General features: G+C 61.2%; 52 protein-coding genes (1 of these 52 only partly in view). 22 read left to right on the top strand and 30 right to left on the bottom strand.

Translation table 11 applies throughout. From position 1 onward, the window contains the following. Positions 1 to 174: 174 nt before the first annotated feature. From FW800_RS19575 to FW800_RS19565, 3 genes are all read left to right on the top strand, one after another. Positions 175 to 708, top strand: a complete 534-nt coding sequence (locus FW800_RS19575; RefSeq protein ID WP_446438269.1) for an RNA polymerase sigma factor — start codon at positions 175 to 177, stop codon at positions 706 to 708. Beyond that, the gene (locus FW800_RS19570; RefSeq protein WP_446438268.1) at positions 705 to 1,661 is read left to right on the top strand and encodes a FecR family protein; all 957 of its coding nucleotides are present in this window, start codon (positions 705 to 707) and stop codon (positions 1,659 to 1,661) included. Before FW800_RS19575 ends, FW800_RS19570 begins: the two co-directional genes overlap by 4 nt. A gap of 131 nt (positions 1,662 to 1,792) precedes the next feature. Continuing rightward, positions 1,793 to 4,237 carry a TonB-dependent siderophore receptor gene (locus FW800_RS19565; RefSeq protein WP_103734221.1) on the top strand — a complete coding sequence of 815 codons (2,445 nt, stop codon included), beginning with the start codon at positions 1,793 to 1,795 and terminating at the stop codon, positions 4,235 to 4,237. Positions 4,238 to 4,363: 126 nt separating this feature from the next. Here the strand turns inward: FW800_RS19565 and ilvD are convergent, their stop codons facing one another. From ilvD to FW800_RS19550, 3 genes are all read right to left on the bottom strand, one after another. After that, positions 4,364 to 6,205 carry a dihydroxy-acid dehydratase gene (gene ilvD, locus FW800_RS19560; protein ID WP_446438267.1) on the bottom strand — a complete coding sequence of 614 codons (1,842 nt, stop codon included), beginning with the start codon at positions 6,203 to 6,205 and terminating at the stop codon, positions 4,364 to 4,366. A 238-nt stretch (positions 6,206 to 6,443) separates the two neighbouring features. Next, on the bottom strand, positions 6,444 to 7,634 hold the full coding sequence (locus tag FW800_RS19555) for an MFS transporter (protein WP_446438266.1): 1,191 nt from the start codon (positions 7,632 to 7,634) through the stop codon (positions 6,444 to 6,446). A gap of 142 nt (positions 7,635 to 7,776) precedes the next feature. Then, complete coding sequence (locus tag FW800_RS19550; protein ID WP_005792302.1) at positions 7,777 to 8,973, bottom strand: class I SAM-dependent rRNA methyltransferase; 1,197 nt, start codon at positions 8,971 to 8,973, stop codon at positions 7,777 to 7,779. A gap of 206 nt (positions 8,974 to 9,179) precedes the next feature. Here FW800_RS19550 and FW800_RS19545 point away from each other — a divergent pair, with 206 nt between their 5' ends. Then, complete coding sequence (locus tag FW800_RS19545; protein ID WP_446438272.1) at positions 9,180 to 9,992, top strand: HDOD domain-containing protein; 813 nt, start codon at positions 9,180 to 9,182, stop codon at positions 9,990 to 9,992. A 21-nt stretch (positions 9,993 to 10,013) separates the two neighbouring features. Beyond that, positions 10,014 to 10,826 (top strand): bifunctional DNA-formamidopyrimidine glycosylase/DNA-(apurinic or apyrimidinic site) lyase, encoded by an 813-nt coding sequence (gene mutM / locus FW800_RS19540; RefSeq protein ID WP_005792299.1) that lies wholly within the window; start codon positions 10,014 to 10,016, stop codon positions 10,824 to 10,826. 123 nt (positions 10,827 to 10,949) lie between these two features. On the opposite strand, the gene FW800_RS19535 is transcribed toward mutM, so the two are convergent. The 5 genes from FW800_RS19535 to FW800_RS19515 form a co-directional block, all read right to left on the bottom strand. Further along, on the bottom strand, positions 10,950 to 11,201 hold the full coding sequence (locus FW800_RS19535; RefSeq protein ID WP_003195146.1) for a YfhL family 4Fe-4S dicluster ferredoxin: 252 nt from the start codon (positions 11,199 to 11,201) through the stop codon (positions 10,950 to 10,952). A gap of 102 nt (positions 11,202 to 11,303) precedes the next feature. After that, positions 11,304 to 11,783 carry a pantetheine-phosphate adenylyltransferase gene (coaD, locus tag FW800_RS19530; RefSeq protein WP_003195136.1) on the bottom strand — a complete coding sequence of 160 codons (480 nt, stop codon included), beginning with the start codon at positions 11,781 to 11,783 and terminating at the stop codon, positions 11,304 to 11,306. A 103-nt stretch (positions 11,784 to 11,886) separates the two neighbouring features. After that, the gene (locus FW800_RS19525) at positions 11,887 to 13,482 is read right to left on the bottom strand and encodes a GMC family oxidoreductase N-terminal domain-containing protein (protein WP_446438265.1); all 1,596 of its coding nucleotides are present in this window, start codon (positions 13,480 to 13,482) and stop codon (positions 11,887 to 11,889) included. A 37-nt stretch (positions 13,483 to 13,519) separates the two neighbouring features. Beyond that, positions 13,520 to 14,065 carry a hypothetical protein gene (locus tag FW800_RS19520; protein WP_005792296.1) on the bottom strand — a complete coding sequence of 182 codons (546 nt, stop codon included), beginning with the start codon at positions 14,063 to 14,065 and terminating at the stop codon, positions 13,520 to 13,522. Between the two features lie 29 nt (positions 14,066 to 14,094). Next, positions 14,095 to 15,522, bottom strand: coding sequence for a coniferyl aldehyde dehydrogenase (locus tag FW800_RS19515; RefSeq protein ID WP_032878902.1), 1,428 nt, complete (start codon positions 15,520 to 15,522; stop codon positions 14,095 to 14,097). A 146-nt stretch (positions 15,523 to 15,668) separates the two neighbouring features. Between FW800_RS19515 and FW800_RS19510 the strand changes: the two genes are divergently transcribed. After that, positions 15,669 to 16,340 carry a TetR/AcrR family transcriptional regulator gene (locus FW800_RS19510; RefSeq protein ID WP_005792294.1) on the top strand — a complete coding sequence of 224 codons (672 nt, stop codon included), beginning with the start codon at positions 15,669 to 15,671 and terminating at the stop codon, positions 16,338 to 16,340. 33 nt (positions 16,341 to 16,373) lie between these two features. After that, on the top strand, positions 16,374 to 17,228 hold the full coding sequence (locus FW800_RS19505) for a sulfurtransferase (RefSeq protein WP_446438264.1): 855 nt from the start codon (positions 16,374 to 16,376) through the stop codon (positions 17,226 to 17,228). 135 nt (positions 17,229 to 17,363) lie between these two features. Here FW800_RS19505 and FW800_RS19500 read toward each other — a convergent pair whose 3' ends face one another. Genes FW800_RS19500 through FW800_RS19485 form a run of 4 tightly spaced genes read right to left on the bottom strand, consistent with a single transcriptional unit; the run spans position 17,364 to position 21,866 of the window. Next, positions 17,364 to 18,359 (bottom strand): hydrolase, encoded by a 996-nt coding sequence (locus tag FW800_RS19500; protein WP_032878905.1) that lies wholly within the window; start codon positions 18,357 to 18,359, stop codon positions 17,364 to 17,366. Between the two features lie 51 nt (positions 18,360 to 18,410). Then, a complete protein-coding gene (rsmD, locus tag FW800_RS19495) occupies positions 18,411 to 19,028 on the bottom strand; it encodes a 16S rRNA (guanine(966)-N(2))-methyltransferase RsmD (protein ID WP_005792291.1) in 618 nt (205 codons plus the stop codon). Then, positions 19,028 to 20,518, bottom strand: a complete 1,491-nt coding sequence (locus FW800_RS19490; RefSeq protein WP_078822563.1) for a M16 family metallopeptidase — start codon at positions 20,516 to 20,518, stop codon at positions 19,028 to 19,030. The genes rsmD and FW800_RS19490 overlap by 1 nt, the downstream gene beginning before the upstream one ends. After that, positions 20,511 to 21,866 carry a M16 family metallopeptidase gene (locus FW800_RS19485; protein WP_446438263.1) on the bottom strand — a complete coding sequence of 452 codons (1,356 nt, stop codon included), beginning with the start codon at positions 21,864 to 21,866 and terminating at the stop codon, positions 20,511 to 20,513. Before FW800_RS19485 ends, FW800_RS19490 begins: the two co-directional genes overlap by 8 nt. Before the next feature lie 338 nt (positions 21,867 to 22,204). Here FW800_RS19485 and ftsY point away from each other — a divergent pair, with 338 nt between their 5' ends. From ftsY to rpoH, 4 genes are all read left to right on the top strand, one after another. After that, complete coding sequence (ftsY, locus tag FW800_RS19480) at positions 22,205 to 23,599, top strand: signal recognition particle-docking protein FtsY (protein ID WP_446438262.1); 1,395 nt, start codon at positions 22,205 to 22,207, stop codon at positions 23,597 to 23,599. Next, on the top strand, positions 23,596 to 24,267 hold the full coding sequence (gene ftsE / locus FW800_RS19475; RefSeq protein ID WP_003213784.1) for a cell division ATP-binding protein FtsE: 672 nt from the start codon (positions 23,596 to 23,598) through the stop codon (positions 24,265 to 24,267). Before ftsY ends, ftsE begins: the two co-directional genes overlap by 4 nt. Then, the gene (gene ftsX, locus FW800_RS19470; protein WP_005792287.1) at positions 24,264 to 25,286 is read left to right on the top strand and encodes a permease-like cell division protein FtsX; all 1,023 of its coding nucleotides are present in this window, start codon (positions 24,264 to 24,266) and stop codon (positions 25,284 to 25,286) included. Before ftsE ends, ftsX begins: the two co-directional genes overlap by 4 nt. 130 nt (positions 25,287 to 25,416) lie before the next feature. Then, positions 25,417 to 26,271 (top strand): RNA polymerase sigma factor RpoH, encoded by an 855-nt coding sequence (gene rpoH, locus FW800_RS19465; RefSeq protein ID WP_003176698.1) that lies wholly within the window; start codon positions 25,417 to 25,419, stop codon positions 26,269 to 26,271. A gap of 188 nt (positions 26,272 to 26,459) precedes the next feature. On the opposite strand, the gene mtgA is transcribed toward rpoH, so the two are convergent. Then, a complete protein-coding gene (gene mtgA, locus FW800_RS19460) occupies positions 26,460 to 27,182 on the bottom strand; it encodes a monofunctional biosynthetic peptidoglycan transglycosylase (protein WP_122735882.1) in 723 nt (240 codons plus the stop codon). Between the two features lie 74 nt (positions 27,183 to 27,256). On the opposite strand from mtgA, the gene FW800_RS19455 reads away from it, so the two are divergent. The 4 genes from FW800_RS19455 (at position 27,257) to trmB (ending at position 29,495) form a co-directional block, all read left to right on the top strand. After that, the gene (locus FW800_RS19455) at positions 27,257 to 27,631 is read left to right on the top strand and encodes a DUF423 domain-containing protein (protein ID WP_032878916.1); all 375 of its coding nucleotides are present in this window, start codon (positions 27,257 to 27,259) and stop codon (positions 27,629 to 27,631) included. 79 nt (positions 27,632 to 27,710) lie between these two features. Continuing rightward, positions 27,711 to 27,911, top strand: coding sequence for a sulfur carrier protein ThiS (thiS, locus tag FW800_RS19450; RefSeq protein ID WP_032878918.1), 201 nt, complete (start codon positions 27,711 to 27,713; stop codon positions 27,909 to 27,911). Between the two features lie 54 nt (positions 27,912 to 27,965). Then, positions 27,966 to 28,760: a thiazole synthase gene (locus FW800_RS19445; RefSeq protein ID WP_032878919.1), complete on the top strand. Its 795-nt coding sequence runs from the start codon at positions 27,966 to 27,968 to the stop codon at positions 28,758 to 28,760. 9 nt (positions 28,761 to 28,769) lie between these two features. Continuing rightward, a complete protein-coding gene (gene trmB, locus FW800_RS19440; RefSeq protein ID WP_032878921.1) occupies positions 28,770 to 29,495 on the top strand; it encodes a tRNA (guanosine(46)-N7)-methyltransferase TrmB in 726 nt (241 codons plus the stop codon). Positions 29,496 to 29,636: 141 nt separating this feature from the next. On the opposite strand, the gene FW800_RS19435 is transcribed toward trmB, so the two are convergent. The 9 genes from FW800_RS19435 to FW800_RS19395 form a co-directional block, all read right to left on the bottom strand. Then, positions 29,637 to 29,960 carry a DUF3392 domain-containing protein gene (locus tag FW800_RS19435; protein ID WP_005792278.1) on the bottom strand — a complete coding sequence of 108 codons (324 nt, stop codon included), beginning with the start codon at positions 29,958 to 29,960 and terminating at the stop codon, positions 29,637 to 29,639. A 19-nt stretch (positions 29,961 to 29,979) separates the two neighbouring features. Continuing rightward, entirely contained in the window at positions 29,980 to 31,182 is a 1,203-nt protein-coding gene (gene hemW / locus FW800_RS19430; protein WP_078822559.1) for a radical SAM family heme chaperone HemW, read from the bottom strand. Then, on the bottom strand, positions 31,179 to 31,775 hold the full coding sequence (rdgB, locus tag FW800_RS19425) for an RdgB/HAM1 family non-canonical purine NTP pyrophosphatase (RefSeq protein WP_078822558.1): 597 nt from the start codon (positions 31,773 to 31,775) through the stop codon (positions 31,179 to 31,181). The genes hemW and rdgB overlap by 4 nt, the downstream gene beginning before the upstream one ends. After that, a complete protein-coding gene (locus FW800_RS19420) occupies positions 31,772 to 32,206 on the bottom strand; it encodes a DUF4426 domain-containing protein (protein ID WP_078822557.1) in 435 nt (144 codons plus the stop codon). Before FW800_RS19420 ends, rdgB begins: the two co-directional genes overlap by 4 nt. Positions 32,207 to 32,227: 21 nt before the next feature. Next, a complete protein-coding gene (gene metW, locus FW800_RS19415) occupies positions 32,228 to 32,848 on the bottom strand; it encodes a methionine biosynthesis protein MetW (protein WP_005792273.1) in 621 nt (206 codons plus the stop codon). Positions 32,849 to 32,873: 25 nt separating this feature from the next. Further along, the gene (gene metX, locus FW800_RS19410; protein WP_446438261.1) at positions 32,874 to 34,016 is read right to left on the bottom strand and encodes a homoserine O-succinyltransferase MetX; all 1,143 of its coding nucleotides are present in this window, start codon (positions 34,014 to 34,016) and stop codon (positions 32,874 to 32,876) included. A gap of 221 nt (positions 34,017 to 34,237) precedes the next feature. After that, positions 34,238 to 34,825: a YggT family protein gene (locus FW800_RS19405; protein ID WP_003195087.1), complete on the bottom strand. Its 588-nt coding sequence runs from the start codon at positions 34,823 to 34,825 to the stop codon at positions 34,238 to 34,240. Between the two features lie 25 nt (positions 34,826 to 34,850). Next, positions 34,851 to 35,669, bottom strand: a complete 819-nt coding sequence (gene proC, locus FW800_RS19400; protein WP_446438260.1) for a pyrroline-5-carboxylate reductase — start codon at positions 35,667 to 35,669, stop codon at positions 34,851 to 34,853. A 25-nt stretch (positions 35,670 to 35,694) separates the two neighbouring features. Then, on the bottom strand, positions 35,695 to 36,390 hold the full coding sequence (locus FW800_RS19395) for a YggS family pyridoxal phosphate-dependent enzyme (RefSeq protein ID WP_078822556.1): 696 nt from the start codon (positions 36,388 to 36,390) through the stop codon (positions 35,695 to 35,697). Between the two features lie 57 nt (positions 36,391 to 36,447). Between FW800_RS19395 and FW800_RS19390 the strand changes: the two genes are divergently transcribed. Then, positions 36,448 to 37,482, top strand: a complete 1,035-nt coding sequence (locus FW800_RS19390; protein ID WP_032878931.1) for a type IV pilus twitching motility protein PilT — start codon at positions 36,448 to 36,450, stop codon at positions 37,480 to 37,482. A gap of 147 nt (positions 37,483 to 37,629) precedes the next feature. Here FW800_RS19390 and FW800_RS19385 read toward each other — a convergent pair whose 3' ends face one another. Next, on the bottom strand, positions 37,630 to 38,268 hold the full coding sequence (locus FW800_RS19385; protein WP_005792265.1) for a C40 family peptidase: 639 nt from the start codon (positions 38,266 to 38,268) through the stop codon (positions 37,630 to 37,632). A 249-nt stretch (positions 38,269 to 38,517) separates the two neighbouring features. Between FW800_RS19385 and FW800_RS19380 the strand changes: the two genes are divergently transcribed. Next, positions 38,518 to 38,946 (top strand): NINE protein, encoded by a 429-nt coding sequence (locus FW800_RS19380; RefSeq protein ID WP_032878933.1) that lies wholly within the window; start codon positions 38,518 to 38,520, stop codon positions 38,944 to 38,946. Positions 38,947 to 39,028: 82 nt separating this feature from the next. On the opposite strand, the gene FW800_RS19375 is transcribed toward FW800_RS19380, so the two are convergent. From FW800_RS19375 to gshB, 7 genes are all read right to left on the bottom strand, one after another. Then, positions 39,029 to 40,300 (bottom strand): dihydroorotase, encoded by a 1,272-nt coding sequence (locus FW800_RS19375; protein ID WP_446438259.1) that lies wholly within the window; start codon positions 40,298 to 40,300, stop codon positions 39,029 to 39,031. Beyond that, a complete protein-coding gene (locus FW800_RS19370) occupies positions 40,297 to 41,301 on the bottom strand; it encodes an aspartate carbamoyltransferase catalytic subunit (RefSeq protein WP_032878936.1) in 1,005 nt (334 codons plus the stop codon). The genes FW800_RS19375 and FW800_RS19370 overlap by 4 nt, the downstream gene beginning before the upstream one ends. Positions 41,302 to 41,325: 24 nt before the next feature. Then, positions 41,326 to 41,832, bottom strand: a complete 507-nt coding sequence (gene pyrR, locus FW800_RS19365) for a bifunctional pyr operon transcriptional regulator/uracil phosphoribosyltransferase PyrR (protein WP_148854563.1) — start codon at positions 41,830 to 41,832, stop codon at positions 41,326 to 41,328. A 132-nt stretch (positions 41,833 to 41,964) separates the two neighbouring features. Next, positions 41,965 to 42,402 (bottom strand): Holliday junction resolvase RuvX, encoded by a 438-nt coding sequence (gene ruvX, locus FW800_RS19360; protein WP_005792259.1) that lies wholly within the window; start codon positions 42,400 to 42,402, stop codon positions 41,965 to 41,967. Next, on the bottom strand, positions 42,402 to 42,971 hold the full coding sequence (locus FW800_RS19355) for a YqgE/AlgH family protein (RefSeq protein WP_005792257.1): 570 nt from the start codon (positions 42,969 to 42,971) through the stop codon (positions 42,402 to 42,404). Before FW800_RS19355 ends, ruvX begins: the two co-directional genes overlap by 1 nt. 50 nt (positions 42,972 to 43,021) lie before the next feature. Beyond that, a complete protein-coding gene (locus FW800_RS19350; protein WP_446438258.1) occupies positions 43,022 to 43,927 on the bottom strand; it encodes an energy transducer TonB in 906 nt (301 codons plus the stop codon). Between the two features lie 77 nt (positions 43,928 to 44,004). Beyond that, entirely contained in the window at positions 44,005 to 44,958 is a 954-nt protein-coding gene (gene gshB, locus FW800_RS19345; RefSeq protein ID WP_005792255.1) for a glutathione synthase, read from the bottom strand. A 239-nt stretch (positions 44,959 to 45,197) separates the two neighbouring features. On the opposite strand from gshB, the gene pilG reads away from it, so the two are divergent. The 5 genes from pilG to FW800_RS19320 form a co-directional block, all read left to right on the top strand. Further along, positions 45,198 to 45,605 (top strand): twitching motility response regulator PilG, encoded by a 408-nt coding sequence (gene pilG, locus FW800_RS19340; RefSeq protein ID WP_446438257.1) that lies wholly within the window; start codon positions 45,198 to 45,200, stop codon positions 45,603 to 45,605. A 46-nt stretch (positions 45,606 to 45,651) separates the two neighbouring features. Beyond that, a complete protein-coding gene (pilH, locus tag FW800_RS19335; protein ID WP_003234583.1) occupies positions 45,652 to 46,017 on the top strand; it encodes a twitching motility response regulator PilH in 366 nt (121 codons plus the stop codon). Positions 46,018 to 46,029: 12 nt separating this feature from the next. Next, complete coding sequence (locus FW800_RS19330) at positions 46,030 to 46,554, top strand: chemotaxis protein CheW (RefSeq protein ID WP_032878938.1); 525 nt, start codon at positions 46,030 to 46,032, stop codon at positions 46,552 to 46,554. After that, positions 46,551 to 48,602 carry a methyl-accepting chemotaxis protein gene (locus FW800_RS19325; protein WP_446438256.1) on the top strand — a complete coding sequence of 684 codons (2,052 nt, stop codon included), beginning with the start codon at positions 46,551 to 46,553 and terminating at the stop codon, positions 48,600 to 48,602. Before FW800_RS19330 ends, FW800_RS19325 begins: the two co-directional genes overlap by 4 nt. Before the next feature lie 184 nt (positions 48,603 to 48,786). Then, positions 48,787 to 54,043, top strand: the 5' portion of a protein-coding gene (locus tag FW800_RS19320) for an Hpt domain-containing protein (protein ID WP_446438255.1). The gene runs 563 nt beyond the window's last position; 5,257 of the gene's 5,820 nt are visible here — the first part of the coding sequence; it begins with the start codon at positions 48,787 to 48,789; its stop codon lies off the right edge, out of view.

The raw sequence follows: 54,043 nt of genomic DNA, 5'->3' as shown, positions 1-54,043 counted from the left end.
TTCGACCGAGTTTCAACCTGAGAATACGGTCAAATGTGGGAGCGGGCTTGCTCGCGAAGGCAGCCTCAAGTACACAGCAGTATCTATGCAAAAATAGATATCAATTGCGAACCAATCTCATCCTCTGCTAGCGTGCACACCTCCTGAACCCCACGTTCTTTTCAAGGTAGTGCCGTGCTCTCCTGGAATTCGCAGATCGCGCGCCTGTTCGCGGAGCAGAAGAAAGCCCTCGAAGCCTTCGTCACTCGCCGCACCGGCAGTGCCCAAGTGGCCGCCGACCTGACTCAGGAGTCGTTCCTGCGCCTGGCTCGCATGGACTGTGGCGATAAAATCGACAATCTCCCGGCGTTCCTCTTCACCATCGCCAGCAACCTGGTGCGCGATCACCAGCGCCAGGCCATTCGCCGCGAACGGCTGGATGCCGGCGAGCCCAGCGAAGAATTGCCGTGCAGCAACCCGGGTATCGATGAGCAATTGGCTGCCTATCAGCAGCAACAGTTGATGCAGGACGCGATTTTGGCGTTGCCTGAAGCGACTCGACAGATCTTCCTGCTCTATCATGTCGACGAACTCTCCTATCGCGAGATCGGCGGACGCCTGTCGATCAGCCCGCGCAGTGTGGAATACCAATTGCGTCGCGCCTTGATTGAATGCCGTGGCTTTATCAAGAAGCGGCTTGCCTGCGATGAACAAGGACGTCGGTCATGACCGCTACCCCCACAGCCGACGAACTGTTCGACGAAGCATCCGCCTGGTATTTCCGCCTGCAGGCCGAGGATGTCACGCCTGGCGAACTGCAGGCTTTTGCCATCTGGCTGGAGCAGGGTGATGCCCAGGATGCCGCCTGGCAGGAAGTGCAGGCGATGCTCGGAGGCTTGCATGAACCGGCGCGGGTCGTTCGCCGCGCCGAACAGGCTGCCTGGCGCAAGCCCGCACGGCGCTGGTCGCGCTGGGCCTGCGCCGCGGCCGTGCTGCTGGCGGTGGGCCTGACTGTGCAGAACACACCTTGGCTTGACCGCATGCGTGCGGACTATGCCACCGGCACCGGCGAGTCACGCAGCATCGAGCTGGCCGATGGCTCCCACCTGCAGCTCAATACCGACAGTGCCATACAGGTGCGCATGAGTGCGGGCGAGCGCCAGGTGCGATTGTTGCGTGGCGAAGGTTTCTTCGAGGTGGCCAAGGACCCGGCGCGACCGTTCGTGGTGCAGTCCGGCGACGGCTGGGTGAAGGTGGTCGGCACCCGGTTCAGTGTGGCGCGACGCGATGCGCAAACCCTCGTGCAGGTAGCGCAGGGCAAGGTGCAGGTCAGTTCCGGCAGTGGCACACCGGTGTATCTGCAGCCGGGACGGGCGGTGGAGTATCAGGACCAACGCCTGGCTGAAGTCCACGGTTTCGACGCGGCCAGCGGGTTTGCCTGGCGCCAGCGGCAACTGGTGTTTCGCCAGCAACCGCTGTCGGACGTGGTCAGCGAGCTGAACCGTTATTGGCCGGGCAAGACCCTGATACTGGGCGACGCATTGCGCAATCGCGTGGTCTCCGGCGTGTTTGAAATCGATAAACCCGACGCGGTGATCAAGGCGCTGGAATACACCCTCAACCTGCGCGCCGAGCATTACACCCCGTATTTGCTGGTGCTGCGCGAGGGTAAGGCGTCGTAGTCGCAACTTTTTGAAAATACTTTCAGGGTTTCCCGGTGAGCATTCGTCCTTGATCACTGAGGCGTAAATAGTAAGCACTCTCAAGTAGTGCCGCGCCGATCACAGACTTTTTGCACCGGGGAGCTCCACCCATGGCACACCGTTTCGCCGCATCGCCCTTGCTCGCGCTGGTCATTTGCTTGACCGGCACTGCGTCGCTATCCCTGCAAGCTGCAGAGGTCACCCAGGCCCAGGCTTACCGTTTCGATATCCCCGGGCAAAGCCTCGACGGCGCGCTGGCGGCATTTTCAGCGGTGACGCGCGTGCAGGTGCTGGTGTCCGGTGAGGTGACCCAAGGGGTGGTGTCGCCCGGGGTGAGTGGCCATCTCGGCCAGCGCGAAGCCTTGGCGCAATTGCTTGGCGGTACGGGCTTGAGTGCGGCGTTTATCAACGCCGACACCGTGACCCTGGAGAAGCGCGTAGCCACCGGCGGCGCTATCGAAGTCGGCGCCACTACCATCAGCGCTGAACGACTGGGCGCCACGACCGAAGGCAGTGGCTCCTACACCACCGGTGCGGTGACCCTGGGCAAGGGCGAGCAGAAGCTCAAGGACATCCCGCAATCGGTCAGCGTCATGACCCGTAAACAGATGGATGACCAGAACACCACCAAGCTGTCCGAAGTGGTCAAGCGCACCCCCGGCCTGACAGCGACCAAATCCCCTGGGCCCGGTATGTTCATTTTCTCCCGTGGCTTTGAGGTCGGCACCCTGCAATACGATGGCGTGGGCATCCCGCGTAACACCTATGCGTTGGGCAGCTACCTCACTGAAAACATGGCCATCTATGACCGTGTAGAAACCCTGCGCGGCCCGGCCGCCTTGCTGCAAGGCGCCAACAGCCCGGGCGGCACCATGAACCTGGTGCGCAAGCGCGGCCAGCAGGACCCGACCGTGACGATCACTGCAAAAGCCGGCTCCTGGGACCATTACGGCACCCAGGTCGATGCCGGTGGCCCGCTCAATGCCGAAGGCACCCTGCGCGGCCGGTTTGTGGCGGATTACGACACGACGGACTCGTTCGTTGACTATGCCGGTGGCTGGAATCAGACGGTGTATGCCGCCGTGGACTACGACTTCACGCCAGACACCACCGTCGGTGTGGGGGTCAGCAACCAGAAAGGCCACTCGCGCCCCAACTTCATGTCACTGCCCCGTTACGCCAATGGCAGCGATATCGGCCTGCCGCGCTCGACTTTTGTCGGCGCCAGCTGGAACCGCAACGTCAATAACCAGACCCAGGTGTTTGCCGATATCGAGCATCGCTTCAACGATGACTGGAAGGTGAAAGCTGCCCTCGTGGCCATGGATGAACACAACGACGCGACCTACCAGGCGACCTGGGATGAGATTCCCAACCCCGGCACCGCCGGCAATGTGCGTTATGTGGATTGGGTCACCGACTTCAATACCAAGAGCCGTGGGGTGGATGTGTACGTGAACGGCAAGTTTGAAGGTTTGGGCTTGCAACAGGAGATGGTGCTGGGCGCCAACTATTCCAAACTCACCACCAACGACCAGTGGGCGCGAGCAGCGACGGCCGGCGCGGACATTTTCAACATCGATCACAACCGTCCACAGCGCGACAAAAACCAGTTGTTCCAGGCGGGCAATGCTACGAAAAGTTGGTATGACATTCGCCAGAAAGGGGTTTATGGCACTTGGCGCGTCAAGGTTGTGGACCCACTGACCCTGATTCTCGGTGCACGTACCAGTTGGTATGACTATGGCTACACCGACGAGAGCGGTTCCCGGGGTGTGTATGGCGACCCAACCCGCAGCACCACGCAGAGCAATGGTCACGTTACCCCGTACGCCGGCTTGGTGTACGCCCTCAATGACCAATGGTCGGCCTACGCCAGCTACGCTGACGCGTTCGAACCGCAAACCAACCTGACCACGTCTTTGACCGTGCTCAAGCCCATCGAAGGCCAGAACTACGAACTGGGCCTGAAGGGTGAACTGGCGGACGGTCGTCTGAATACCTCGTTCGCCATCTTCCGTTATGACCAGGAAAACCGTGCGGCTCAAGACCTGCAAGGCGGCAAAGTCTGCGGCGGCTGGTACTGCTCGCTCGCCTCGGGCAAGGTTCGCAGCCAAGGCTTCGAAGCCACTTTGAGCGGCGAAGTGCTGCCGGGTTTGCAACTGGTCTCCAGCTACACCTACAACACCACCAAATTCCTCAAAGACGACACTTACGAAGGCAAGATCTTCAGCACCTGGACACCCAAGCACCTGCTCAAGGTCTGGGGTGACTACCAGTTGCCGGGCGATTGGCAGCAGTTCAGTGTCGGTGCCGGCGTAACCGCACAAAGCAGCACTGAAGCCTACGACCGCAACTTCAGCGTACCCGGCAATGCACTGTGGGATTCGCGGGTGGCCTACAAGATCAACCAGGAGTTCACAGTGGCGGCGAACCTGAACAATATGTTCGACAAGAAGTACTACATCCCTGCGTATAACGCGACGTGGGGCAGCAACTACTATGGCGACCCGCGTAATGTGATGTTCAGCATGACCTACACCCCACAGTTCTAAAGCCTGATGCATCACTTCTGTGGGAGGGAGCAAGCCCCCTCCCACATTTTGATCATCATTGTGCTTGGGGTTATCTCCAGGCAAAAAAATGCCCCGCACCTGGCGGGGCATTTTGATGCGCGGGGCTTACAGGCCGTCGAGCATTGCCTTGTTACGTACAGCACCCTTGTCGGCACTGGTGGCCAACAATGCGTAAGCCTTCAACGCAGTAGTGACTTTTCGCGGGCGTTTTTCTACCGGCTTCCAACCCTTTTTGTCCTGCTCGACCCGGCGTGCAGCCAGTTCTTCGTCGCTGATCAACAGGTTGATCGAACGGTTCGGAATGTCGATCAGCACCTTGTCACCATCCTGCACCAGGCCAATCGCGCCACCGGCAGCGGCTTCCGGGGAAGCGTGGCCGATGGACAGGCCCGAAGTCCCGCCAGAGAAACGCCCGTCGGTCAGCAGCGCGCAGGCTTTGCCCAGACCTTTGGATTTCAGGTAGGACGTGGGGTAGAGCATCTCCTGCATACCCGGGCCGCCTTTGGGGCCTTCGTAGCGGATGATCACGATGTCGCCTTCCTTGACTTCGTCGGCAAGGATGCCGCGTACCGAGCTGTCCTGGCTTTCGTAGATCTTGGCGCGGCCTTCGAAGACGTGGATGGACTCATCCACACCCGCGGTTTTCACTACGCAGCCGTCGAGGGCAATGTTGCCGTACAGCACGGCCAGGCCGCCTTCTTGCGAGTAGGCGTGCTCGACACTGCGGATGCAGCCGTTTTCACGGTCGTCATCCAGCGTATCCCAACGGGTCGACTGGCTGAATGCGGTCTGGGTCGGGATGCCGGCCGGGCCAGCCTTGAAGAAGGTGTGCACGGCTTCGTCGTCAGTCTGGGTGATGTCCCATTTGGCAATGCCTTCGGCGATCGACTTGCTGTGCACGGTCGGCAGGTCAGTGTGCAGCAGGCCGCCACGGGCCAGGGAACCTAGGATCGAGAAGATCCCGCCGGCGCGGTGCACGTCTTCCATGTGGTACTTCTGGATGTTCGGCGCGACCTTGCACAGTTGCGGCACATGGCGGGACAGGCGGTCAATGTCGCGCAGGTCGAAGTCGATCTCGGCTTCCTGGGCGGCGGCCAGCAAGTGCAGGATAGTATTGGTGGAACCGCCCATGGCGATGTCCAGGGTCATGGCGTTCTCGAACGCCTTGAAGTTGGCGATGTTGCGCGGCAGCACCGACTCATCGTTCTCGGTGTAATAGCGTTTGCACAGCGCGACGATGGTGCGGCCGGCCTGCAGGAACAGTTGCTCGCGGTCGCTGTGGGTGGCCAGTGTGGAACCGTTACCCGGCAAGGCGAGACCTAAGGCTTCTACCAGGCAGTTCATCGAGTTGGCGGTGAACATACCGGAGCACGAACCGCAGGTCGGGCAGGCGCTGCGCTCGTATTCCGCGACCTTCTCGTCAGAAGCGCTGGAATCGGCGGCGATCACCATGGCGTCAACCAGGTCGAGTCCGTGGGACGCGAGCTTGGTCTTGCCGGCTTCCATCGGGCCGCCGGAGACGAAGATCACCGGAATGTTCAGGCGCAAGGCAGCCATCAACATGCCGGGGGTGATCTTGTCGCAGTTGGAGATGCACACGATGGCGTCGGCGCAGTGGGCGTTGACCATGTACTCCACGGAGTCGGCGATGATCTCGCGGCTCGGCAGGGAATACAGCATGCCGTCATGGCCCATGGCGATGCCGTCGTCCACGGCAATGGTGTTGAATTCCTTGGCCACGCCGCCGGCCCGTTCGATCTCGCGGGCGACCAGTTGGCCCAGGTCCTTGAGGTGGACATGGCCCGGTACGAACTGGGTAAAGGAGTTGGCAATCGCGATGATCGGCTTCTTGAAGTCGTCATCCTTCATCCCCGTGGCACGCCACAGTGCGCGGGCGCCGGCCATGTTGCGGCCGTGGGTGGATGTTTTCGAGCGGTAATCTGGCATGGAGCACTCCGGGCGGCTAATCACTTATTAATCAGGTGCAAAGGGGAGTGAGCTTCTAATTGACGACTGGAACACCCGAAAAATGGCCGTGTGTCCGGAAGTTGCCACTCGCATCGCGGGATCGCCGCTTGCTTGGGCCTCGAGCTCATAAACCCGCCGGGGGATGACTGGCGATGAATAGGGCCGATTCTACACCGCTGGCGGCTGGAGGGAATGGCCGTAACCTTGAAGATAGCCGCTACAGGACATGTGGGCGCTGCTTGATCAGCGCATTCAGGGCGAGCCCGGCGGCACTCAGGATTAGAAAGCACAGGGCTAGCGCGGTGGTCAGGTTGGCGGTGGCCAGGTTGATCACCAGGCTGATCAGGCCGCCGCACATGAAAATCAGCAAGCTACCGGCAGAGGTCGCCGTGCCAGCCAGTTGCGGGTAGAGGCTCATGGCCTTGGAGTTGGCGATGGGTCGACAGATGGTGGTGCCGGCTGTGCAGATCAACATCGGGATCAGCACCGTGGCGGCCGACAGGCCGAACTGCCAGGCCAGCCAGAGCATGACCAGACCTGAAACAGTGATCAGCAACAGGCCAGTGTTGATTTGCCGGTCGGCGTCCATTTTGCGATGCAGGATACTGGCAATCACTCCGCCGCAGACGTAGGCCGCGCCATATAGCAGCAATGCCCAGGCGAATTGATACGTCGACAGGTTCAAGCGCTCCATGAAGATCAGGGGCGACATCACGATAAACGAGAAATGGCAGGCAAAGGCCAGGGCGGAAATCAACCAATAGCTGACGAAACGGAGGTCGGAAAACAGCAGCCAATAGCCGTTGAAGAACTGTAGCGGTGAAGGGCGATGGCTGCTGCGCGAGTCGTGCAGCAGGCGTGCGGACCAGAGCCACACCACTGTGGCTAACACGATAAACACGTAAAAACTCGCCTGCCATCCGCCATAAATTTGCAGCCAGGTGCCCATCAGTGGCGAGCTTGAGATGAACACTCCGCCGGCGGTGGTCATCCAGATTCGAATCCGTTGCAGTTCCCGCCCTGTAAACAAGTCCTGGATAAGCGCCTGCGACAGGGCAAACGCCCCGCACCCTACGGCCTGAACCACGCGAAAGCCGATAAACCAATTGAAATCCGGGGCCAGCAAACAACCGGCTGCACCCAGCGCCGATAAGGCAATACCTGCCAGCAGCAGTTTTTTGCGGCCGAACATGTCAGACAACGGGCCTATCAGCAGTAACGAGACGGCCAGGCCAATGGCAAAAATACTGACGGACTGGGCGATTTCTGAAGGCGTGTGGCCAAAGTGATTGGAGAGGGCGGGAAAGGATGGCAGGACTACGTCGAGGGGGAAGACGGCGAGCAGGGTCATGGTCATCAACAGTACGATGAAATATGACTTGTTTGGTGTGGCTGTACTAATAGGCATCAACCGGACCGCTCTATCCTTCCTTGCTGGGGGGAGGAGAGTCGGTGTGAGGGCAAGGGAAGTCAATGGAAATGGCAGTGGGAAACAGCTGAAAGGCCCGTAGGATCAGTCGTTGACTGTTCCTACGGGGAGCATCCCGCTGTCAGCTATTAGGCAGCAAGCGACAAGTAATGCTCTTGATATACCGCGTCTCGACAATCGCCGGATGCACCGGGTGGTCCGGGCCCTGGCCGCCGCGTTCGAGCATCTGGATATTGCGATCCAGGTGACGGGCGCTGGTCAGCAGGATGTTTTGCAGATCGTCTTCCGGCAGGTGCATCGAGCACGAAGCGCTGACCAGGATGCCGTCCTTGCTGAGCAGGCGCATGGCTTGCTCGTTGAGGCGGCGGTAGGCGCCTTCGCCATTCTTCATGTCTTTTTTGCGTTTGATGAAGGCCGGTGGGTCGGCGACGATCACGTCGAAGCGCTCTTCGCTGGCTTTCAGTTCTTTCAACGCTTCAAAGACGTCGCCTTCGATGCAGGTCATCTTCTCGGCAAAGCCGTTCAGCGCGGCGTTGCGCTCTACGCCGTCGAGGGCGAAGGCCGAAGCGTCGACGCAGAACACTTCACTGGCGCCAAAGGCTGCAGCTTGCACGCCCCAGCCGCCGATGTAGCTGTACAGGTCGAGCACGCGCTTGCCTTTGGCATACGGGGCCAGGCGGGCGCGGTTCATGCGGTGGTCGTAGAACCAGCCGGTTTTCTGGCCCTGGATCACCGGGGCTTCGAATTTCACGCCGTTCTCTTCCAGCGCCACCCACTCCGGCACCAGGCCGAAAACCGTTTCGACGTAGCGGTTGAGGCCCTCGGCGTCGCGTGCGGCGGAGTCGTTCTTGAACAGAATGCCGCTGGGCTTGAGCACCTGGGTGAGGGCCGCGATCACGTCTTCTTTATGCGCTTCCATGGTCGCCGAAGCGATCTGTACCACCAGGATGTCGCCGAAACGGTCGACCACCAGGCCCGGCAGCAGGTCGGAATCACCGTAGACCAGGCGGTAGAACGGCTTGTCGAACAGGCGATCACGCAGGGACAGCGCGACGTTGAGGCGGTGCACCAGCAGCGACTTGTCCAGCGGCAACTTGATGTCGCGCGACAGCAGGCGGGCGCAGATCAGGTTGTTCGGGCTCATGGCCACGATGCCCAGGGTCTTGCCGCCGGCTGCTTCCAGGATAGCCTGGTCGCCTGCCTGGAAGCCGTGAAGTGGGGTGGCGGCCACGTCGATTTCGTTGCTGTAGACCCACAGGTGGCCGTTGCGCAAACGACGATCGGCGTTGGCTTTGAGACGCAGGCTTGGCAGGGACATGACGTCGCTCCGGAAAAAAGAGCGGGAGTATAGCGTGTTGCGCATTATTTGGCGGCGGCACCGGACATGTGGGAGGGTTTCAGTTTGGGTTGTGGGTGTCGGTCACGTCTTCATAAGGGTTAGAATTCGCGCCTAGCCCAGAGTGTGTATTTATGTCCCAAGAGCTTTCCGCCGAGCAGATTCAACAGGCCCTGCAAGGCATCAGCGTGCCGCCCCAACCGCAAATCATGGTGGATTTGCAGATGGAGCAGTACATGCCCGACCCGGACCTGGAAGTGATCGCACGGTTGATCGCCCAGGACCCGGGCTTGTCTGGCGCGTTGCTCAAGATCGTCAACTCGTCGTATTACGGCTTGAGCAACAAGATCGCCTCGATCCAGCGTGCAGTTAACCTGCTGGGCAGCCGGTCGGTCATCAACCTGATCAATGCCTTGTCGATCAAGGGCGAGATGAGCGACGACACCATCGTCACCCTCAACCGCTTCTGGGACACCGCCCAGGATGTGGCCATGACCTGTCTCACCCTGGCCAAGCGTACTGGTTCCCAGGCCGTCGATGAAGCGTATGCATTGGGCCTGTTCCACGATTGCGGCGTACCGTTGATGCTCAAGCGTTTTCCCAACTACATGTCTGTGCTGGAACAGGCTTACGCCAACGCCGGCCCGGATTGCCGCGTGGTCGATACCGAAAACAACGCGTTCCACACCAACCATGCAGTGGTCGGCTACTACACCGCCAAGTCCTGGCGCCTGCCGGAGCATGTCACCGACGCCATCGCCAATCACCACAACGCTCTGGCGATTTTCAGTGATGAGTCGTCGCGCAACCCGCAGCTCAAGAACCTGCTGGCTATCTTGAAGATGGCCGAGCATATCTGTTCGTCGTTTCGCGTACTGGGGAGCCAGGCGGTGGACCATGAGTGGAATGCAATCGGGCACCTGGTGCTGGATTACGTGGGCCTGTCGGATTACGACTTCGAAAGCCTGAAGTTGTCGATCCGCGAACTGGGTGCGCACTGAACCGTCATTCAAGAGGTACACATGCCCGAGTTACCTGAAGTCGAAACCACCCGACGCGGCATTGCCCCGCACCTGGAAGGCCAACGCGTCAGTCGCGTGGTGGTGCGTGAGCGGCGCCTGCGCTGGCCGATCCCGGAAGACCTGGATGTGCGCCTGTCCGGGCAGCGCATCGTGCTGGTGGAACGGCGGGCCAAGTACCTGTTGATCAATGCCGAAGTGGGCACCTTGATCAGTCACTTGGGTATGTCGGGCAACCTGCGTCTGGTTGAGGTCGGTATGCCCGCGGCCAAGCATGAACATGTGGATATCGAGTTGGAGTCGGGGATGGCCCTGCGCTACACCGACCCTCGGCGTTTCGGCGCGATGCTCTGGAGCCAGGATCCGCACAACCACGAGCTGCTGCTGCGTCTGGGCCCGGAGCCGTTGACCGAGCTGTTTGATGGCGAGCGTTTGTTCCAGCTGTCACGCGGCAAGTCCATGGCGGTGAAGCCGTTCATCATGGACAACGCGGTGGTGGTGGGCGTGGGCAATATCTATGCGACGGAAGCGCTGTTTGCGGCGGGGATTGATCCGCGTCGCGCCGCTGGTGGTATTTCACGCGGGCGCTATTTGAAATTGGCGATCGAGATCAAGCGGGTGTTGGCCGCCGCTATCGAGCGGGGCGGCACCACGCTGCGCGACTTTATCGGCGGTGATGGGCAGCCGGGGTATTTCCAGCAGGAACTGTTCGTGTATGGCCGTGGCGGCGAGGCGTGCAAGGTCTGCGGGAGCGAGTTGCGCAATGTGGTGCTGGGGCAGAGGGCGAGTGTGTTTTGCCCCAAGTGTCAGAGCTGATAGCTTTGTGATGGCTGAGATTGTCATCGGGGGCAAGCCCCCTCCCACACTTTGATTTGTGAACACATTCAAAATGTGGGAGAGGGCTTGCCCCCGATGAGGCCCTCACAGGCACTAAAAAACTCAGGCCTTACCGGTAATCTTGCGGTACTTCTCCATCAACTGCTCTTCAGTCTCTGGGTGCGCTTCATCCAGCGGAATGCAATCAACCGGGCAAACCTGCTGGCACTGCGGTTCGTCGTAGTGGCCGACGCACTGGGTGCACAGGTTGGGGTCGATCACGTAGATCTCTTCGCCCTGGGAAATGGCGGCGTTCGGGCACTCGGGTTCGCAGACGTCGCAGTTGATGCAATCGTCGGTGATGATCAGGGACATGGAAACTCCTGCCAGGGCACTCTGCCAAGGCATCTGAAAACTAATGCGCGCAATTGTGCCGCATTGGCGCCCGCAGTGCGAGCAGGCACCGATTGAGCGGTCTTACTTCTTGAAGCGCAATGTCAGTGCGTCCGCCACGGCAGGATGCACGAACTTGGTGATATCTCCGCCCAAAGCCGCGATTTCACGGACTAACGTCGAGGAAATAAACGAATAGCGCTCCGAAGGCGTGAGGAACAGGCTTTCCACGTCCGGCGCCAGTTGGCGGTTCATGTTGGCCAGTTGGAATTCGTATTCGAAATCAGACACCGCCCGCAAGCCGCGCAAGAACACATTGGCGTTCTGCTCCTTGGCGAAATGCGCCAGAAGGGTGGAAAAGCCCACCACTTCCACATTCGGCAGGTGCTTGGTGACCTCTTGCGCCAGCTCCACACGTTGTTCCAGGGGAAACAGCGGGTTTTTCTTGGGGCTGGCTGCGACCGCGATGATCACATGGTCGAACAGGCGAGAGGCGCGTTCGACCAGATCGCCATGGCCTTTGGTAATCGGGTCGAAGGTACCTGGGTACAACACTCGGTTCATCGCGTCGTCCTGGCGGAGTCCGTTGGGGAACCGGATGGTATCGCAGCCATCCCGGTCGGCCAAGTCGACTTACGTAGATAAATGCCGTGAATCGAACGGTTTTTCACGCTGTTTTCAGACGTTCGGCCAAGGCTGACGCCAGTTGGGCGCTCAATCCATACACCGACAACTGGGGATTTGCCCCGATGCTGGTAGGAAACAGCGAGCCGTCATGAATCGACAGGTTACGCAGTTGGTGGTGGCGACCGAGGCTGTCGGTTACCGCATGCTTCGGATCTTCGCCCATGGCACAGCCGCCCATCACATGGGCGCTGCCGAGTGTTGTGCGGTGCAACTCCAGGTTCAAACCGTCAATCATGCTGCGCGCTTCGGCCAGGCTGTTCACGTACCGTGCGTCGTGATGCAAAGGCTTGACCGATTTGGCCCCTGCCGCGAACTGAATCTCGGCCATGCTGTGGAAGGCCCGGCGCAGGCCGTCCCAGGCGTAGGGCGAAACCTGATAATCGAGCACGGGTGTGCCATCGCCGCGTAAATCCACGCTGCCGCCCGGGCTGTCGGGGTGAAAGCCGTCGCGCAGCAGGGCGAGCATGGCGTGGGTGTGAGGCAGTTGGCTCATGTCCAACGCGTTCTGTTTGCCGTAGCCGCCAAACAAGGTGCTGGCCAATCCTGGGTGTAAGGGTGGCGCTTCGAGCTTGTAGGACATTTTGCCGGTAGTGCCGTCCTGCCATTGGAAATGGTCGGAGTAAATCGATTGCGGCGCACCGTAGAACGGGTTGATCACTTCGTCGAACAGCCCCGCCGAGAAGTTGACCAGGTGCAAGAAGGTCCGCTTGCCCAGCCGCGAATGCGGGTCGGGCGCGTCCGAGCGCATCAGTAGGGCCGGGCTATTGATACCGCCGCCCGACAGCACGTAATGCCTGGCTTTTACGGTGATCTTGCGCCCGGTCGGCGCCACGCAGCGCTCGTCCATGGCCACGCATTCCAGGCTGCTGATGATGTCGCCGCTGTATTTGAGCTGCTCGGCGCGGGCGAGGTACAGCAGTTCGCCGCCTTTCTCCAGGGTGGAGGGGATAGTCGTCACCAGCATCGATTGTTTGGCGTTCACCGGGCAACCCATGCCGCAATAACCCAGGTTGAAGCAGCCGCGCACATTGCGCGGGATCACATGCCAGCTGTAGCCAAGCTTTTCGCAGCCTTTGCGGATCACATCGTTGTTGGCATTCGGTGGAAGCGCCCAGGGTGCGATGCCCAGGCGCTGTTCCATTTTTTCGAACCAGGGCGCCATCTCGGCGCTGCTGTGGCCCTTCACCGCGTATTCGCTGGCCCAGTGGGCGAGGGTGGCGTCGGGTGTACGAAAGCTGGAGGTCCAGTTGATCAAGGTGGTGCCGCCCACAGCCCGACCTTGCAGGATGGTGATGGCGCCGTCCTTGCTCATGCGGCCGATGCCTTCCTGGTAGAGGCTGGCGTAGGCTTCGTCTTCGAGCAGCTTGAAGTCACTGCTGGTCTTGAGTGGGCCCTCTTCGATCAGCAACACCTTGTAGCCAGCGGCGCTGAGAATCTCGGCGGTGGTGCCACCACCGGCACCGCTGCCGATGATGGCCACATCGGCTTCCAGGGTCAGGTCGTTGTTGAGGGCGGCGCCATTGTGGGTTTTCCAGCCACGGGCCAGGCCATCGCGGAACAGATCGGGTACGGGCATCAGGGTCGTCTCTGGTTTTTATCGTGAGGGATGCGAATCAGATCTTCGGTGGGCCGGGATAACCGCAATGGGCCCAGGAGGCGGGCCGAAAATACCAGGCCATGATCACCAACTTGAGCAGCGAGCCCTGGCCCATGCGTAACAGGTTCAGGTAGCTGTTTTCCCAGCGGTGCAGGAAGTTGCGGATCTGCTCGCTGCTGGCATTTTCCCAACTGCCCCAGATACCGGTCAGCGGGCCGCGGGTGATGCCCATGCCCAGCACGTCGAATAACTGCTGGGTGAGCTTGAACATCTCCGGCGACAAGTTTTGCAGGCTGTAGTCGAGTTTTTTCAGGGTGTCTTCAATGCCTGCGACCACTGTCTCGGCGCTGGCCGCACCCTCCAGCAGCACTGGGATCACCGCGCGCAAGAACGGCAAATCACTGGCGCGCAACATCGCGAAGCCGCTGGCCGGCGTACTGCTGGAGCAACCGCTGAGACTGGCGCCAAGCCCGGCCGTGGCGAGGAAAGCGCTGGCGCACAGGCCGATTTTCAAGACGCCGCGCCGAGACAGTGCGGGTGAATCGTTCAGGCTGGGGTTCATTGTTTTTATCGTCCTGAAGGTGACGGTTATCAGCGGATAAACAACTTCTGGATCAATTTCTGAATCGATTTGCCGTAAGGGGGGTAGATCAACTTCGCCGCGTTCAGGCGCTGTTTAACCAGCACGCCCTTGGCCTTGCTGAATGTCAGGAAGCCTTCATGGCCGTGGTAATGGCCCATGCCCGACGGGCCGATGCCACCAAATGGCATGTCGTCCTGGGCTACGTGCAGCAAGGTGTCGTTCAGGCATACGCCGCCGGAATGGGTTTCGTGAAGCACACGCTCCTGCTCGTTCTTGTTGTAGCCGAAGTAGTACAGGGCCAGTGGGCGTGGACGCTGGTTGATGTAGGCAAAGGCTTGGTCAAGGCCGCGATACGGCACGATGGGCAAGAGCGGGCCGAAAATCTCGTCCTGCATGACTGTCATGTCGTCGCTGACATTCAGCAGCAGGCTGTGGGCCATACGTCGAGCCTGGCCTTGCTCGTACAGTGGGACCAGGGTGGCGCCCTTGTCGGTAGCGTCCTTGGCGTAGGCATTGAGCCGGGCCAGTTGCCGCTCGTTGATGATGGCGGTGTAGTCCGGGTTGTCGGCCAGGGTCGGATAAAACCCACGCACGGCCTTGGAATATGCCTCGACAAACCCTGCGACGCGGTCCTCCGGCACCAACACATAGTCTGGCGCCACACAGGTTTGCCCGGCATTCAAGGCTTTGCCGAAGGCGATGCGCTCGGCGGCGTCCTTGAGCGGTACATCGGCCGAGACGATGGCTGGTGACTTGCCGCCCAGTTCCAGGGTGACCGGCGTGAGGTTTTCGGCCGCCGCACGCATCACGTGTTTGCCAATGCTGGTGGCGCCGGTGAACAGCAGGTGATCGAAGCGCAATTTGGAAAACGCCATGCCCACTTCGGCTTCGCCCAGCACCACGCACACCAGGTCCTCGGGAAAGATCCTGGCCAGCAGCGCCTTGAGCAGTTCGCCGGTGGCCGGCGTGGATTCGCTGAGCTTGAGCATCACCCGGTTGCCGGCGGCCAAAGCCCCGACCAGCGGGCCGATAGCCAGATACAACGGGTAGTTCCACGGCACGATGACGCCGACGACGCCCAACGGTTGATAAATGACTTTGGCCGAGGCGGGCTGGAAGGCAATGCCTACAGCGCGGCGGGAGGGTTTCATCCAGCCCTTGAGGTGTTTGCTGGCATAGTGAATGCCATGCAGGCTGGGCATCAATTCGGCGAACAGGGTTTCGTCTGCGCTGCGATGGCTGAAGTCCTGGCTGATCGCAGTGATCAGCGCCTGGCGTTCGTCGCTGAGCACATCGCGCAGGGCCTTGAGCCATTGTTGGCGTTGCGCAGCCGGTGGCATCGGGTTGGCGGCGTAGGCGCGACGCTGGGCTTCGAACAGCTCCTGGAGGTGGTCCAAGGCCTGGGCATCTTGCAGGTAGGCAACGTTGGCAGACATGGCGCAGTTCCCGATTGTTATAGGTCTGCCTGGATTTTTAGAGTTATTGCTCTAAATTGTCAAATAACATTGCAGTAACATCCAGATTTAACCTGGCCGGCATAGGCCGTAAGATGCCCCATCCCGTGTTTGGAAGCTGATCCCCCATGGCACCACGAGTAAAGACCAGCGAGCGCATTGTGCAAACCAGCCTGGAGCTTTTTAACCAGCAGGGCGAGCGCAGTGTCAGCACCAACCATATCGCCGCCCATATGGAGATTTCTCCGGGCAACCTGTACTACCACTTCCCCAACAAGCAGGCGATCATCGCCGTGCTGTTTCGCGAATATGAAGCCCTGGTGGACAGTTTCCTGCGCCCGCCCCAGGGGCGCACGATGGTGGTGGAGGACAAGCGCTTTTATCTGCAAGCCGTGCTGGCGGGCATGTGGCGCTATCGTTTCCTGCACCGCGACCTCGAACATCTGCTGGAGAGCGATCCGGAACTGGCCACGGGCTATCGGCGGTTTTCCCAGCGTTGCCTGATCCAGGGCGGTGCCATTTACCAGGGGTTTGTCGATGCCGGCATTCTGAATATGGACCCGGTGCAAACCGAAGCCCTGACCCTGAATGCCTGGATCATCCTGACCTCCTGGGTGCGGTTCCTGTGCACCACCAACGAAAAGTCCACCCACCTGAGCGCCGAGGCGATCAAGCGCGGGGTGTACCAGGTGCTGGTGTTGGAGGCGGGGTTTGTCACGCCCCAGGCCAAAGAAGCGGTGGATGCGTTGTTCAAGGAATTTTACGTGCCCCTGAACCAGGCACTGGAAGAAGTGAAGTAAGACCTTTCCCCTTTGTATTCACAGGAGTCAGTCATGCCGCTTGCCCAACTGATCAGCCCCCCGCAATTGGCCGAGCGCCAGAAGTCGGCAGGGCTGGTGATCCTGGATTGCCGCTTTGCCCTGGAAGACCCGGATTACGGCCTGTGCAGCTACACCGAAGGGCATATCGAGGGCGCGCAATACGCCGACCTGGAGCGCCACCTCAGCGGTCCGGTAACCAAGGGCGTGACGGGTCGTCATCCTTTGCCAGCAGCAGACACGTTCGCCAAGCAGCTACGGGCCTGGGGCATCAGTGCCGACACCGATGTGGTGCTGTATGACGACGGCCCCGGTGCCTATGCCGCCCGTGCCTGGTGGCTGCTGGCCTGGCTGGGCAAGCGTGATGGGGTGTTTATTCTCGATGGTGGCCTCAAGGCCTGGCACAGCGCCGGTTTCCCCTTGAGCCTGGATACGCCGGTGACCGAGCCGGGCACCTTCACTGGTACGCCGGATAATCGGCTGGTGCTGGATGCCGAGCATTTGCAAAAACGCCTGGGTCAGCCCGGCCTGACCTTGATCGACGCCCGCGCCCAGCCGCGTTTTCGTGGAGAGGTTGAACCCATCGATCCGATTGCCGGGCACATCCCTGGCGCGCAGTGCGCGGCATTCACTGAAAACCTGGGCAGTGACGGGCGCTTCCTGCCGGCCGAGCAGCTCAAGCAACGCTTTGCTGCGCAGTTGCAGGGGCGCCCGCCGCAGGAGTTGGTGGCGTACTGCGGTTCGGGGGTGACGGCATGCCATAACCTGTTTGCCCTGGCGTTGGCGGGATATCCGTTGGGCAAGTTGTATGCGGGGTCGTGGAGTGAGTGGATTACGGATCCGGCGCGGGAAATTGCAACAGGCGACTGAGCAATTGGCCCTGTAAACCCAATCAAAATGTGGGAGGGGGCTTGCCCCCGATTGCAGTGTGTCAGTCTCAGTATCTGTAACTGATCCACCGCTATCGGGGGCAAGTCGAATCGTCGCACCGCCCCTCCCACATTTTTAACTGCGTTGTGTCAGTAACCATTGTGGGATGCGGCGTTCCAAGTAATAGCCGGGACGTTTCAGTGAACCCTCCACAAAGCCCACATGCCCACCCTTTGTCAGCAATTCAAACTCGGTGCACTCCGACAGCTCACTCGCTTCCGGCAGGCTATGAGCAAACACAAACGGATCATCGGCCGCCTGGATGATCAGCGTTGGCGTGCGGATATCGCCCAGGTAGTAGCGACTGGATGCGCGGCGATAGTAATCCTCAGCACTCAAGAAGCCATGCAACGGCGCAGTCACTCGCCCATCGAAGTCCCAGAACGTGCGCATCTTCTCCAGGGAGCCCAGTGCCTCCAGGGTTTTCAGACCTTCCTCACGGCCATCTTGCAAAAACTGGCGTTGCTTTACGCGAATGTACGCCAGCATCTCGCGCATGAAGTGCTTCTGGTAGATCCGCGAAAACCCCAGCCCGATGCGATCAGCGCATTGGTCCAGGCGGAACGGCACCGAGACCGCCGCCGCGCCTTGCAGCCCCGAAGTCACGCCGGTTTCGCCCAAGTGCTTGAGCAACACATTGCCGCCCAGGGAATACCCCACGGCATACAGCGGTGCCAGTGGCCGTTTGGCGCGCAGATGGGCAATCGCCGCGGCCAGGTCTTCGCTGGCCCCGGAGTGATAACTGCGCGCCAGAAGGTTGGGCTCGCCCGAGCAGCCGCGCCAGTTCAACGCAACGCTGGCCCAACCTTGGCCGGCGAGGGCCTGTTGCAGGCCGGCCACATAGGGCGAATTGGACGACCCGGTCAGCCCATGCAGCACCAGTACCAACGGTGCGTGCAGGTCATGGGGACCATGCCAGTCGAGATCGAGGAAGTCGCCGTCTTCCAGCCATAGACGTTCGCGTTGGCGTTCGATATGGGTCGTTGGGCGCAACAGCGGCCCCCACAGTGTTTGCAGGTGAGGGTTGCCGAGGCCGAAGGCGGGTTTGAACAGATCGGAAGAGGGGGTCATGAAACTCTCGGTAGCCAGTGAGCTCGCGGTGGCAAGCTCCCCTGCCACAGGTTAAGCGGCGTTTTCGACCAGGCGATGCCACAACGCGTAATACACCCGCCCGGACTTTTGCTCCCGATGCAGGCGCCAACTGCCCGGCAGGCCGAGCGTTGATGGCGCGGTCTCGCTTTCAGTGTAGATCCAGGCATCCGGTGCCAGCCACTGGCGCTCTTCGAGCAAAGCACACACAGTCGGCAGCAGGTTCTGGTTGAACGGCGGGTCGAGGAACACCACGTCGTATTCAGTCACCGCCTGGGTTTCCAGGTAGCGCAGCGCGTCAGCCGTCTGTACCTGGCCGGTGGTGCAACGCAGCGTGCCCAGGTGTTCCTTGAGGCTGGACACCGCCACATTACTGGCATCCAACGCCTGGCCCTGGGCCGCGCCACGGGACAGCGCCTCCAGGAACAGCGCGCCACTGCCGGCGAACGGGTCCAGCACCTTGGCCCCGCCGATGTATGGCGCCAGCCAGTTGAACAGGGTTTCACGCACGCGATCCGGCGTCGGGCGCAGGCCTACGACGTCGGGGAAGCTCAGCTTGCGGCTGCCCCATTCACCGCCAATGATGCGCAGTTGGCCCACACCGTTATGCACGTTGTGGACAGGTTTTTTCGGGCGAGATGAACTGGCCATTAATGCTCCGGAACCCCGAGCGGCTGCTCGGCAGGTTTATCAGTGGGGGGCGGTAGTGGCTTTTGCGCAATCGTCGGGCCGGCGGTCACGATGACCATCTTGTCGGCGCTCAAGTGTTTGTTCATTGCAGCCTTGACCTGCTCTACGGTCAGGGCCTGGGATTGTTTCATGAAATCTTCCAGATAGCTCAGCGGGAGGTTGTAAAAACCCATGGCGCCCAGTTGCCCGACAATATCGGCGTTGCTCGCGGTGGACAGCGGGAAGCTGCCGGCCAGTTCGCGCTTGGCGTCGTCCAGTTCTTTTTGCGTGGGGCCGTTCTTGAGGTAGTCAGCCAGTACATCCTCAACCAGGCGCAGGGTGCCGCCGCTCATTTCGGCGCGGGTCTGCAAGTTGATCATGAACGGGCCGCGCACCTGCATTGGCGAGAAGCCGGAGTACACGCCGTAGGTCAGGCCGCGTTTTTCGCGCACTTCGCTCATCAAGCGGGTGCCGAAGCCACCGCCGCCAAGGATCTGGTTGCCCAGGGACAGAGCTGCGTAGTCCGGATCGGCGCGGTCGATGCCCAATTGCGCAAACAGCAGGTGGGTTTGCTTGGAGGGAAACTCGATACGGCTCAGGCCGGCTTTTGGCTCGGTCGGTTGAGCGATCTTGGCCATGGCCGGGCCCTTGGGCAGTGAGGCCGACACTTTGGCTGTCATGGCCTCGGCCTCAGCGCGAGTCAGGTCGCCGACCACCGCAATCACAGCATTACCCGCCGCGTAGGCTTTGGCGTGGAATGCCTTCAACTGCGCCAGGGTGATCTTCGGCACACTCTCGGGGGTGCCTTCGCTCGGGTGCGCGTAAGGGTGATCGCCGTACAGGCGCTTGAACAGTTCGATGCTCGCCAGCTTGGCGGGGTTCTGCTTCTGATACTCGAAGCCGGCCAGGATCTGGTTCTTGATCCGGGCCAGGGAGTCTGCCGGGAACGTCGGTTGGCCAATAACCTGGTCGAACAGTGCCAGGGCTGCGGTGCGCTTATCGCTGTCGCTGAGGCTGCGCAGGGTGACCAGCGCCATGTCGCGGTAGGCACCATTGCCGAAGTCGGCGCCGAGGCCCTCAAAACCACTGGCGATCTGGCTGACATCCTTGCCCGGCACGCCTTCGTTGAGCATGGCGTTGGTCATCAACGCCAGGCCCGGTGTATCGCCATCCTGGCTGCTGCCGGCGGCGAACAGGATGCGCATGTCGAACATCGGCAGTTCATGGGCTTCGACAAACAGCACCTTGGCGCCTTCGGCGGTGGTCCAGGTTTGCACATCGAGCTTGCGGTTGGTTGGCGCCTTGCCGTCCAGTTCCGCCAGCGACTGCAGGGTGCTGGCCGATTGGGCCTTTTCCAGAGCCTGGCTGGCGACCGACTCGCTCGGGCGCAGGAAATACACGGCACTGGCCGCAACCAGGGTGACTGCGATCAGGCTGGGCAGGATCAGGCGGCTGCTTTTACGATCACTCATGAGCGGTCTCCTCAGGCAAAACATGGGCGACGCTCAGACGTTCGCGGGTGAAATAGGTGCGCGCGGCTTTCTGGATATCTTCTGGCGTCACGCTTTGCAGGTCGGCCAGTTCGGTGTCCATCAGCTTCCAGGACAGGCCGACGGTTTCCAGGGAGCCGATGGCAGTGGCCTGGCTGGTGATGGAGTCGCGTTGGTACACCAGGCCGGCGATGACCTGAGCACGGATGCGCTCCAGTTCTTCAGCGGTCGGCGGCTTGGCTTTCAACTCATCAAGCAGGCGCCACAGGCCGGCTTCGGCTTGGGCGACGGTCTTTTGTTTCTGCTGGTTGGGCGTGGCCGAGAGCATGAACAACGTATCGCCACGGGTATAGGCGTCGTAGTTGGTGGACGCGGCGGATACCAGCTCCTCACCACGCTCCAGTTGCTCGGAGATACGTGCACTGTAGCCGCCGTCCAGCAGGGCCGAGATCAGGCGCAAGGCTTGCACCGAGCGTTTGTCTTCGGCGGTGGCCAGGCCCGGTACGTTGAAGCCCAGGAACACGCTTGGCAGTTGGGTCTGCACCCGCAGGGTCAGCAGGCGCTCGCCGGGTTCGGCCAGCTCCAGCGGGATCTTCGCCGGTGGCACATCACGCTTGGGGATCGGGCCGAAGTAACGCTGGGCCAGGCTTTTCACCTCGTCCGGGGTCACATCGCCGACCACTACCAGGGTGGCGTTGTTGGGCATATACCAGGATTGGTACCAGTGGCGCAGCTCCTCGACCTTCATGCGCTCAAGGTCAGCCATCCAGCCGATGGTCGGCGTGTGGTAGCCGCTGGCCGGGAAGGCCATGGCCTTGAAGCGCTCGTAGGCCTTGGACATCGGGTTGTCGTCGGTGCGCAGGCGGCGTTCTTCCTTGATTACCTCGATTTCGCGGCTGAACTCGTCGGCGGGCAGGCGCAGGCTGGCCATGCGGTCGGCTTCCAGCTCAAAGGCCACGCCCAGGCGGTCGCGGGCCAGCACCTGGTAATACGCGGTGTAGTCATCGCTGGTGAACGCGTTTTCTTCGGCGCCCAGGTCACGCAGGATCAGCGAGGCTTCGCCGGGGCCGACCTTGGCGCTGCCTTTGAACATCATGTGTTCAAGGGCGTGGGACAAACCGGTCTGGCCCGGGGTTTCGTAGCTTGAACCAACCTTGTACCAGACTTGGGAAACCACCACTGGCGCGCGATGGTCTTCGCGCACGACCACTTTAAGGCCGTTATCCAGAGTGAATTCATGAGTGGGTTGTGGGTCGGCAGCGAAGGCTGAAAGGGGCAGACAAACTGTGCTGAGCAGCAGGCCTGCGGCGCGGCGGGCTAGAGCATTCATTCGTTTTTTAACCTGTTGGGCTGCCCGCTTGGTCTTAGCGTCGGCGGGCGAGGAGGTGCTAGGATACTGATCCGATTTAGGGACGGCCACTGCGGTCGTCATCTAGTCCTGGGTTCAGTCGTAGGAAAGTTGGAGTAGTTGGCGTTTTTCCCCGACAATCTTCCACGTTTCGCCGATTTTATCGCTTCAGTCCCATATTGAAACGATTTGCCAAGGCACTTATTTACGCCTTACAAAATGTTGCGCATGAACAAGCGGGCGTTAAAGCAGTCTGTTCTGCATCGAATTTATTTACCGAGGCGCCCTGGCGCATCGCTACTTTGAGATAGCCGTCCTCCATGTTTGGTTCCAACGACGACAAGAAGAGCCCAGCTGCGGCTGGCGAGAAAAAAGGCCTGTTCGGATGGCTGCGCAAAAAGCCGCAGGAAACCGTCGTCGAACAGCCGCAGGTTCAAGCTGAGCCTATTCCAGAGCCTATAGTAGAAGCCGAGCCGGTTGCCGAGACGCCGGCGCCGGTGGTGTTGCCCATCGCGGAGCCGGTATTGCAGCCGGTAGTCGAGGCAGAACCCGAGCCGGAGCCCGAGCCCGAGCACAAACCGTGGCTTGCGCTACCGGTAGCCGAAGAGCCGGTGGCACTGGTTGAAGATGTGCAGGCTGAACACGTGACGCCGCCCATTCCAGTGGCGCCACCGGTAGAGGTAGTGGTCCAGACGCCGCCAGCGGTCGAAATCCCGGTTGAAGTGCCTGCTGTCGTTGCCGCGCCTGCGGTGATCGAAGAGCCTGTCGCGCCTGTCGAAACCAGCAAGAGCGGCTTTTTCGCCCGCCTCAAGCAGGGTCTGAGCAAGACCAGCGCCAGCATCGGCGAAGGTATGGCCAGCCTGTTTCTGGGCAAGAAGGTCATTGACGATGAACTGCTGGAAGACATCGAAACCCGCCTGCTCACCGCCGATGTGGGTGTCGAAGCCACTGCCGTGATCATCCAGAGCCTGACTCAGAAGGTCGCGCGCAAGCAACTGACCGACGCCGATGCGTTGTACAAATCCTTGCAGGCCGAACTGGCTGCAATGCTCAAGCCCGTGGAAGCGCCGTTGGTGATCACCCCGAACAAGCCGTTCGTGATCCTGGTGGTCGGCGTCAACGGCGCGGGCAAAACCACCACCATCGGCAAGCTGGCCAAGAAGCTGCAGGGCGAGGGCAAGAAAGTCATGCTCGCCGCCGGTGACACCTTCCGTGCCGCCGCCGTCGAGCAGTTGCAGGTATGGGGCGAGCGCAACAAGATCCCGGTGATCGCCCAGCACACCGGCGCCGACTCCGCTTCGGTGATCTTCGATGCCGTGCAGGCCGCCAAGGCGCGTAATATCGACGTGTTGATCGCCGATACCGCCGGGCGCCTGCACACCAAAGACAACCTGATGGAAGAGCTGAAGAAAGTGCGCCGTGTGATCAGCAAGCTCGACGCCGATGCGCCGCATGAAGTCTTGCTGGTGCTCGACGCCGGTACTGGTCAGAACGCCATCAGCCAGGCCAAACAATTCAACCAGACGGTGCAGCTGACCGGCCTGGCATTGACTAAGCTCGACGGCACGGCCAAGGGCGGGGTGATTTTCGCCCTGGCTAAACAGTTCGGGTTGCCGATTCGTTATATCGGTGTCGGTGAAGGTATCGACGACCTGCGCACCTTTGAAGCCGAACCCTTTGTACAGGCACTGTTTGCCGAGCGGGAGCGTTCATGATTCGATTCGAACAGGTCGGTAAACGCTATGCCAACGGGCATGTGGGCTTGCATGAGCTGAGCTTTCGAGTGCGTCGCGGCGAGTTCTTGTTTGTCACCGGTCACTCGGGCGCTGGCAAAAGCACGCTGTTGCGCCTGTTACTCGCCATGGAGCGCCCGACCACCGGCAAGTTGCTGCTGGCGGGCCAGGACCTGGCTACCATCAGCAATGCGCAAATTCCGTTTCTACGCCGCCAGATCGGCGTGGTGTTCCAGAATCACCAGCTGCTGTTCGATCGCACGGTGTTCAACAACATCGCGCTGCCGCTGCAGATTCTCGGGCTGTCCAAAGCCGAAATCGTCAAGCGCGTGGATTCGGCGCTGGAGCGCGTGGCATTGTCGGACAAAACCGACCTTTACCCGGGGGACCTGTCCACCGGCCAGCAACAGCGCGTCGGTATTGCCCGCGCCATCGTCCACCGCCCGGCCTTGCTGCTGGCGGACGAACCCACCGGTAACCTCGACCCGCGCCTGGCGGCCGAGATCATGGGGGTGTTCGAAGACATCAATCGGCTGGGCACCAGCGTATTGATCGCCAGCCACGACCTGGCCCTGATCGCCCGTATGCGCCATCGCATGTTGACCTTGCAACGCGGCCGCTTGATCGGTGATGGGGAGGCTGGCGTATGAGTGCTACCCGCAGCCCCAAAGTATCCGAACGCGTGGCACCCAAGCCTGCCGATCCGCAACCGCCGAAGAAAAAGCGTGACGAAGACGACGGCCCGGACTTCGGCACCTTGCTGCACGCCTGGATCGAAAGCCATCGCGCCAGCCTGCTTGACAGCCTGCGTCGCCTGGGCAAACAGCCGATCGGCAGCTTTTTCACCTGCCTGGTCATGGCCGTAGCCTTGAGCCTGCCGATGGGCTTGTCGCTGCTGCTTAATAATGTGGAGCGCCTCGGCGGTTCCTGGCAGCGGGCGGCGCAGATATCGCTGTACCTGAACCTGGACACCAGCAGCAAGGACGGCGAAGCGCTACGCGACGACATCAAGAACATTCCGGGCGTAGCGGATGCCGAATACATCAGCCGCGATCAAGCCCTTGAAGAATTCCAGCAGCAGTCCGGCCTGGGCGAGGCGCTCAAGGAGCTGCCGCAGAACCCGCTGCCGGGCGTGGTGCTGGTGACGCCGAACGAGGTCGACAAGCCGGCGCTGGAGGCCCTGCGACAAAAACTCGCAGAGATGCCCAAGGTGCAACAGGCCCAACTTGATCTAGTCTGGGTAGAGCGCCTGGCCGCGATCCTCAAGCTGGGTGACCGCTTTGTGTTCGGCCTGACGGTGTTATTAGTGTCTGCATTACTTTTGGTGATAGGTAATACCATTCGTCTTCATATTGAAAACCGTCGCACCGAGATAGAAGTGATTAAACTGGTCGGCGGCACGGACAGCTATGTACGCCGTCCTTTCCTGTACATGGGCGCGCTTTATGGCCTGGGTGCCGGGGTGTTGTCCTGGGGCGTGCTGGCGTTTGGCCTGAATTGGTTGAACGACGCGGTTGTCGGGCTGGCGGGTTTGTATGGCAGTGATTTTGCCCTGGCCGGGGTGCCGGTAGCCGATGGTCTGAGTCTCTTGCTTGGCGCGGTGTTGTTGGGGTATATCGGTGCCTGGATTGCGGTAGCACGGCATTTACGTGAACTGGCGCCGAAGTAGTTAATGCCAGATTAATGTGGTTTCGTTTGTATTGACCGTATCAGTGGTTTAGGGAACTTGTCCTACGGTTCCCAGGTCAATTTTCGCAGTGCTGAACTGCACGAGTTATGTGAGTCGGAGGTTTTTTCGTATGACCACTTCTTTGCAACCTGCTTATGCCTTGGTCCCGGGTGCGAACCTGGAGGCCTATGTGCACACGGTCAACAGCATTCCATTGCTGACACCCGAGCAGGAGCGTGAACTGGCCGAGAGTCTCTACTATGAGCAGGATTTGGGGGCGGCTCGGCAGATGGTGCTCGCCCACCTGCGTTTTGTCGTACATATCGCCCGTAGCTATAGTGGCTACGGCCTGGCCCAGGCTGACCTGATCCAGGAAGGCAACGTCGGCCTGATGAAGGCTGTAAAGCGCTTCAACCCTGAAATGGGTGTGCGCCTGGTGTCGTTCGCCGTGCACTGGATCAAGGCGGAAATCCACGAGTTCATCCTGCGCAACTGGCGCATCGTGAAAGTCGCGACCACCAAGGCCCAGCGCAAACTGTTCTTCAACCTGCGCAGCCAGAAGAAACGCCTGGCGTGGCTGAACAACGAGGAAGTCCACCGCGTGGCTGAAAGCCTCGGTGTGGAGCCTCGTGAAGTGCGCGAGATGGAAAGCCGCCTGACCGGCCATGACATGGCCTTTGACCCAGCCGCCGAAGCGGATGACGACAGCGCCTTCCAATCGCCGGCCAACTACCTGGAAGACCACCGGTACGACCCGGCGCGTCAACTGGAAGACGCCGACTGGAGCGACAATTCCAACCACAACCTGCATGAAGCGCTGGAAGTGCTGGACGACCGCAGCCGTGACATCCTCTACCAGCGCTGGCTGGCAGAAGAGAAAGCCACGCTGCATGACCTGGCGCAGAAGTACAACGTGTCGGCCGAGCGGATTCGTCAGCTTGAGAAAAGCGCGATGAACAAGTTGAAGTTGTCGATCGCTGCGTAAAGCGCTGTGAACAAAAAATGCCCCGATCGAAAGACCGGGGCATTTTTGTTTGTGTTCGAAAGTTTCAAATCCGGCACAGTCCACTGTGGGAGCTGGCTTGCCTGCGATAGCGGTGTGTCAGTTTGCAGATGAGTTGGCTGACCTGCCCTCATCGCAGGCAAGCCAGCTCCCACAGGTCCCGTATTGTGTCAGTCGGACCAGGGTGCTTTGCGGGAGTTGTTCAGCTCCGCCAAGTAACCACTGCCACCTAATTGACTCATCTGCTGGCGAATCCAGGCCGCCCTGCGCGCCACATACGCTGTCGGGTGGCTGGCACTCCACACCCTTGGATTAGGCAACACCGCCGCCAGATAGCTGGCCTGTTGCCGCGAAAGCCCCTTGGCGCTCACGCCAAAATGGTGCCGCGCCGCCGCCTCTGCGCCGAATACGCCTTCATCCCACTCCACGCTGTTGAGGTACACCTCAAGAATCCGCTCCTTGGGCCACAGCACCTCGATCAACCCGGTGAACCACGCTTCCAGGCCCTTGCGCAAATAGCTGCGGCCGGCCCACAGGAACAGGTTTTTCGACACTTGCTGGCTCAGCGTACTGGCGCCGCGAATCGAGCCGCCGCGTTCGTTGTGCAGGATCGCGGCCTGGATCGCGCCAAAATCAAAGCCCCAATGTTGCGGGAAGCGCTGGTCTTCACCGGCCATCACCGCCACTTTGAGGTCATCGCTGATTTCATCCCACGGTACCCAGCTGCGTTGCAGGTCAATGGGTTCGCCGTCGATCCAGGACTCGACCTTGCGCTCCACCATCAACGCGGTAAACGGGGGCGGGACCACACGAAACAGCAGCACCAGCAACACACTGCCGATGGCGAACCATTTCACGACGTTGAGAAAGCGTTTGAAGAGGACACGCAGCATAGAGATGGCTTGGCCGAACCCGTTGAGCGGGCCATTATACAGACCCTGCCCGATGAGTCTGACTGGAGTTCCCCATGCTGCGTAGCTTTCTGATGCTGGCTGCCTTTTTCGGTTTTACCGGTGTCGCCCTGGGTGCGTTCGCCGCCCACGGCCTGAAAAACCGCCTGAGCGCCGACTACCTGGCGATCTTCCATACCGGCGTGACCTACCAACTGGTGCACGCCCTGGCGTTGTTCGGCGTGGCGTTGCTGGCGGCGCATATTCCCGGTCGATTGGTCAGTTGGGCGGGTATCTCGTTTACCGTCGGTATTCTGTTGTTCTCGGGCAGCTTGTATGCGCTGACGATGACTGGCATCAGCAAACTGGGGATCATCACGCCGTTTGGCGGGCTGGCGTTCCTGCTTGGCTGGTTCTTCCTTGGCCTGGCAGCGTGGCGCTTGCAGCTTTGACCGCTTGACGCTTGGAGCTGACCGGCAGGTCCCAATCGCGCTAGAATGCGGGCCCCTAAAAACGATGGCGGCCCGTGGCATGCGCATTCAGTTGAACGGCGAACCCTTTGAACTGCCCGACGGTGAAACCGTCGCGGCCCTGCTGACCCGCCTGGACCTGACCGGGCGTCGTGTCGCAGTGGAGCTCAACCTGGATATCGTCCCGCGTAGCCAGCACGCCGAGACCTCGCTGAAGGAAAACGACCAGGTCGAAGTGGTCCACGCCATCGGTGGCGGTTAGCCCGCCACGGCGGTAACGCATTCTGCAGAACCTCATCCAAACAGAGGATTTCCCATGAGCATCGTTCGTAACGACAAGCCTTTCGTCCTGGCCGGTCGTACCTACCAGTCCCGCTTGCTGGTCGGCACCGGCAAGTACCGCGACATGGAAGAGACCCGCCAGGCCATCGAAGCCTCGGGTGCCGAAATCGTGACGTTCGCCGTGCGCCGCACCAACCTGGGCCAGATTGAAGGCGAACCGAACCTGCTCGAAGTGCTGTCCCCAGACCGCTACACCTTCCTGCCGAACACCGCCGGTTGCTACGACGCCATCGAAGCCGTGCGCACCTGCCGCCTGGCCCGTGAGTTGCTGGACGGTCACAACCTGGTGAAGCTGGAAGTGCTGGCCGACCAGAAAACCCTGTTCCCTAATGTGATCGAAACCCTCAAGGCCGCCGAGACCCTGGTCAAGGAAGGCTTTGACGTGATGGTCTACACCAGCGATGACCCGATCATCGCCCGGCAGCTGGCAGAAATCGGCTGTATCGCCGTGATGCCGCTGGCTGGCCTGATCGGTTCCGGCCTGGGCATCTGCAACCCGTACAACCTGCAGATCATCCTTGAAGAAGCCAGGATCCCAGTGCTGGTGGATGCGGGCGTGGGCACTGCCTCCGACGCGACCATCGCCATGGAACTGGGCTGCGACGCGGTGCTGATGAACTCGGCCATCGCCCACGCCCAGCAACCGATCATGATGGCCGAAGCCATGAAACACGCGATCGTCGCGGGCCGCCTGGCCTACCTCGCCGGGCGCATGCCGAAAAAACTCTATGCCAGCGCCTCTTCGCCGCTGGATGGTCTGATCAAGTAAGAGCTATTGATGACTGAATCAAACGAAACGCCGAACACCGTGGAAGCGGGCGACGAGTCCAAGCACCGCCGCATCAAGAGTTTTGTGATGCGCGCCGGCCGTATGACCGAAGGCCAGCAAAAGGGCCTGGAGCAAGGCACGCCGCTGTTCGTTTTGCCCCTGGCCGATGCGCCGGTTGATTACGATCAGGTGTTTGGCCGTTCGGCCCCACGCTCCCTGGAAATCGGCTTCGGCATGGGCCACTCCCTGCTGGAAATGGCCGCGGCCGCGCCGGAGCAGGATTTCATCGGTGTGGAAGTCCACCGTCCAGGTGTCGGCGCATTGCTCAATGGCGTGCTGACCCAGGGCCTGACCAACCTGCGAGTTTACGACTGCGACGCGATTGAAGTGCTCAACCGCTGCATCGCCGACAACAGCCTCGACCGCCTGATGCTGTTCTTCCCGGACCCGTGGCACAAAGCCCGTCACCACAAGCGTCGTATCGTCCAGGCGTCCTTTGCGGAGTTGGTGCGCAGCAAGCTGAAAGTGGGCGGTATCCTGCACATGGCCACCGACTGGGAACCGTACGCGGAATACATGCTGGAAGTGATGAACGTCGCCCCTGGCTACCGCAACCTGGCCGAAGACGGCAAATGCGTGCCACGCCCGGCCGAGCGGCCGATCACCAAGTTCGAACGCCGCGGCGAGCGATTGGGGCATGGGGTGTGGGATTTGAAGTTCGAGAAGTTGGCTTAAACAGTCATCAGCTTGAAATGCAATCAAATGTGGGAGGGGGCTTGCTCCCGATAGCAGGGTGTCAGCCACCAAATCTTTGGCTGATACACCGCAATCGGGAGCAAGCCCCCTCCCACATTTGTATCTGTGTTGGGCCTGGGATCAGCGGCGGTCTGCCACTACCCCAATCAACACCAGCACCACGATCAACACCGGCGCCAGGCTGTAGTTATTGAACTGGCTCAGCCCCCGCACAATCCACGGCGTAGCGTAGATCAACGCCGCACCGCTGCCGATCAGGCACAGCAGGGCCATCAAGGGTACGCGCAAGGCGCCGGCAATGTTGCCCAGACGTGCTTCGACCCAGCCCTTGATATCGGCGCCGAACAGCACCAGCAAGCAGCCCACGAGGGCCAGGGAGATTTCCGACAGGTTGCTACGGCTCCAGCGGGATACGGTGGCGAGCAGGTCGAGTACCAGATCCATTCGATTTCCTTAAGAGCGATCAGCTCAAAAACGTCTGCAACAGGTCATTGAGAAAGAGTTGCCCGCGGTCGGTTGCCGCCAGGCGTGACGGTTCGACCTGCATTAATCCACTTTGTTCTGCCTCGCGGCGGCCTTCATCGAGGCTGGCCAGATCAAGGCCGGTGCGTTCGGCGTAGAGCTTGGCATCGACCCCTTCGGTCAGGCGCAGAGCGTTCATCAGGAACTCGAACGGCAGTTCGTCGTTGGTCAGCTCTTTCGCTCCGGCCTGGAAGCTTTTGGCCGGGTTGAGGTAGTCCTTGGGGGCGCGGGTTTTCCAGGTGCGTACGATGCGCCCGTCCGGGTGGCTGAGCTTGCCGTGGGCGCCGGCGCCGATGCCGATAAAGTCGCCAAAGCTCCAGTAATTCAGGTTGTGTCGCGCCGGGCGGCCGGGCTGGGCATAGGCCGACACCTCGTATTGCGCGTAACCGTGTTCGGCGAGCAGCGCCTGGCCGGCTTCCTGGATGTCCCACAGTGTGTCGTCTTCCGGCAGCGCGGGCGGCTGGTTCCAGAAGACGGTGTTGGGTTCCAAGGTCAGTTGGTACCAGGACAGGTGCGTCGGTTTGAGCGCAATGGCTTGGCGCAGGTCGCCCAGGGCGTCGTCCAGGGACTGGTTGGGCAAACCGTGCATCAAGTCCAGGTTGAAGTTATCGAACCCTGCCTGGCGCGCCATGCCAGCGGCGCGCACGGCTTCATCGCCATTGTGAATACGGCCCAGGGCTTCAAGCTTCTCTTGCTGGAAGCTCTGGATGCCGATGGACAGGCGATTGATCCCCAGTTTGCGGTACGCCACGAACTTCTCTTGCTCGAAGGTCCCGGGGTTGGCTTCCAGGGTGATCTCGATATCCGCGGCGAACCGAATACGGGCTTCCACGCCTTTTAACAAGCGGCCCAACGCGGCGGCGCTGAACAGGCTGGGCGTGCCGCCACCGAAGAAAATCGAACTCAGCTCCCGGCCATAAACGGCGTGCAGGTCTTGATCCAGATCCGCCAGCAATGCATCTACATACTCTTCTTCCGGCAGCACCTTGCTGGCGGTGTGGGAGTTGAAGTCGCAATACGGGCATTTGCGCACGCACCAAGGGATGTGGATGTACAGCGCCAGGGGCGGCAGGTGGGGCAGGGCCGCCCGTGGTGTTTGCGCGCCACCGTGGATCAGCGGCTGCGCAGAGGTGTTCTGGGTCATTTCAAGCCCAGGCGCTGGCGCAGCAACACCATGGCGCGGGCGCGGTGGCTGATCTGGTTCTTGTCGGCCGGGCTCAGTTCGGCGCTGGAGACATTGCGCTCCGGCACCCAGAACAAAGGGTCGTAACCGAAGCCATGCTCACCGCTGGCGGCGTGCAGGATGCGCCCGTGCCACAAGCCTTCGCACAGGATCGGCAGCGGGTCATCGGCATGTCGCACCAGGGCCAGCACGCAGACGAACTGTGCACCACGTTCGGCGTCGGGCACGTCCTTGAGCGCGTCGAGCAGCTTGGCGTTATTGGCTGCGTCGCCCTTGCCATCAGCGTAACGGGCCGAATAAATGCCGGGCGCGCCGCCGAGAAAGTCCACCGCCAGGCCCGAGTCATCCGCCAGGGCCGGCAGGCCGGAGATGCGTGCTGCGTTGCGGGCCTTGAGGATGGCGTTCTCAACGAACGACAAGCCGGTTTCTTCCGGTTCGACCTGGCTGAACTCGCCAATCGAACGCAGTTGCACGGATTCGCCGAGCATGGCCTGCAGTTCTTTGAGTTTGCCGGTGTTATGGCTGGCCAGTACGAGTTGGGTAAGGTTCATCATTCGGCCGGAAACAGTTCTTGGTTGAATTGGAAACCATGGGCTTTGCCGCCGGTTTCAACGTTGATGGTAAATGTCTTGTATTCCCGCTGGGTCACCGAGTAGGGCGCGAGGTAGCTGATGCCGCCTTTCTCTTCGATTTGCTTGAACGTCAGGATCTCGCTTTTGCCGCCCAAATCCTTGATGGTGCCGGTCACCTGGGCCGCGACCGGGGCCACGCCCTTGATCACAGTCACATTGATCAAACCCTTCTCCTTGCTGCGCACTACGCCGACTTTCTGAGCGGTCTCGGGTGGCAGGAAGCTGGAGGTGAAGGTGTTGTAGTGAACGGTGATATCGCCGAAGTCTTTCTTGCGATTAGCGTCGATAGCGTCTGCAGCCATGGCGCTGGCGCCCAGGCATGCGGTCAATAGAAAAATAGCCAAACGACTCATGAACGTCCCTCTTGAAGATGATTAGACGGCAACTTTGTGGTCGGTCAGGCCAGGACTGCTGACCCGGTAAATACCGATTTCGCCCAATAGATTGGGCCATAGCTTACTCGCCCAGCCGTGGCGGTGCTGTTGATCGACGGCAAGGCGGTTGATGACTTTGGCTTCACGCTCGCCACACAACGCTTCGAAGTCTTCGAAGGTGCAGAAGTGGATGTTGGGCGTGTTGTACCACGTGTACGGCAGGAAATCCGAGACCGGCATACGGCCCTTGGTGGCCAGGTACCAGCGGCAGCGCCAGTGGCCGAAATTGGGGAAAGTGATGATGCATTGGCGGCCAACGCGCAGCATTTCGTCGAGGATGCGGTCCGGGTAGTGCACCGCTTGCAGGGCCTGGGTCATCACCACGATATCGAAGCTGTTGCTGGCGAAGTTGCCCAGGCCCTTGTCCAGGTCCTGCTCGATTACGTTGATGCCCTTGGCCACGCACTGGGCGATGTTGTCCGGGTCGTTTTCCAGGCCGTAGCCGGTGACTTGCTTGTTGTCGCGCAGCCAGCTCAGCAGTTCGCCATCGCCGCAGCCCAGGTCGAGCACGCGGCTGCCGGCGGGGATCCAGTCTTGGATGATTTCCAGGTCGGCTCTCATGGCGTTCTCCCAAAGCGTAAGCAATTCATATAAGCGTGATTCGGTTCATGTAGTTGCGAAACGCCTGCAGGTAACGCGGGATCGGAATCAGGAAGGCGTCGTGGCCCTGCGGTGCATCGATCTCCAGGTAGCAGACGTCTTTTTTGGCGGCCATCAGCGCATCCACCAGCTCACGGGAGCGGGCCGGCGAGAAGCGCCAGTCGGTAGTGAATGACATCACGCAGAACTTGGCCGTGGCATGCTCGAAGGTTTTTGCCAGGTCGTCGTCGTGGTTGGCCGCCGGGTCGAAGTAGTCCAGGGCCTTGGTCATCAACAGGTAGGTGTTGGCGTCAAAACGCCCGGAGAATTCTTCACCCTGATAGCGCAGGTAGCTTTCCACCTGGAACTCGACGCTGTGGAAGTCGTAGTTGAGCTTCTCGCTCTTGAGGCCGCGACCGAATTTTTCGCCCATGGAATCATCGGACAGGTAGGTGATATGCCCCACCATCCGCGCCAGCATCAGGCCGCGCTTGGGGATCACGCCGGCTTCCTGGAACGAACCGCCGTGGAACTCGGGGTCGGTGAGGATGGCCTGGCGTGCCACTTCGTTGAAGGCGATGTTCTGCGCCGACAGCTTGGGCGCCGAGGCGATAGCCAGGCAGTGGCGCACGCGGTCCGGGTAGCTGATGGTCCATTGCAGCGCCTGCATACCACCCAGGCTGCCACCAATGACTGCGGCCCACTGGTGGATGCCCAGCAGGTCGGCCAGGCGTGCCTGGCTGTGTACCCAGTCTTCTACGGTCAACACCGGGAAGTCCGCGCCGAATGGCTTGCCGGTGTCCGGGTTGAGGCTGCTGGGGCCGGTGGAGCCATTGCAGCCGCCGAGGTTGTTGAGGCTGACGACGAAGAACTTGTTGGTGTCGATGGGCTTGCCGGGGCCGATGCAACTGTCCCACCAGCCGGGTTTGCGCTCGTCAACGCTGTGGAAACCGGCGGCGTGATGGTGGCCGGACAGGGCGTGGCAGATCAGCACGGCGTTGCTCGCCGTGGCGTTCAGTTGGCCGTAGGTTTCGTAGATCAGGTCGTAGGCAGGCAACGAACGGCCGCAGGCCAGGGCCAGCGGTTCGCTGAAGTGCGCCACTTGAGGCACGACCAGTCCAACAGAATCGGGGGGGAAGGCAGCTGGCATCGACCCTGCTCTCGTTTAAATGAGGCGTAAGTCTAAAGAGCGGGGACCCTAGCGGCAAGCAATGGTCTGTACCAGTACGCAGATACAAAATGTGGGAAGGGTTGATGTGGGAGCCGGGCTTGCCCGCGATGCAGGCACCGCGGTTTTCAGACACACCGAGGTGATGCTATCGCAGGCAAGCCAGCTCCCACACAAGCCAGCTCCTATAGGGGCTACGGCATTCAGATCAGGCCGAACAGCTCTTTGGGCATGTAGGCAAAGTACGCCAGGCGTGGAATCACCCAGCTCTGCAGCAACTGAATCACGATAAACGCAAAGATCGGCGAGATATCCAGGCCACCCAGGTTCGGGATCAGGCGACGGAAGGGTGCCAGCACCGGTTCGGTGATCTGAGCCACCAGTTCGGCGCCCGGGCTACGGCTGCCGGGTGCGACCCACGACAGGATCACGCTGATGATCATCGACCAGAAAATGATCTTCAGGAACAGCGAGAAAATACCGATCAGGCCCCACGGCAACAGCAGCACGGTGAACGCCTGGTAGCCGTTGAGCATCAGGATCACCACGAACAGCAGGATCTGCAGCAGCAACGCCAGCACCAGCGACGACATGTCCAGGCCGAACAGGCTCGGGATCACCCGGCGCAGTGGCTTGAGCAGCGGTTGGGTGGCCTTGACTACGAACTGGCACAACGGGTTGTAGAAGTTCGCCCGCACCAGTTGCAGGATAAAGCGCATCAGCACGATCAGCAGGTACAGGCTGCCCAAGGTCTGAATGATGAAAATGGCAGCGTCATTGATTCCGAGCATGTTTGATTACCTTGGTAAGGGACGACTATTTGCCCAGTTGCTCAGCCATCTCGGCCGAACGATGTGCCGCGGCACCCAGTGCTTTTTCCACCAGGGCCTCAAAGCCCCCGGCCTGGAACGATTCAATGGCGGCTTGCGTGGTGCCGCCCGGCGACGTTACCCGCCGGCGCAGTTCGGCGGCATCGACATCGCTGCCGACAGCCATTTTCGCGGCGCCCAGGGCCGTTTGCTCAGCCAGTTGTTCGGCAACCTCGTGGGGCAGGCCCAGCTTGACGCCAGCGGCGGTCATGGCCTCGATCAACAGGAAGAAGTAGGCCGGGCCACTGCCGGAAACGGCGGTGACCGCATCCAGTTGCTGCTCCTGCTCCAGCCATACGGCAAGGCCCACCGCAGACAGCAACTCCTGAGCCTGGTCACGCTGCTGCGCGCTGACTTCAGCGGTGGCGTACAAACCGCTTACGCCCTGGCGCAGCAACGCTGGGGTATTGGGCATGCAACGTACGATCGGCTGGTCACCGAGCCAGGCTTTCATGCTGGCACAGGTGATGCCGGCGGCAATGGACACCACCAATTGATGCGGCAGCAGGCTTGGACGCAGGCTCTCGCACACGGCCTTCATGGCCTGGGGCTTGACCGCCAGCACGATCACATCGACGCCGTGGATGGCTTCGGCGTTATCGGCAAAGGTTTCAATGCCGTGTTCGGCGCTGACGCGCTCGCGGGTCTCGGCGCCCGGGTCGCTGGCGCGGATCTGTTCGGCGTCCAGGCCCTTGGCCCGCAGGCCACCGATCAGGCTGGCCGCCATGTTACCGGCGCCGATAAAGGCAATACGCGTGTTGCTCATGACAGGTCCTTATTTTCGAGGGAAGTCAGCCATTTTGCGGCTGGCCGTAGTCGCGGGCGCCAAACAGGGCGGTACCGATCCGCACCCAGGTGGCGCCTTGGGCGATGGCCGACTCAAGGTCATGGCTCATGCCCATGGAAAGTGTGTCCAGCGCCAGGTTCAAGCTGGCTTGCAGGTCGCGTACGCTGGCAAACGCCGCATCCTGTGCGGCCCGGTCTTCAGTCGGCTCGGGGATCGCCATCAGGCCGCGCAGCTTCAAGCGCGGCAGGGCGCTGATCGCGTTGGCCAGGGCTGGCAGGTCGGCCGGCGTACAGCCAGATTTGCTGGCCTCGCCACTGACATTGACCTGGATGCAGATATTCAGCGGCGGCAGGTCGGCCGGGCGTTGTTCGGACAGGCGTTGTGCGATTTTCAGGCGGTCCACAGAATGCACCCAAGCGAAGTTCTCGGCGATGGCGCGAGTCTTGTTCGATTGAATGGGGCCGATGAAGTGCCAACTCAAGGGCAGGTCGGTTAAATCCGCCTGTTTGCCCAAGGCTTCCTGCAGGTAGTTCTCGCCAAAATCGCGCATCCCGGCGGCATAGGCGTCGCGCACGGCTTGTGCGGGTTTGGTCTTGCTCACGGCCAGCAGGTGGATGCTGCTTGCGTCACGTTGCACGGCGTCGGCTGCGGCGCGGATGCGCTGGCTAACCAGGCCGATGTTGTCTGCTATCGTCGACATTCAAGATGCGCCCGTGGATATGGAGTCCGCGGCATTCTACTGGAAATGGAAAGCCCTATGGATATCACGCAATTGCTGACGGCCAGCGTAAGCCGTGGCGCCTGTGACCTGCATTTGTCGGCCGGCCTGGCGCCGATGGTGCGAGTCGATGGCGAGGTCTGGCCGATGGATGAGCCGGTGCTGAGCGCAGCGCAACTGGTCGATCTGGTGAGCCCTTTGTTGAATAAACACCAACAAAAGGATTTCGAAACATCTCTTGAAACGGATTTTGCCTTCGAATTGCCGGGAGTCGCACGCTTTCGGGCGAACGTGTTCCGCCAGAATCGCGGTATAGGCGCGGTGTTTCGTGCCATCCCGACCGAGGTCCAGAGCCTGGAAGACCTTGGGTTGGGCGAGGTATTCCAGCGTATGGCTCAGTTCCCCCGTGGCCTGGTGCTGGTCACCGGGCCTACGGGTTCGGGCAAGTCCACGACGCTGGCGGCGATGATCGATTATCTGAACCGGCACCGGCGCCAGCACATCCTCACGCTTGAAGATCCCATCGAATTTATCCACAGGCCGAAACTGGCCCTGATCACCCAACGCCAGGTGCACCGCGACACCCACAGCTTCTGCGTGGCCCTGCGCTCGGCCCTGAGGGAAGACCCGGATGTGATCCTGGTGGGCGAATTGCGCGACCTGGAAACCATCCGCCTGGCCTTGACGGCAGCTGAGACCGGGCACCTGGTGTTTGGCACCCTGCACACTTCATCGGCTGCAAAGACTGTAGACAGGCTGGTGGACGTCTTCCCGGCCGGGGAAAAGGCCATGGTCCGCTCGATGTTGTCGGAGTCGTTGCAGGCGGTGGTGTCTCAGGTACTGGTGAAGAAGGTCGGCGGCGGCCGTGTGGCCGCCCATGAAATCATGCTGGGCACGCCGGCGATTCGCAATCTGATCCGTGAGGACAAGGTGGCGCAGATGGTTTCGGCAATTCAGACCGGTGGCGCGTTGGGGATGAAGACGCTGGATATGAGTTTGAAGGCGTTGGTCGGCGCGGGGCTGGTCAGCCGGGAAGAGGCGCGGGAGAAGGCGAGGGTGCCTGCAGATATCTAAAACGCACAGATACTCATGTGGGAGCTGGCTTGCCTGCGATAGCGGGCTGTCAGGCGCTCTCTCTGCCAACTGACACACCGTCATCGCAGGCAAGCCAGCTCCCACATTTGATTGCATTTCAAATGGGGAGCTTCAGTGGCGCCTGGCTTAGCGCTGCACGATCCGCAGGTTGCTGTTCTGCTCTTTAGGCAGCACACGCTTGGCAATCACGTAGTTCTTGTCCCAGAACGGCTTTTTCAGCGTGTCGATGCTCACCGACTTGCCACGACGCGGCGCGTGGATAAAACGGTCGTTGCCCAGGTAGATGGCTACGTGATTGACCTGGCGGCTCTTGAGCTTGAAGAACAACAAGTCGCCGGGCTTCAGGTCTTTGCGATCAACCTTCAAGCCGTGACCAGCCGCCATGGCGTTGGAGGTGCGCGGCAAATCCACGGCTTTTACATCGTTGAATGCATATTTCACCAGGCCGCTGCAGTCGAACCCTTTACTTGGGCTGCTACCGCCCCAACGATAAGGAGTACCCAGCACGTTGACGGCACGGCTGAGGACGTTGCTGCTTTGCTTGGTGTTGACAGCCATCAGGCCGGGTGTTGCTTTACCGTGTGCCTTGCTCAGTTGAGTCGGGCGGTTGACGGTCAGCTTTACCGATTTGGCCTTGGTGGTTGTGCTGTGGACTTTAGGGGTGAAACCATTGACGTTCGGAAGTCGTTGCTCACGATTGGTGGCGTGGGCGGCCAGTGGCATTAATAGGCAGATGGTCAGCCATGTCTTGAAAAATGGTCGCATTAGGCGTGGCTCTTATGGGTTTGCGCGCAACTTTATAACAGCTTTTTGTGTCGTTCTCAGGCCGTTTGTCGACTGAACCTTGGGGTCAAATCCAGGAAAAACGCGACGAATTGCCGCAATTGTTCTACACAAGTCAGGTGGCATAAGGCTTTGAGGACAGGAAGATACCATTTGCCGTACGTCGGGCGCTCGTAAAAAAGTCACAAAGAAAATGAAAAAATTTATCTATCGAAGCAAAAGAGGTACTCCATGAACACCTATCAACAGGTTGGTCAGCAGCAAGATACCCATAGCAAGGTGATCGGTTACCTGCTGTGGATTTTCGGTTTTACCGGGGCGCATCGCTTTTATTACGGCAAACCCGTGACCGGCACGATCTGGTTTTTTACCTTCGGCCTGCTGGGCATTGGTTGGTTGATCGACGTATTCCTCATCCCGGCCATGGACCGTGAAGCCGACCTGCGTTTTACCGCCGGGCCTATCGAATACAACGTCGCGTGGATCCTGTTGGCGTTCCTGGGTCTGTTCGGTGTGCACCGTATGTACCAGGGCAAATGGATCACCGGCCTGATCTACCTGCTGACCGGCGGTTTGTTCCTGATTGGGGTGCTGTATGACTTCTGGACGTTGAATACGCAGATCTCGATCCGCAATGCCGAGCGCAATAACGGCCGCTGATCTCTCGGCCCTATAGAGAACAAAATGTGGGAGGGAGCAAGCCCCCTCCCACATTTTTTACTGCGCTCATTCTAGACCGGTTTCAGGCCTGGTAAGTGATCCGCCCATCCATCAAGGTGTACCGCACCGTCGCCGGCAGGCTGTGGCCAATGAACGGGCAGTTTTCACCCTTGGACAACCAATGCTCCCCTGCCACCGTTGAGCTGCCCAGGTCAAACAGCACCAGGTCCGCTGGCGAACCGACTTCAAGCTTGCCCGCCGGCAAGCGCAGTGCGTCGGCCGGGCCGGCGCTCAGGCGGGACAATAGCGTCGGCAGGTCGAGCAAGCCGTCTTCCACCAAGGTCATTGCCAGCGGCAACAACAACTCCACGCTACTGATACCCGGCTCGGTCGCGCCAAATGGCGCCAACTTGGCGTCACGCTCGTGAGGCTGGTGATGGCTGGAAATCGCTGACACCACCCCCGACTTCACCGCCGCACGCAAACCGTCACGGTCGGCCTTGGTACGCAGTGGAGGCTGCACGTGATACAGGCTGGAGAAGTCGATCAGCGCCTCATCCGTCAGGATCAATTGGTACAACGCCACATCCGCCGTCACCGGCAAGCCACGGGCCTGGGCCTGGGCGATCAGGGCAACGCCGCGGGCGCTGGTCAGCTGGCTGAAGTGTGCGCGTACGCCGCTTTGCTCCACCAGCAACAGGTCACGGGCCAGGGCCACGGTTTCGGCGGTTTCCGGGATGCCCGGCAGGCCGAGGAAGCTGGCGACTGCCCCTTCATGGGCCAGGCCGCCTTCGGCCAGGTCGCGGTCCTGGGAATGGAAGATCACCGTCAGGTCGAAGGTGGCCGCGTATTCCAGGGCACGGCACAGCGTGCGGGTACTGCGAAAACTTTCCAGGCCGTTGCTGAAGGCCACGCAACCGGCATCGCGCAGTGCGATCAGTTCGGCCAGTTGTTCGCCATCCAGGCCTTTGCTCAAGGCGCCGACGGGAAACACCTTGCAATTGCCGGCTTCACGGGCGCGGTCCAGGATCAGCTCGGTCACCGCCGAAGTGTCCAGCACCGGCTTGGTGTTCGGCGGGCAGCACAGGCTGGTCACGCCACCGGCCGCAGCGGCCTGGGTTTCGCTGTTGACGTTGCCTTTGCGGCTGTAGCCCGGCTCGCGCAGGGCGACGTTCAGGTCCACCAGCCCGGGCGCGGCCACCAGGCCCTTGGCGTCGATGCTTTCGATGGCGTTGAAGCCGGCAGGTGCGGCGCCAATGGCGATGATCTTGCCGGCGTCCAGATAAAGATCGGTAACTTGGTCCAGGCCACTGGCTGGATCGATGACTCGGGCGCCGAGAATGCTGAGCTTCACTGGGCCTGCTCCTGCTCGAATTGACGTTGCGCGGTCTGCCCGCTCATGGCCATGGACAGCACGGCCATGCGTACCGCGATGCCGTAGGTCACTTGGTTCAAGATCACCGACTGCGGGCCATCGGCCACCGCCGACTCAATCTCCACCCCGCGGTTGATCGGCCCCGGGTGCATCACGATGGCATCCGGCTTGGCCCCGGCCAAACGTGCGGTGGTCAGGCCGAACAGGCGGTAGAACTCGCCTTCGCTGGGCAGCAAGCCACCAGCCATGCGCTCGCGTTGCAGGCGCAGCATGATCACCACGTCCACATCCTTGAGGCCCTCGGCCATGTCGGTGTAGACCTTTACGCCGTACTGCTCGATGCCGATGGGCAGCAGGGTTTTCGGCGCGATCACGCGGATATCCGGGCAGCCCAGGGCTTTGAGGGCCAGCATGTTCGAGCGTGCTACACGGGAGTGCAGGATGTCGCCGACGATGGCCACCGAGAGGTTTTCAAAGCTGCCCTTGTGCCGACGGATGGTGAGCATGTCGAGCATGCCCTGGGTCGGGTGGGCGTGGCGGCCGTCGCCGCCGTTGATGACCGCTACCTGCGGGCACACATGCTCGGCGATGAAGTGCGCGGCGCCGGAGTCGCCGTGGCGTACCACGAACATGTCGGCGGCCATGGCTTCGAGGTTGCGCAGGGTGTCGAGCAGGGTCTCGCCCTTGCTCGCCGACGAGGTGGACACGTTCAGCGTGATCACGTCGGCCGATAGCCGCTGGGCTGCCAGTTCAAAGGTGGTGCGGGTGCGGGTGGAGTTCTCGAAGAACACATTGCAGATGGTCTTGCCGCGCAGCAGCGGGACCTTCTTCACCGCGCGGCCGCCGACTTCAAGGAACGAGTCGGCGGTGTCGAGGATTTCGGTGAGCAGTTCGCGGGGCAAACCGTCGAGGGACAAGAAATGTTGCAACTGGCCCTGAGCATTGAGCTGCAGCGGGCGCTTGGCATCTAGAGGCGTCATCGCGGGGACTCTGTACAAGGCGGTTTAAAGGGCAAGGTCTTGCAGTTCGAGTTCGAGCGGCGTGGGACCGGACAATTTTACCCGCTGCCGGGCTTGCAAAGACAGTGTTGCACCTACGACATCCGGGCTGATCGGCAATTCGCCAGCGTCCAGGTCCAGCAGGCAGACCAACGTAATGCTGGCCGGGCGGCCGTAATCGAACAGTTCGTTCATGGCGGCGCGTATGGTACGGCCGCTCATCAGGACGTCATCGATCAGGATCAGGTGCTGGCCCTCAACCTCGAATGGCAGAGCCGAAGGCTGCACCTGTGGGTGCAGGCCGTTCTGGCTGAAGTCGTCGCGGTAGAAGGACACGTCCAGCGTACCCAGGGGCGAATCGCTGCCCAGTTCTTCCAGTAACGCCTGGGCTACCCAGACACCGCCGGTGCGGATGCCGATAAAGCGCGGTTCGCTGATGGCGCGGTGTTCCAGGTGCGCCTTGAGGCGTAATGCCATCTGGCTGATCAGTTCGGCGGGATTGGGCAGGCTCATGGGGGCTCCTTTTTAAGTGTGTAGGGGAAAGCTTGCTCGCGAAAAACTCATGGGTACCGCGTTCATCCAGCCTTCACGCGGTATCGTTAACGTTCTTCGCGGGCAAGCCCGCTCCCACAGGATCGCGGCGGGTCAGGATTCAAATAAAGCGGTGTTTTCATCCAGCCAACCCTGCAACAGCAAGGCGGCGGCGATGGCGTCCACGGGGTTGTCGCGGTAACTGCCCTTCTGCCCGCCGCGGTCACGACGCTCACCCTTGGCTTCAAAGGTGGTCAGGCGCTCATCGTGGGTATAGAAGGGCAGGTTGTAGCGGCCATTGAGGCGGCGCGCGAATTTTTCGGCGCGCAGGCACATGTCGCTGGGGGTGCCATCCATGTTCAGGGGCAGGCCGACCACCACCGCGTCGGGCTTCCACTCTTTGATAAGGGCTTCAACCTGGTTCCAGTCCGGTATGCCGTTCTGGGCCTTCAAGGTGCACAGCTCCCGGGCCTGTCCGGTAATAACCTGGCCGACCGCTACGCCGATCTGTTTAGTGCCGTAGTCAAAACCCAGGATCAGACGCAAGGCCATCAGGCGTGCCCCGCCTGGCTGGTCAACAGGCTGAGGTTGACCCGCAGCTTGGCGGCGGCAGCATCAAGGCGCAGTTCGCTGGCGGTGTTGAACAGGATGTCGGCGTCGAACGGGCAGGTCAGCCAGGCATTGCTCGCCAGCTCGGCCTCCAGTTGCCCGGCTTCCCAACCGGCGTAGCCCAGGGTAATCAGGCTTTGCTCAGGGCCGACGCCATCGGCGATCGCGAACAGCACGTCCTGAGACGTGGACAGTGACACGCCCTCAAGATCCACCGTGGCCTGGTATTGCGGCCCGGTGGGGTGCAACACAAAGCCGCGATCGGTCTGCACCGGCCCGCCGATATAGATCGGCACATCCTGGCAGCGGGTCGGTGGGTCGAGTTCCGGGCGCAATTGCTCAAGGATATCGGCCAGGCTCAGCTCCTGTGGACGGTTGACCACCAGCCCCATGGCACCATTGGCCGTGTGCTCGACGATGTAGGTCAAGGTCTGCGCAAAGTTCGGGTCGGCCATATGGGGCATGGCGATCAGGAATTGGTGCTTGAGGTAGGTCGGGCTGACGTTTTTCATGTCCGCTAGTGTGGCGTTGGAGGGGCGAACTGACAAGTGTAGGAGCGGTGTCAGTTGCTGGACAGCCGGTCGCCCTTGGCAAACTTCCAGGTGCGGATGATTTCCAGGCGGTCCACGTCATTCAAGTCGCCGCTGAACGGCGCAAAAGGCGCGGCCAGGCGCACGATGCGCTGGGCGGCCTGGTCCAGCAGCGGTTGGCCGGAGGACTCCAGCACCTGCACTTCATAGAGCGAACCGTCACGGTTGATCGATACCAGCAAGCGCAAGTTGCCATAAATCTGCTGACGCCGGGCTTCGTCCGGGTAATTGAGGTTGCCGATGCGCTCGACCTTCTTGCGCCACTCGTCCTTATACCAGGCGCCTTTGTCGCGCATGGTCGACGCGGCGTTCAGGCGGTAGATGCGCGGGCGCTTGGCATACAACTGTTGTTCGTGGGCCAGTTCGGCTTCCAGGCTGGAAATTTCGTCGGACAGCGTCGAACTGTCGAAGGTTGGCGCGGGCTTCACCGGCTCGGGCTTGGGCTCAGTCCTGGTTTTTTCGCGCTGGGTCGGGGCCTTTTGCGGCTTGGGCGCAACGGTGGTCACGGCGGCCTTGGGCGTTGCCTGCTTGACCTCGGGCTTGGGCACCGGCGGCGGGGTGACCTTATTGACCTTGTTGTCCTGGAACGGCGCCACTTCAGTGGTCTTGGGCACGGCTTTCTTGTCGAGCGTACCGCTGCCCTGCTGGTCGTCCTGGGCAAGAAAGTCGGCCTTTTCCGGCTTCTTCTCACTTTTGAACGTAGCCAAGGTGATTTCCAGGGTCTTGGTGATCTGCTTGGGCTCGACCATGGTGAAGCCCACGCCCAGCAACAAGGCGAGGTGAATCAGTGCGGCGAGAAACAGGGTAAATCCGAGCCGATCAGCCGGGCGCACGCCTTGATGGGTGAGTTCTGGGGGCAGTTCGGACGGGAGTGTCATGACAAGAAAACCAACATCGCGCGTTTCACAGGTGGCGCATGATAACGCAATGTTGGTGTGTGTCCGGCTGTTCTATGTCACTTGGCTTGTAGCTTGCGCTCAATGGCGGCCATCAGCATTTCGCCGATGTTCGTGCCAAATGCATTGTCGATCTCGCGAATACAGGTTGGGCTGGTGACGTTGATTTCCGTGAGGTTCTCACCAATTACGTCGAGTCCGACAAACAGCAGACCTTTTTCGCGCAGGGTCGGGCCAACTTGAGCGGCGATCCAGCGGTCCTTGTCCGACAACGGCCGTGCTTCACCACGACCACCGGCCGCCAGGTTGCCACGGGTCTCGCCCGCTGCCGGGATGCGCGCCAGGCAGTAGTCCACCGGCTCGCCGTCGATCATCAGGATGCGCTTGTCACCATCCTTGATCGCCGGCAGGTAAGCCTGGCCCATGATCTGCTGGGTGCCCAGCGCAGTCAGGGTTTCGAGGATCACCGACAGGTTCGGGTCACCAGCGCGGTGGCGGAAGATCGAAGTGCCGCCCATGCCGTCCAGCGGTTTGAGGATCACATCGCCATGCTTGGCAGCGAATTCACGCAGTACATCGGCGCGGCGGCTGACCACGGTCGGCGGCGTGCACTGCGGGAACAGGGTGGCGAACAGCTTTTCATTGCAGTCGCGCAGGCTCTGCGGCTTGTTGACGATCAACACGCCGGCGCGTTCGGCCTGCTCCAGCAGGTAGGTGGAGTACACAAACTCCATGTCGAACGGCGGATCCTTGCGCATCAGGATCACATCGAGGTCGCTCAGGGGGCTGTCGATTTCATCCGAAAGCTCGAACCATTTCTCGGGGTTGGCGAATACCTGCAACGGACGCATCCGCGCCCGCGCCTCGCCGTCGCCCTGGTACAGGTCGCGCTGTTCCATATAGAACAACGTCCAGCCGCGGGCCTGGGCGGCCAGGAGCATGGCCAGCGAGCTGTCCTTTTTATAGGAAATGCTGGCGATTGGGTCCATGACAATGCCGACGCGAACGCTCATGGGGGGTTTCCTCTAGCAAATTAGGGCGCATAAAAGTGGCGTCAGAGTGGCGCTGTGGTTGTTGTGGGTCAAGGAAAAACCACCGGGTGGGTGCCTCGATAGATTGCGCCCGGAGACTGTGCTAAAAAGACTGCCACGGCGTAGCAGCCCTTGAATTCCAAGGCTTGCGGCGCTCATCCTGTGCAACATCAGGCAGTACACACCGAAAACCGATTCGCTGTGGCGATGGTAGAGCAGATATGGAACAGCATTCCAACGCCTTGAGAGTGATGGTGATCGACGATTCGAAAACGATCCGCCGTACCGCCGAGACACTGTTGAAGAACATGGGGTGCGAGGTCATCACCGCCATCGACGGTTTCGATGCCCTGGCGCGGATTGTGGATCATCACCCGCACATTATCTTTGTCGACATCATGATGCCGCGCCTGGATGGCTACCAGACCTGCGCCCTGGTGAAGAACAACTCGGCGTTCAAGGCGATCCCGGTGATCATGTTGTCCTCCAGGGATGGCCTGTTCGACAAGGCCAAGGGGCGCATCGTGGGTGTCGATCAATTTTTGACCAAGCCTTTCAGCAAGGAAGAACTGCTGGGTGCGATCAAGGCCTATGTGCCTGCCTTCGCCGCAGTAGAACAAGCACACTGACGCCACCTCACAAGGGCCGGCGCCGACCAATGTAGTGGGGAAAACCATGGCACGTGTTCTGATCGTCGACGACTCGCCGACCGAAATGTACAAACTGACCGGCATGCTGGAAAAGCACGGCCATCAAGTCCTGAAAGCCGAAAACGGCGCGGACGGCGTAGCGCTGGCTCGTCAGGAAAAGCCCGACGCCGTGTTGATGGACATCGTGATGCCGGGCCTCAACGGCTTCCAGGCCACCCGCCAGTTGTCCAAGGAGCCGGAAACCAACGGTATTCCGATCATCATCATCACCACCAAGGACCAGGAAACCGACAAGATCTGGGGTGCACGCCAGGGCGCCAAGGATTACCTGACCAAGCCGGTGGACGAAGACACACTGATCGCCACCCTGAACAAGGTACTGGCCGGCTAAAGGCTCGCGATCATGACCGAGTCGCAAACCGCCTTCGAGCTGCTGCTGGACATCGACCGCCGTTGCCGCCTGCTGGCCGCCGACCTGCCGTCCCAGGAAACCCGCCTGCAACGCTGGAGCGGTATCGGCTTTCGCCTGGGGCCACACTGGTACGTGGCGCCCATGGGCGAGGTCGCCGAGGTGTTGCATGAACCGCGCTGCACCTTGATGCCGGGGGTCAAACCCTGGGTCAAGGGCGTGGCCAACCTGCGCGGGCGCTTGCTGCCGGTGCTGGACCTGGGCGGTTTCCTTGGCCTTGAGTTATCCAAGGCGCGCAAGCAAAGGCGGGTGCTGGTCGTGGAGTTCAATGACGTGTTTGTCGGGCTGCTGGTAGACGAAGTGGTCGGTATGCAGCACTTCCCATTGGATGCCTGGATGGCCAGCACCGCGTCCGGCGCGCCGTTTATCCAGGGCCAGTTCGACGGCGACCCGCAGTGGCAAGTCTTCAGCCCCTTCGCTTTGGCCCAGGCCCCTGGCTTCATGGATGTCGCCGCATGAGCGCCGTTACCACGCCCAAACCCCAGGCCGCTTCGCGCAGCCGTTCGCAGATCATTGTGCTGTTTATCGCCTTGATCGTGTTCATCATGTTGCTGTTCGCCAACTTTGCGTACCTCAACACCCAGTCCACCTACGACAAGCAGTACATCGGCCACGCCGGTGAGCTGCGCGTGCTGTCCCAGCGCATTGCCAAGAACGCCACCGAAGCCGCCGCCGGCAAGGCCGCCGCGTTCAAGCTGCTGGGCGAGGCGCGCAACGATTTTGCCCAGCGCTGGGGCTACCTGAAAAAGGGTGATCCGCAAACAGGCTTGCCCGCCGCACCCAGCGCGGTGCGCGCCGAAATGCGTGCCGTGCAGACCGACTGGGAAGCGCTGCTGAAAAACACCGATGCGATCCTCGCCAGCGAGCAGACCGTTCTGTCCCTGCACCAGGTGGCTGCGACCCTGGCCGAAACCGTGCCGCAACTGCAAATGGAGTCGGAAAAAGTCGTCGATATCCTGCTGCAACGCGGCGCCCCGGCCAGCCAGGTGGCGTTGGCCCAGCGCCAGTCGCTGCTGGCCGAACGGATCCTGGGGGCGGTCAACACCGTGCTTGCGGGCGATGAAACCGCCGTGCAGGCCGCCGATGCCTTCGGTCGCGACGCCAACCGTTTTGGCGTGGTGCTCAACGGTATGCTCAACGGCAACCCCGGGCTGCGTATCACTCAGGTCGAAGACCCTGACGCCCGTACGCGGCTGGTGGAGATTGCCGAGCTGTTCGAGTTTGTCTCAGGCTCCGTGGATGAAATCCTCGAAACCTCGCCGCAGTTATTCCAGGTGCGGGCTTCGGCGAGCCATATCTTCAACCTGTCGCAAACCCTGCTCGATGAAGCCTCGCACTTGGCCACCGGTTTTGAAAACCTCGCCGGCGGGCGCAGTTTCGACACCATCGGCGGCTATCTGCTGGGCCTGCTGGCGCTGGCCTCGATCATCCTGATCGGCTTGGTGATGGTGCGCGAGACCAACCGCCAACTGCGTGAAACCGCCGAGAAGAACGAGCGCAATCAGAACGCGATCATGCGCCTGCTGGATGAAATCGAAGACCTGGCCGACGGCGACCTCACTGTCACCGCCTCGGTTACCGAAGACTTCACCGGCACCATCGCCGATTCGATCAACTATTCCGTGGATCAATTGCGTGACCTGGTCGCCACCATCAACCTGACGGCCGGGCAAGTCGCCGGTGCGGTGCAAGACACTCAGGCCACCGCCATGCACCTGGCCCAGGCGTCGGAGCATCAAGCGCAGCAGATTGCCGAAGCGTCTACCGCGATCAACCAGATGGCGCAGTCGATCGACCAGGTATCGGCCAACGCCGCCGAGTCCTCAGCGGTGGCAGAGCGCTCGGTTGAGATCGCCAACAAAGGCAACGAGGTGGTGCACAACACCATCCATGGCATGGACAACATTCGCGAACAGATCCAGGACACCGCCAAGCGCATCAAGCGCCTGGGCGAGTCGTCCCAGGAAATTGGCGACATCGTCAGCCTGATCGACGACATTGCCGACCAGACCAATATCCTCGCCCTCAACGCCGCGATCCAGGCCAGCATGGCAGGCGATGCCGGGCGCGGTTTTGCGGTGGTGGCCGATGAGGTGCAACGCCTGGCCGAGCGCTCGTCGGCGGCCACCCGGCAGATCGAGACTTTGGTGAGGGCGATCCAGGCCGACACCAACGAAGCAGTGATCTCCATGGAGCAGACCACCACCGAGGTGGTGCGCGGCGCACGCCTGGCCCAGGATGCCGGGGTCGCGCTGGAAGAGATCGAAGGCGTGTCGAAAACCCTGGCGGCGCTGATCCAGAGCATTTCCAATGCGGCGCAGCAGCAGACGTCTTCGGCTGGGCAGATTTCCCTGACCATGAATGTGATCCAGCAGATCACCACCCAGACGTCGTCGGGGTCGACCGCGACCGCCGAGAGCATTGGTAACCTGGCGAAGATGGCCAGTCAGTTGCGCAGGTCGGTGTCGGGTTTCACCTTGCCGCCACCCAAACAGGTGGACGATTGAAATGCAGTCAAAATGTGGGAGGGGCGGTGCGACGATTCGACTTGCTCCCGATAGTGGTGGATCAGCAAGCAATTGTATTTACTGAACTACCGCTATCGGGAGCAAGCCCCCTCCCACAGTAGATCTCCATTGGTTTTGAGATATCTGAAGCACCAGCAACCCACGAATTCTAAGCGGAGCAGTTATGGTTGATCGGCACGACTACGTGGCCCTCGAATGGGTCAAGGGCGACATTGCCGAAACCCTGAAACAGGCCCGTTCGGCGCTGGACGCTTACGTTGAAAGCGGCGACGGCGACACCCTCGACAATTGCCTGGCCGGGATCCACCAGGTGCATGGTGCGCTGCAAATGGTCGAGTTCTACGGCGCGGCGCTGTTGGCCGAAGAGATCGAGGAACTGGCCCTGGCGCTCCAGACCGGTCGCGTCAGCCAGCGCGAAGAAAGCATCCGCCTGCTGCAACAAGCCCTCGGCCAGTTGCCGCTGTACCTGGATCGCGTACACAGCGCCCGCCGCGACCTGCCGCTGGTGGTACTGCCGCTGCTCAACGACCTGCGCACTGCGCGGGGTGAAAGCCTGTTGTCGGAAACCAGCCTGTTCAGCCCGCAACTGCTGTCGATCGCGCCGCTGCCTGATGAAACACTGGCCCAACGAGCAACGCCGCAGTTGCATGAGCAGTTGCGCCAATGGCACCCCTTGCTGCAACAAGCCCTCGCCGGGTTGCTGCGTGAAGACCACGGCCCGAGCAACCTGGAAGATATGGCGCGGGTGTTCGCACGCCTTGAGGCGTTGTGCCAGGGCGCGCCGTTGTTACCGCTGTGGCAGGTGGCCTCGGCACTGGTCGAGGGCATGTTGACCGGCGTGGTCGCCAACAGCCCGGCGCTGCGCAGCCTGCTCAAGGCCAGCGGCAAACAACTCAAGCGCCTGCTGGCCCAGGGCATTGACGGCATCAATCAGCCTGCGCCGGATGAGCTGCTCAAAAGCCTGTTGTTTTACGTGGCCAAAGTCACCCGACCGACGCCGCGCATGCAAAGCCTTAAAGAGCGCTATGGCCTGGATGAAGCTTTGCCCGACAGCGCCGTGGTCGACGCCGAGCGTGCGCGAATGGCCGGGCCGGACCGCAATGCCATGGGGTCGGTGCTCGGTGCCTTGTGTGAGGAACTGGTGCGGGTCAAGGAGCGCCTCGATCTGTTCGTACGCAGCGACCGCCAGCACATCGACGAACTCGACGCACTGCTGGCGCCCCTGCGGCAGATCGCCGACACCCTCGCCGTACTGGGTTTTGGCCAGCCGCGCAAAGTGATCATCGACCAGTTGGCCGTCGTGCTGAGCCTGGCCCAGGGGCAACGCGAACCCAATGACGCGGTGCTGATGGACGTGGCAGGCGCGTTGCTCTACGTCGAAGCCACGCTGGCGGGCATGATCGGCACGGTGGAGCCGCAAAGCCGCGAAGAAAGCCGGCTGCCCACCACCGACCTGACCCAGATCCATCAGTTGGTGATTGCTGAATCCTGCCAGTGCCTCAAACAAGCCAAGGAACTGGTGATCGACTGCGTCGAAGCCCATTGGGACCGCCAGCGTCTGGAATCCTTGCCGCAATTGCTGAGCCAGGTGCGTGGCGCGCTGGCGATGATCCCTTTGCCGCGTGCGGCGAGCCTGATGCGCGGCTGCACCGATTATGTCGACGAGCAGTTGATGATCAGCGACGTCGCGCCTTCGCCGGTGCAACTGGAGCAGTTCGCCGATGTGATCAGCAGCCTGGAGTATTACCTGGAACGCATGCTCCAAGACCCTGACGCCGCTGGCGAGCGTGTGCTGGAGCGGGCCACCCAAAGCCTGGCGGCGCTGGGTTATCTGCCGGCCGAAAAACCCTGGCGCCAGGCATTGGTCGCGCCCGATGGCGCACTGTCGACCGAACAGGCACCGAGCCAATCCCAATTTGACGCACTGGCAAGCCCCACGTCAGGCCTTAATCCTCCGGCCCTGCAACGCCCCGGCAGTCTGCTGCCACCGCCGGCGGGTGAAGAGCCGATTGACGATGAGCTGCGCGAAGTCTTCCTCGAAGAAACCGACGAAGTTCTCGACGTGCTGCACCGCAACCTGCCCAACAGTGCGGACAAAACCGCCCAGGGCGAAATGCGCCGTGCCTTCCATACGTTGAAGGGCAGCGGTCGCATGGTCCGTGCCCTGGTGCTGGCCGAACTGGCCTGGGCCGTGGAAAACCTGCTCAACCGTGTGTTGGAACGCAGCGTCGCCCTTGGCGCCGAGGTGCAGCAGGTGCTGGATGAGGCCGTGGCTGTGCTGCCGGAATTGATCGCCGATTTTGCCATCGACGACCAACGCCAGCGCGACGAAGTCGACGCCCTGGCCGCCCGCGCCCATGCCTTGGCCAGTGGCGCGGCAACAACCGCTGGCGAGCCCCATGACCCGATGCTGATGGAGATCTTCCGCAACGAAGCCCAGAGCCATCTGGACAGCCTCAACCACTTCCTGCACCACGCCGCCGAACAGGTGCCGTTGCAGGTCAGTGATGAACTGCAACGCGCCCTGCATACGCTCAAGGGCAGTGCCTACATGGCCGGGGTGTTGCCCATCGCGGAACTGGCGCGCCCCCTCGACCACCTGACCCGCGAATACAAGGCCCATCGCTTGCCCCTGGACCTGGACGAAGTAGAGTTGCTGCTGGAAGCCGAAGGGCTGTTCCAGCGTGGCCTGCGCGACCTGGACAGCGATCCCCTGGCACCCATCCAGGGCGCAGCGGATCTGATCAGACGCACCCAAAGCCTGTTGGACCAGCAGCTTGCAGCGCTGCTCGAAGCCCCTGGCACCGGCCTGCCGATCAAGCGCGATCGGCATCTGATCACCAACTTCCTGGCCCAGGGCATGGACATTCTGCTCGACGCCGACAACCTGTTGCGCCGCTGGCAGCAACATCCCGGCGAACGCCAGGAACTGACCGCCTTGCTGGATGAGCTGACCACCTTGGGGGAGGGCGCGCACATCGCCGACCTGCACGCCATCGACGCGTTGTGCGAGGCCTTGCTCGACCTGTATGGCGCTGTGGAAGAAAGCAGCCTGGCGGTCAGCGAGCGGTTTTTCCATGAGGCGGAACAGGCCCATGAGGCGCTGATCAACATGCTCGACCAACTGGCCGCCGGCCAGGAAATCAGCCCGGCGCCTGCGCGGGTGCAAGCCCTGCACGCGTTGCTGGATGACGCGCTGGACCCGTCCGCCACCGGCCTGATCAAAAGCGACGGCAGCCACGCCTTGAGCATTTCGGAACTGGGCGCTGCCACTGCGCAGTTGGATCAGCAAACAGCCATGGATGATGAGATTGTCGACATCTTTCTTGAGGAGGCCGTAGATATCCTCGACAGTGCCGGGCAGTCACTCAAGCGCTGGTTGCTGGAGCCCGAAAGCGCCGCGCCGTTGTCCTCACTGCAACGGGACCTGCACACCCTCAAGGGCGGTGCGCGCATGGCCGAAATCGACCCGGTGGGCGACTTGGCCCATGAGTTGGAATGCCTGTACGAAGGCCTGGTGGACCGCCGCTACAGTTACACCCCGGAGCTGTCCCAGGTGCTGATGGCCAGCCACGAACGGTTGGCTTTGCAACTGGAAGAACTGCAACAGCAGCAGCCTTTGAGCGATGCTGCCGAGCTGATCGCCAAACTGCGCGAGCTGCGCCAGAACAGCGCGCCGGCGACTCCGGCTGCGGCGGCGCCGGCCTCGGGTGCAGACCCTGAATTGCTGGATATCTTCCTCGAAGAGGCCGCCGATATCCTCGACAGTTCAGGCAGCGCGTTGCTGCGTTGGCAGGCCGAGCCGGGCAACCGCCAGGAAGTCGAAACCCTGCTGCGTGACCTGCACACCCTCAAGGGCGGAGCGCGCATGGTAGAGATCGGGCCGATTGGCGATTTGGCCCATGAGCTGGAGTTTCTCTACGAGGGGCTATCCGCCGGGTTGCTGGCGCCGACCCCAGAGCTCTTTGCGCTGCTGCAAGGTTGCCATGATCGTTTGGCACAGATGGTCGACGCCGTAGCGGATGGGCTGCCGGTGGGGGCGGTGGACAAACTTATCGAGCGCATCAAAAGCCTGGTGCACCCCAGTGTAGAGCCGGTGGTGCCCGTGGCGTTGCCTGCGGGCAAGGCTGAAGCGGCGGTCGACCCCGCTGCCGACATGGTGAAAATCTCCGCCGAACTGCTCGACGACCTGGTTAACCTCGCCGGTGAAACCTCGATTTTCCGTGGCCGTATCGAGCAGCAAGTCAACGATGCGCGCATTGCATTGAATGAAGTGCAAACCACCATCGAGCGGATGCGCGATCAATTGCGCCGGCTCGACAGCGAAACCCAGGGGCGCCTGCTCAGTCGTCAGCAGGCCGAGGCCGAACGCCTGGGCTACGAAGAGTTTGACCCACTGGAAATGGATCGCCATTCGCAGTTGCAGCAGCTGTCCCGCGCGCTGTCCGAATCGGCCTCCGACCTGCTCGACCTCAAGGACACCCTGGAGCAGCGCCATCAGGATGCCCACGATTTGCTCCAGCAACAGGCGCGCATCAACACCGAATTGCAGGAGGGCCTGATGCGCACGCGCATGGTGCCTTTCGAGCGGATGCTGCCACGCCTCAAGCGCATCGTGCGCCAAGTGGCGCAAGAGCTGGGCAAGGACGTGGAGTTCATCGTCGGCAATGCCGAAGGCGAGATGGACCGCAACGTGCTCGAACGCATGGCGGCGCCACTGGAACATATGCTGCGCAATGCCGTCGACCACGGTCTGGAATCGCGTGAGGTGCGGTTGCAGGCGGGCAAGCCGGAAAAGGGGCGCATTACCCTGGACCTGACCCACGAAGGCGGCGACATCGTCTTCGACATGCGCGATGACGGCGCCGGCGTGCCCCTTGAAGCGGTGCGGCGCAAGGCGATCAAGCGCGGCCTGCTCGGCCCGGATCAAACCATCAGCGACCGCGACGTGCTGCAGTTCATCCTGCAGCCGGGCTTTTCCACGGCAGAAAAAATCACCCAGATCTCCGGGCGCGGCGTGGGCATGGACGTGGTGCACGAAGAAGTGCGTCAGCTCGGCGGCTCGATGGTGATCGACTCGACCCCAGGCGTGGGCGTGCACTTTCGTATTCGCCTGCCGTTTACCGTGTCGGTCAACCGTGCGTTGATGGTGCAATGCGCAGACGACCAGTACGCAATTCCCCTCAACACCCTTGAAGGCCTGGTGCGCGTACTGCCCCACGAACTGGCCGGGCACTACCAGCAAGACCCGCCGCATTATGAATACGCCGGCCAGCGCTACGAGTTGTTTTACCTGGGTGATCTGCTGCACACCGTCAGCCGCCCGAAACTGCTCGGCCAATACCAACCGCTGCCGGTGTTGCTGGTGCACTGCAATGAACGGCGCGTAGCGGTGCATGTGGATGCCATGGCCGGCACTC

Source organism: Pseudomonas sp. 910_23 (assembly GCF_052850795.1).
This window is presented reverse-complemented; position numbering and strand designations above follow the sequence as displayed.

What these genes read in the sequence shown, in the direction of transcription:
- FW800_RS19555 (WP_446438266.1), bottom strand. Translation starts at nt 7,634, where the DNA reads ATGCCTATTAGTACAGCCACACCAAACAAGTCATATTTCATCGTACTG.
- gshB (WP_005792255.1), bottom strand. Translation starts at nt 44,958, where the DNA reads ATGAGCGTTCGCGTCGGCATTGTCATGGACCCAATCGCCAGCATTTCC.
- ftsY (WP_446438262.1), top strand. Translation starts at nt 22,205, where the DNA reads ATGTTTGGTTCCAACGACGACAAGAAGAGCCCAGCTGCGGCTGGCGAG.
- FW800_RS19380 (WP_032878933.1), top strand. Translation starts at nt 38,518, where the DNA reads ATGAACACCTATCAACAGGTTGGTCAGCAGCAAGATACCCATAGCAAG.
- FW800_RS19550 (WP_005792302.1), bottom strand. Translation starts at nt 8,973, where the DNA reads ATGTCCCTGCCAAGCCTGCGTCTCAAAGCCAACGCCGATCGTCGTTTG.
- metX (WP_446438261.1), bottom strand. Translation starts at nt 34,016, where the DNA reads ATGCCAGCTGCCTTCCCCCCCGATTCTGTTGGACTGGTCGTGCCTCAA.
- FW800_RS19350 (WP_446438258.1), bottom strand. Translation starts at nt 43,927, where the DNA reads ATGACACTCCCGTCCGAACTGCCCCCAGAACTCACCCATCAAGGCGTG.
- FW800_RS19355 (WP_005792257.1), bottom strand. Translation starts at nt 42,971, where the DNA reads ATGAAAAACGTCAGCCCGACCTACCTCAAGCACCAATTCCTGATCGCC.
- rpoH (WP_003176698.1), top strand. Translation starts at nt 25,417, where the DNA reads ATGACCACTTCTTTGCAACCTGCTTATGCCTTGGTCCCGGGTGCGAAC.
- pilG (WP_446438257.1), top strand. Translation starts at nt 45,198, where the DNA reads ATGGAACAGCATTCCAACGCCTTGAGAGTGATGGTGATCGACGATTCG.
- FW800_RS19525 (WP_446438265.1), bottom strand. Translation starts at nt 13,482, where the DNA reads ATGCCCGTACCCGATCTGTTCCGCGATGGCCTGGCCCGTGGCTGGAAA.
- FW800_RS19510 (WP_005792294.1), top strand. Translation starts at nt 15,669, where the DNA reads ATGGCACCACGAGTAAAGACCAGCGAGCGCATTGTGCAAACCAGCCTG.
- FW800_RS19505 (WP_446438264.1), top strand. Translation starts at nt 16,374, where the DNA reads ATGCCGCTTGCCCAACTGATCAGCCCCCCGCAATTGGCCGAGCGCCAG.
- ftsE (WP_003213784.1), top strand. Translation starts at nt 23,596, where the DNA reads ATGATTCGATTCGAACAGGTCGGTAAACGCTATGCCAACGGGCATGTG.
- FW800_RS19520 (WP_005792296.1), bottom strand. Translation starts at nt 14,065, where the DNA reads ATGAACCCCAGCCTGAACGATTCACCCGCACTGTCTCGGCGCGGCGTC.
- proC (WP_446438260.1), bottom strand. Translation starts at nt 35,669, where the DNA reads ATGAGCAACACGCGTATTGCCTTTATCGGCGCCGGTAACATGGCGGCC.
- FW800_RS19570 (WP_446438268.1), top strand. Translation starts at nt 705, where the DNA reads ATGACCGCTACCCCCACAGCCGACGAACTGTTCGACGAAGCATCCGCC.
- rsmD (WP_005792291.1), bottom strand. Translation starts at nt 19,028, where the DNA reads ATGGCCAGTTCATCTCGCCCGAAAAAACCTGTCCACAACGTGCATAAC.
- rdgB (WP_078822558.1), bottom strand. Translation starts at nt 31,775, where the DNA reads ATGATGAACCTTACCCAACTCGTACTGGCCAGCCATAACACCGGCAAA.
- hemW (WP_078822559.1), bottom strand. Translation starts at nt 31,182, where the DNA reads ATGACCCAGAACACCTCTGCGCAGCCGCTGATCCACGGTGGCGCGCAA.
- FW800_RS19445 (WP_032878919.1), top strand. Translation starts at nt 27,966, where the DNA reads ATGAGCATCGTTCGTAACGACAAGCCTTTCGTCCTGGCCGGTCGTACC.
- FW800_RS19420 (WP_078822557.1), bottom strand. Translation starts at nt 32,206, where the DNA reads ATGAGTCGTTTGGCTATTTTTCTATTGACCGCATGCCTGGGCGCCAGC.
- ruvX (WP_005792259.1), bottom strand. Translation starts at nt 42,402, where the DNA reads ATGGCCTTGCGTCTGATCCTGGGTTTTGACTACGGCACTAAACAGATC.
- FW800_RS19435 (WP_005792278.1), bottom strand. Translation starts at nt 29,960, where the DNA reads ATGGATCTGGTACTCGACCTGCTCGCCACCGTATCCCGCTGGAGCCGT.
- FW800_RS19455 (WP_032878916.1), top strand. Translation starts at nt 27,257, where the DNA reads ATGCTGCGTAGCTTTCTGATGCTGGCTGCCTTTTTCGGTTTTACCGGT.
- FW800_RS19330 (WP_032878938.1), top strand. Translation starts at nt 46,030, where the DNA reads ATGACCGAGTCGCAAACCGCCTTCGAGCTGCTGCTGGACATCGACCGC.
- thiS (WP_032878918.1), top strand. Translation starts at nt 27,711, where the DNA reads ATGCGCATTCAGTTGAACGGCGAACCCTTTGAACTGCCCGACGGTGAA.
- mtgA (WP_122735882.1), bottom strand. Translation starts at nt 27,182, where the DNA reads ATGCTGCGTGTCCTCTTCAAACGCTTTCTCAACGTCGTGAAATGGTTC.
- FW800_RS19325 (WP_446438256.1), top strand. Translation starts at nt 46,551, where the DNA reads ATGAGCGCCGTTACCACGCCCAAACCCCAGGCCGCTTCGCGCAGCCGT.
- FW800_RS19485 (WP_446438263.1), bottom strand. Translation starts at nt 21,866, where the DNA reads ATGAATGCTCTAGCCCGCCGCGCCGCAGGCCTGCTGCTCAGCACAGTT.
- ftsX (WP_005792287.1), top strand. Translation starts at nt 24,264, where the DNA reads ATGAGTGCTACCCGCAGCCCCAAAGTATCCGAACGCGTGGCACCCAAG.
- FW800_RS19515 (WP_032878902.1), bottom strand. Translation starts at nt 15,522, where the DNA reads ATGTCTGCCAACGTTGCCTACCTGCAAGATGCCCAGGCCTTGGACCAC.
- FW800_RS19535 (WP_003195146.1), bottom strand. Translation starts at nt 11,201, where the DNA reads ATGTCCCTGATCATCACCGACGATTGCATCAACTGCGACGTCTGCGAA.
- ilvD (WP_446438267.1), bottom strand. Translation starts at nt 6,205, where the DNA reads ATGCCAGATTACCGCTCGAAAACATCCACCCACGGCCGCAACATGGCC.
- coaD (WP_003195136.1), bottom strand. Translation starts at nt 11,783, where the DNA reads ATGAACCGAGTGTTGTACCCAGGTACCTTCGACCCGATTACCAAAGGC.
- trmB (WP_032878921.1), top strand. Translation starts at nt 28,770, where the DNA reads ATGACTGAATCAAACGAAACGCCGAACACCGTGGAAGCGGGCGACGAG.
- pyrR (WP_148854563.1), bottom strand. Translation starts at nt 41,832, where the DNA reads ATGAGCCTGCCCAATCCCGCCGAACTGATCAGCCAGATGGCATTACGC.
- FW800_RS19500 (WP_032878905.1), bottom strand. Translation starts at nt 18,359, where the DNA reads ATGACCCCCTCTTCCGATCTGTTCAAACCCGCCTTCGGCCTCGGCAAC.
- FW800_RS19565 (WP_103734221.1), top strand. Translation starts at nt 1,793, where the DNA reads ATGGCACACCGTTTCGCCGCATCGCCCTTGCTCGCGCTGGTCATTTGC.
- FW800_RS19395 (WP_078822556.1), bottom strand. Translation starts at nt 36,390, where the DNA reads ATGTCGACGATAGCAGACAACATCGGCCTGGTTAGCCAGCGCATCCGC.
- pilH (WP_003234583.1), top strand. Translation starts at nt 45,652, where the DNA reads ATGGCACGTGTTCTGATCGTCGACGACTCGCCGACCGAAATGTACAAA.
- metW (WP_005792273.1), bottom strand. Translation starts at nt 32,848, where the DNA reads ATGAGAGCCGACCTGGAAATCATCCAAGACTGGATCCCCGCCGGCAGC.
- FW800_RS19490 (WP_078822563.1), bottom strand. Translation starts at nt 20,518, where the DNA reads ATGAGTGATCGTAAAAGCAGCCGCCTGATCCTGCCCAGCCTGATCGCA.
- FW800_RS19385 (WP_005792265.1), bottom strand. Translation starts at nt 38,268, where the DNA reads ATGCGACCATTTTTCAAGACATGGCTGACCATCTGCCTATTAATGCCA.
- FW800_RS19405 (WP_003195087.1), bottom strand. Translation starts at nt 34,825, where the DNA reads ATGCTCGGAATCAATGACGCTGCCATTTTCATCATTCAGACCTTGGGC.
- mutM (WP_005792299.1), top strand. Translation starts at nt 10,014, where the DNA reads ATGCCCGAGTTACCTGAAGTCGAAACCACCCGACGCGGCATTGCCCCG.
- FW800_RS19390 (WP_032878931.1), top strand. Translation starts at nt 36,448, where the DNA reads ATGGATATCACGCAATTGCTGACGGCCAGCGTAAGCCGTGGCGCCTGT.
- FW800_RS19370 (WP_032878936.1), bottom strand. Translation starts at nt 41,301, where the DNA reads ATGACGCCTCTAGATGCCAAGCGCCCGCTGCAGCTCAATGCTCAGGGC.